The 57,671-nt window shown below is 70.6% G+C and carries 49 protein-coding genes (1 of these 49 cut by a window edge); 25 read left to right on the top strand and 24 right to left on the bottom strand.

Going from position 1 to position 57,671, the window contains the following annotated elements:
* Together AB0K11_RS15390 and AB0K11_RS15385 are read left to right on the top strand one after the other, a co-directional pair.
* Window positions 1-31, top strand: the final stretch of a protein-coding gene (locus AB0K11_RS15390; protein ID WP_364978510.1) for an SDR family oxidoreductase. The gene continues 755 nt to the left of window position 1, outside the view; the window shows 31 of its 786 coding nt (coding positions 756-786); its start codon lies off the left edge, out of view; its stop codon occupies window positions 29-31.
* The gene (locus tag AB0K11_RS15385) at window positions 28-972 is read left to right on the top strand and encodes a phosphotransferase family protein (protein WP_364978507.1); all 945 of its coding nucleotides are present in this window, start codon (window positions 28-30) and stop codon (window positions 970-972) included. The genes AB0K11_RS15390 and AB0K11_RS15385 overlap by 4 nt, the downstream gene beginning before the upstream one ends.
* A 3-nt stretch (window positions 973-975) precedes the next feature.
* Here the strand turns inward: AB0K11_RS15385 and AB0K11_RS15380 are convergent, their stop codons facing one another.
* Together AB0K11_RS15380 and AB0K11_RS15375 are read right to left on the bottom strand one after the other, a co-directional pair.
* Window positions 976-2,274: an acyl-CoA dehydrogenase family protein gene (locus AB0K11_RS15380; protein ID WP_364977867.1), complete on the bottom strand. Its 1,299-nt coding sequence runs from the start codon at window positions 2,272-2,274 to the stop codon at window positions 976-978.
* Between the two features lie 25 nt (window positions 2,275-2,299).
* On the bottom strand, window positions 2,300-3,079 hold the full coding sequence (locus AB0K11_RS15375) for an enoyl-CoA hydratase-related protein (RefSeq protein ID WP_364977865.1): 780 nt from the start codon (window positions 3,077-3,079) through the stop codon (window positions 2,300-2,302).
* A 101-nt stretch (window positions 3,080-3,180) separates the two neighbouring features.
* Here AB0K11_RS15375 and AB0K11_RS15370 point away from each other — a divergent pair, with 101 nt between their 5' ends.
* Window positions 3,181-3,807 carry an NAD(P)H-dependent oxidoreductase gene (locus AB0K11_RS15370; RefSeq protein ID WP_364977863.1) on the top strand — a complete coding sequence of 209 codons (627 nt, stop codon included), beginning with the start codon at window positions 3,181-3,183 and terminating at the stop codon, window positions 3,805-3,807.
* On the opposite strand, the gene AB0K11_RS15365 is transcribed toward AB0K11_RS15370, so the two are convergent.
* Window positions 3,808-4,161, bottom strand: coding sequence for a metalloregulator ArsR/SmtB family transcription factor (locus AB0K11_RS15365; protein ID WP_364977861.1), 354 nt, complete (start codon window positions 4,159-4,161; stop codon window positions 3,808-3,810).
* 72 nt (window positions 4,162-4,233) lie between these two features.
* On the opposite strand from AB0K11_RS15365, the gene AB0K11_RS15360 reads away from it, so the two are divergent.
* The 4 genes from AB0K11_RS15360 to AB0K11_RS15345 all read left to right on the top strand — a co-directional run bounded on the left by AB0K11_RS15360 (window position 4,234) and on the right by AB0K11_RS15345 (window position 11,982).
* Window positions 4,234-6,150, top strand: coding sequence for a heavy metal translocating P-type ATPase (locus AB0K11_RS15360; protein WP_364977859.1), 1,917 nt, complete (start codon window positions 4,234-4,236; stop codon window positions 6,148-6,150).
* Between the two features lie 122 nt (window positions 6,151-6,272).
* The gene (locus tag AB0K11_RS15355; protein ID WP_364977857.1) at window positions 6,273-8,327 is read left to right on the top strand and encodes a hypothetical protein; all 2,055 of its coding nucleotides are present in this window, start codon (window positions 6,273-6,275) and stop codon (window positions 8,325-8,327) included.
* A complete protein-coding gene (locus AB0K11_RS15350) occupies window positions 8,324-10,825 on the top strand; it encodes a hypothetical protein (protein ID WP_364977855.1) in 2,502 nt (833 codons plus the stop codon). Before AB0K11_RS15355 ends, AB0K11_RS15350 begins: the two co-directional genes overlap by 4 nt.
* A complete protein-coding gene (locus tag AB0K11_RS15345; RefSeq protein ID WP_364977853.1) occupies window positions 10,825-11,982 on the top strand; it encodes a hypothetical protein in 1,158 nt (385 codons plus the stop codon). Before AB0K11_RS15350 ends, AB0K11_RS15345 begins: the two co-directional genes overlap by 1 nt.
* A gap of 13 nt (window positions 11,983-11,995) precedes the next feature.
* On the opposite strand, the gene AB0K11_RS15340 is transcribed toward AB0K11_RS15345, so the two are convergent.
* The 6 genes from AB0K11_RS15340 to AB0K11_RS15315 form a co-directional block, all read right to left on the bottom strand.
* Window positions 11,996-12,625: a hypothetical protein gene (locus tag AB0K11_RS15340; protein WP_364977851.1), complete on the bottom strand. Its 630-nt coding sequence runs from the start codon at window positions 12,623-12,625 to the stop codon at window positions 11,996-11,998.
* A 75-nt stretch (window positions 12,626-12,700) separates the two neighbouring features.
* Entirely contained in the window at window positions 12,701-13,072 is a 372-nt protein-coding gene (locus tag AB0K11_RS15335) for a DUF4189 domain-containing protein (RefSeq protein ID WP_364977849.1), read from the bottom strand.
* A 35-nt stretch (window positions 13,073-13,107) separates the two neighbouring features.
* Window positions 13,108-13,824 carry an LppX_LprAFG lipoprotein gene (locus tag AB0K11_RS15330; protein ID WP_364977847.1) on the bottom strand — a complete coding sequence of 239 codons (717 nt, stop codon included), beginning with the start codon at window positions 13,822-13,824 and terminating at the stop codon, window positions 13,108-13,110.
* 133 nt (window positions 13,825-13,957) lie between these two features.
* Window positions 13,958-17,200: a sensor domain-containing protein gene (locus AB0K11_RS15325; RefSeq protein ID WP_364978504.1), complete on the bottom strand. Its 3,243-nt coding sequence runs from the start codon at window positions 17,198-17,200 to the stop codon at window positions 13,958-13,960.
* 95 nt (window positions 17,201-17,295) lie between these two features.
* Complete coding sequence (locus tag AB0K11_RS15320) at window positions 17,296-18,774, bottom strand: peptidase (RefSeq protein WP_364977845.1); 1,479 nt, start codon at window positions 18,772-18,774, stop codon at window positions 17,296-17,298.
* Between the two features lies 1 nt (window position 18,775).
* Window positions 18,776-19,894, bottom strand: a complete 1,119-nt coding sequence (locus AB0K11_RS15315) for an FHA domain-containing protein (RefSeq protein ID WP_364977843.1) — start codon at window positions 19,892-19,894, stop codon at window positions 18,776-18,778.
* Between the two features lie 387 nt (window positions 19,895-20,281).
* Between AB0K11_RS15315 and AB0K11_RS15310 the strand changes: the two genes are divergently transcribed.
* The gene (locus tag AB0K11_RS15310; protein ID WP_364977841.1) at window positions 20,282-21,319 is read left to right on the top strand and encodes a sensor domain-containing protein; all 1,038 of its coding nucleotides are present in this window, start codon (window positions 20,282-20,284) and stop codon (window positions 21,317-21,319) included.
* A gap of 39 nt (window positions 21,320-21,358) precedes the next feature.
* Here AB0K11_RS15310 and AB0K11_RS15305 read toward each other — a convergent pair whose 3' ends face one another.
* Genes AB0K11_RS15305 through AB0K11_RS15290 form a run of 4 tightly spaced genes read right to left on the bottom strand, consistent with a single transcriptional unit; the run spans window position 21,359 to window position 26,491 of the window.
* A complete protein-coding gene (locus tag AB0K11_RS15305; protein WP_364977839.1) occupies window positions 21,359-23,371 on the bottom strand; it encodes a serine/threonine-protein kinase in 2,013 nt (670 codons plus the stop codon).
* A 22-nt stretch (window positions 23,372-23,393) separates the two neighbouring features.
* Window positions 23,394-24,605: a hypothetical protein gene (locus AB0K11_RS15300; protein ID WP_364977837.1), complete on the bottom strand. Its 1,212-nt coding sequence runs from the start codon at window positions 24,603-24,605 to the stop codon at window positions 23,394-23,396.
* On the bottom strand, window positions 24,602-25,858 hold the full coding sequence (locus tag AB0K11_RS15295; protein WP_364977835.1) for a hypothetical protein: 1,257 nt from the start codon (window positions 25,856-25,858) through the stop codon (window positions 24,602-24,604). The genes AB0K11_RS15300 and AB0K11_RS15295 overlap by 4 nt, the downstream gene beginning before the upstream one ends.
* Window positions 25,859-25,885: 27 nt before the next feature.
* Entirely contained in the window at window positions 25,886-26,491 is a 606-nt protein-coding gene (locus tag AB0K11_RS15290) for a helix-turn-helix domain-containing protein (RefSeq protein ID WP_364978501.1), read from the bottom strand.
* Window positions 26,492-26,552: 61 nt separating this feature from the next.
* Between AB0K11_RS15290 and AB0K11_RS15285 the strand changes: the two genes are divergently transcribed.
* Together AB0K11_RS15285 and AB0K11_RS15280 are read left to right on the top strand one after the other, a co-directional pair.
* Window positions 26,553-28,796, top strand: a complete 2,244-nt coding sequence (locus AB0K11_RS15285) for a molybdopterin-dependent oxidoreductase (RefSeq protein WP_364977833.1) — start codon at window positions 26,553-26,555, stop codon at window positions 28,794-28,796.
* Window positions 28,797-28,808: 12 nt separating this feature from the next.
* The gene (locus tag AB0K11_RS15280) at window positions 28,809-29,318 is read left to right on the top strand and encodes a PPOX class F420-dependent oxidoreductase (RefSeq protein ID WP_364977831.1); all 510 of its coding nucleotides are present in this window, start codon (window positions 28,809-28,811) and stop codon (window positions 29,316-29,318) included.
* A 7-nt stretch (window positions 29,319-29,325) separates the two neighbouring features.
* On the opposite strand, the gene AB0K11_RS15275 is transcribed toward AB0K11_RS15280, so the two are convergent.
* Genes AB0K11_RS15275 through AB0K11_RS15260 form a run of 4 tightly spaced genes read right to left on the bottom strand, consistent with a single transcriptional unit; the run spans window position 29,326 to window position 31,935 of the window.
* A complete protein-coding gene (locus AB0K11_RS15275; protein WP_364977829.1) occupies window positions 29,326-30,147 on the bottom strand; it encodes an acyl-CoA thioesterase domain-containing protein in 822 nt (273 codons plus the stop codon).
* Window positions 30,148-30,171: 24 nt separating this feature from the next.
* Entirely contained in the window at window positions 30,172-30,504 is a 333-nt protein-coding gene (locus tag AB0K11_RS15270) for a GNAT family N-acetyltransferase (protein WP_364977827.1), read from the bottom strand.
* A 33-nt stretch (window positions 30,505-30,537) separates the two neighbouring features.
* Complete coding sequence (locus AB0K11_RS15265; protein ID WP_364977825.1) at window positions 30,538-31,500, bottom strand: pirin family protein; 963 nt, start codon at window positions 31,498-31,500, stop codon at window positions 30,538-30,540.
* A gap of 9 nt (window positions 31,501-31,509) precedes the next feature.
* Complete coding sequence (locus AB0K11_RS15260; protein ID WP_364977823.1) at window positions 31,510-31,935, bottom strand: EVE domain-containing protein; 426 nt, start codon at window positions 31,933-31,935, stop codon at window positions 31,510-31,512.
* A 96-nt stretch (window positions 31,936-32,031) separates the two neighbouring features.
* On the opposite strand from AB0K11_RS15260, the gene AB0K11_RS15255 reads away from it, so the two are divergent.
* Window positions 32,032-32,313, top strand: a complete 282-nt coding sequence (locus AB0K11_RS15255; protein ID WP_364977821.1) for a DivIVA domain-containing protein — start codon at window positions 32,032-32,034, stop codon at window positions 32,311-32,313.
* Between the two features lie 198 nt (window positions 32,314-32,511).
* Here AB0K11_RS15255 and AB0K11_RS15250 read toward each other — a convergent pair whose 3' ends face one another.
* The gene (locus tag AB0K11_RS15250; RefSeq protein WP_264014862.1) at window positions 32,512-32,805 is read right to left on the bottom strand and encodes a WhiB family transcriptional regulator; all 294 of its coding nucleotides are present in this window, start codon (window positions 32,803-32,805) and stop codon (window positions 32,512-32,514) included.
* Between the two features lie 355 nt (window positions 32,806-33,160).
* On the opposite strand from AB0K11_RS15250, the gene AB0K11_RS15245 reads away from it, so the two are divergent.
* Entirely contained in the window at window positions 33,161-33,907 is a 747-nt protein-coding gene (locus tag AB0K11_RS15245; protein WP_364977818.1) for a transcriptional regulator, read from the top strand.
* 173 nt (window positions 33,908-34,080) lie between these two features.
* On the top strand, window positions 34,081-35,247 hold the full coding sequence (locus tag AB0K11_RS15240; protein WP_364977816.1) for a hypothetical protein: 1,167 nt from the start codon (window positions 34,081-34,083) through the stop codon (window positions 35,245-35,247).
* Window positions 35,248-35,314: 67 nt separating this feature from the next.
* On the opposite strand, the gene AB0K11_RS15235 is transcribed toward AB0K11_RS15240, so the two are convergent.
* Both AB0K11_RS15235 and AB0K11_RS15230 read right to left on the bottom strand, forming a co-directional pair.
* Window positions 35,315-36,322, bottom strand: coding sequence for a DUF1942 domain-containing protein (locus AB0K11_RS15235; RefSeq protein ID WP_364977814.1), 1,008 nt, complete (start codon window positions 36,320-36,322; stop codon window positions 35,315-35,317).
* 251 nt (window positions 36,323-36,573) lie between these two features.
* Entirely contained in the window at window positions 36,574-38,070 is a 1,497-nt protein-coding gene (locus AB0K11_RS15230; protein ID WP_364977812.1) for a MinD/ParA family protein, read from the bottom strand.
* Window positions 38,071-38,660: 590 nt separating this feature from the next.
* On the opposite strand from AB0K11_RS15230, the gene AB0K11_RS15225 reads away from it, so the two are divergent.
* From AB0K11_RS15225 to eccD, 12 genes are all read left to right on the top strand, one after another.
* Entirely contained in the window at window positions 38,661-39,497 is an 837-nt protein-coding gene (locus tag AB0K11_RS15225; protein ID WP_364977810.1) for an ESX secretion-associated protein EspG, read from the top strand.
* A gap of 11 nt (window positions 39,498-39,508) precedes the next feature.
* Window positions 39,509-40,078, top strand: a complete 570-nt coding sequence (locus AB0K11_RS15220; RefSeq protein ID WP_364977808.1) for a YbaB/EbfC family DNA-binding protein — start codon at window positions 39,509-39,511, stop codon at window positions 40,076-40,078.
* A complete protein-coding gene (gene eccA / locus AB0K11_RS15215; protein ID WP_364977806.1) occupies window positions 40,071-41,795 on the top strand; it encodes a type VII secretion AAA-ATPase EccA in 1,725 nt (574 codons plus the stop codon). The genes AB0K11_RS15220 and eccA overlap by 8 nt, the downstream gene beginning before the upstream one ends.
* Before the next feature lies 1 nt (window position 41,796).
* A complete protein-coding gene (gene eccB / locus AB0K11_RS15210) occupies window positions 41,797-43,269 on the top strand; it encodes a type VII secretion protein EccB (RefSeq protein ID WP_364977804.1) in 1,473 nt (490 codons plus the stop codon).
* Window positions 43,266-45,494 carry a type VII secretion protein EccCa gene (gene eccCa, locus AB0K11_RS15205; RefSeq protein ID WP_364977802.1) on the top strand — a complete coding sequence of 743 codons (2,229 nt, stop codon included), beginning with the start codon at window positions 43,266-43,268 and terminating at the stop codon, window positions 45,492-45,494. Before eccB ends, eccCa begins: the two co-directional genes overlap by 4 nt.
* Window positions 45,491-47,251 carry a type VII secretion protein EccCb gene (eccCb, locus tag AB0K11_RS15200; protein ID WP_364977800.1) on the top strand — a complete coding sequence of 587 codons (1,761 nt, stop codon included), beginning with the start codon at window positions 45,491-45,493 and terminating at the stop codon, window positions 47,249-47,251. The genes eccCa and eccCb overlap by 4 nt, the downstream gene beginning before the upstream one ends.
* 120 nt (window positions 47,252-47,371) lie before the next feature.
* Entirely contained in the window at window positions 47,372-47,665 is a 294-nt protein-coding gene (locus tag AB0K11_RS15195) for a PE family protein (RefSeq protein ID WP_364977798.1), read from the top strand.
* Between the two features lie 44 nt (window positions 47,666-47,709).
* Window positions 47,710-49,017: a PPE family protein gene (locus AB0K11_RS15190; RefSeq protein WP_364977796.1), complete on the top strand. Its 1,308-nt coding sequence runs from the start codon at window positions 47,710-47,712 to the stop codon at window positions 49,015-49,017.
* An 82-nt stretch (window positions 49,018-49,099) separates the two neighbouring features.
* On the top strand, window positions 49,100-49,402 hold the full coding sequence (locus AB0K11_RS15185) for a WXG100 family type VII secretion target (RefSeq protein WP_364977794.1): 303 nt from the start codon (window positions 49,100-49,102) through the stop codon (window positions 49,400-49,402).
* Between the two features lie 48 nt (window positions 49,403-49,450).
* Complete coding sequence (locus AB0K11_RS15180; protein ID WP_364977792.1) at window positions 49,451-49,741, top strand: WXG100 family type VII secretion target; 291 nt, start codon at window positions 49,451-49,453, stop codon at window positions 49,739-49,741.
* 107 nt (window positions 49,742-49,848) lie between these two features.
* Window positions 49,849-51,279, top strand: coding sequence for a MinD/ParA family protein (locus tag AB0K11_RS15175; RefSeq protein ID WP_364977790.1), 1,431 nt, complete (start codon window positions 49,849-49,851; stop codon window positions 51,277-51,279).
* Window positions 51,276-52,808, top strand: a complete 1,533-nt coding sequence (gene eccD / locus AB0K11_RS15170) for a type VII secretion integral membrane protein EccD (RefSeq protein WP_364977788.1) — start codon at window positions 51,276-51,278, stop codon at window positions 52,806-52,808. Before AB0K11_RS15175 ends, eccD begins: the two co-directional genes overlap by 4 nt.
* Before the next feature lie 15 nt (window positions 52,809-52,823).
* Here the strand turns inward: eccD and AB0K11_RS15165 are convergent, their stop codons facing one another.
* Genes AB0K11_RS15165 through mycP form a run of 4 tightly spaced genes read right to left on the bottom strand, consistent with a single transcriptional unit; the run spans window position 52,824 to window position 57,438 of the window.
* Window positions 52,824-53,153: a YbaB/EbfC family nucleoid-associated protein gene (locus AB0K11_RS15165; protein ID WP_364977786.1), complete on the bottom strand. Its 330-nt coding sequence runs from the start codon at window positions 53,151-53,153 to the stop codon at window positions 52,824-52,826.
* Entirely contained in the window at window positions 53,150-54,685 is a 1,536-nt protein-coding gene (locus AB0K11_RS15160) for a hypothetical protein (protein WP_364977784.1), read from the bottom strand. The genes AB0K11_RS15165 and AB0K11_RS15160 overlap by 4 nt, the downstream gene beginning before the upstream one ends.
* 12 nt (window positions 54,686-54,697) lie before the next feature.
* A complete protein-coding gene (gene eccE, locus AB0K11_RS15155) occupies window positions 54,698-56,095 on the bottom strand; it encodes a type VII secretion protein EccE (RefSeq protein WP_364977782.1) in 1,398 nt (465 codons plus the stop codon).
* Window positions 56,092-57,438, bottom strand: coding sequence for a type VII secretion-associated serine protease mycosin (gene mycP, locus AB0K11_RS15150; RefSeq protein ID WP_364977780.1), 1,347 nt, complete (start codon window positions 57,436-57,438; stop codon window positions 56,092-56,094). Before mycP ends, eccE begins: the two co-directional genes overlap by 4 nt.
* Window positions 57,439-57,671: the final 233 nt, after the last annotated feature.

Here is a 57,671-nt window from a genome sequence, read left to right as displayed (position 1 = left end):
GTTCCTGCGGGAGATCGGGGCACTGTCCTGACCCTGCCCGACGGACTCGCCGACCGGCTGGCCCCGCGCGGCGTCTCCGGTCTGCGGCCGCTGACGGGCGGTGCGTCCAGCCTCACCTTCGCCGGTGACCTCGACGGGCGTCCGGTGGTGGTCAAGGTGGCGCCTGCGGGTGCGCCGCCCACCGCCCACCGCGACGTGCTCCGGCAGGCCCGCATCATCTCCGCGCTCGGTCCGACCGCGGTTCCGGTGCCCGAGGTGCTGCTGCAGGACGCGGGCGACCCACCGGCGGTGCCGCCGCTGTTCGTGATGACCCGCGTGGCCGGTGACAGCTTCGAACCGCTCTTCGACCCACCCGGCGAGGCGACGGATCCTGTTGTCGCTCAACGTTTCCGGCATGCCACCGATGTCCTGGCGACGCTGCACCGTCTGACGCCCGCGGACCTCGGGGTGACCGGCGAACCGGTGGTCGGCGCCGCGGCGGAGATCGACCGCTGGTGTGCGACGCTGCAGACGGTGGACCGGTCACTGGCCCCGGACTGGCCGGACACGGCCGACGCACTGCGCGCCCGGTTGCCCGCACCGATGGGGCCGAGCATCGTGCACGGCGACTTCCGGTTGGGCAATCTGCTCGCCGTCGACGGCTCGGTGACCGGGGTGATCGACTGGGAGATCTGGTCGGTCGGCGATCCGCGCATCGACCTGGGCTGGTTCCTGGTCAACGCCGATCCGGCGACCTACTCCCGGCGGTCACCCCACGCCGGAGCGGTGCCGCCGCGTGACGAGCTGCTCGAGCGGTACGGCGCCGTATCCGACGCCGCATGGTTCATGGCGCTCGCATGCTTCAAGTCGGCGGCCACCTGGGGCCTGATCGTCAAGCACAATCGCAGGCGCACGTCGCCACGACCGGAACTCGAGGCGATGGCACCGGTGCTTCCGGGATTGCTGGCGCGCGCGCGGGCGCTGCTGGCCTGACGGTCAGCCCCTGGCGACGCCGGAGAGCCGGTCGGCGAACTTGGCCTCCGCGGCGTCGCGGCGCCGGAGCAGGTGTTCGGACGGGAAGGCGTCGGGCGACGGTTCGACGTCCTTGAGCAGCTGACGCGCCAGCGTCACCTTGTGCACCTCGGTCGGCCCGTCGGCCAGTCCGAGCACGAACGACTCGGTCATGTACTGCACGAACGGCATTTCGTGCGAGGTGCCCAGCGACCCGTGGATCTGCAGGGCCCGCGCCGACACGTCGTGCAGCACCTTCTGCATCATCGCCTTGACCGCCGAGATGTCGGCCCGCACCGCCTTGTAGTCGTTGTACTTGTCGATCTTCCACGCGGTCTGCAGCGTCAGCAGCCGGTAGGCCTCGATCTCCATCCACGAGTCGGCGATCATCTCCTGCACCATCTGCTTGTTCGCCAGCACCTCGCCCTGGGTGTGCCGCGACACCGCGCGTTCGGTGATCATGTCGAAGATGCGCCGCACCAGCCCCACGGTGCGCATCGCGTGATGGATGCGGCCGCCGCCGAGCCGGGTCTGGGCGACCACGAACGCCCCGCCCCGTGGGCCCAGCATGTGATCGGCGGGCACCCGCACGTTCTCGTACCGCACGTAGCCCTCCCGGCCGCCGCCCCCGAGCGGCTGGTACCCGAGGCCGACGTCGCGCAGCACGTTGATGCCCGGCGTGTCACCCGGCACCACGAACATCGAATAGCGTTGATAGGGCGGGGCATCCGGGTCGGTCATCGCCATGACGATGATGAACGACGCCATCGACGCGAACGACGAGTACCACTTCTCGCCGTTGATCACCCAGTGGTCACCGTCCTCGGTCGCGGTGGTGGTGAACACCTTCGGGTCGGCGCCGCCCTGCGGCTCGGTCATCGAGAAGCAGGAGATGATGCGGTTGTCGAGCAGCGGTTCGAGGTAGCGCGCCTTCAGCTCCGGCGTCCCGTAGTGCGCGAGGATCTCACTGTTGCCGGAATCGGGGGCCTGCGAACCGAACACGATAGGCGCGCACTCCGACCGGCCGAGGATCTCGTTGAGCAGCGCGAGCTTGACCTGGCCGTGGCCCGGCCCGCCGAGATGCGGTCCGAGGTGGGTGGCCCACAGCCCGCGGTCCTTGACGATCTGCTGCAGCGGCGGGATCAGGGCCTGGCGCACCGGGTCGTTGAGGTCGTGCGACTCCTTGACGACGTAATCGATCGGTTCGCACTCGGAGCGCACGAAGTCCTCGACCCATTCGAGCTCAGCAGCCCACTCCGGGTCGGTACAGAAATCCCAGGCCACGCGATGTCCTTCCGTCGAACTGTGGTTACGACCACTTCTGCCTGCGTGCCGCCGCGTCGTCGGTGGCATGGGTGAGCACCTGGTTGCGGTTCTCCAGTTCGAGCGCCGCGTGCAGATCACCGGCATCGGTGTTGACGTGCAGTGCGCGTTTGGTCAGCTGCACGCCCAGCGGGGACAGGCCGGCGACGGCCGCGCCGAGGTCGAGCGCACGGTCGAGCAGTGCGTCGGGTTCGACGAGCTGGCTGACCAGTCCGCGGCGGTCGGCTTCCTCGGCAGTGACGGTGCGGCCGGTCAGCATCCAGTCGGCGGCGACGCTGGTGCCGACGATCCGCGGCAGGTGGTAGCTCATGCCCATCTCGGCGCCGGACAGCCCGAGCAGGATCGCCGCGTTGCCGAATGTCGCTGTGGTGGAACAGATCCGGATATCAGAAGCCAGACACAGCGCCAGGCCCGCGCCGACGCACGGCCCGTTCACCGCGGCGATCACCGGCTGAGGGAGGTCGCGCACGGCGGTCGGCAGCGCCGCCATCGACTCCTGGAACCGCAGCCGGTCGATGGCCGGGGCGTCGGCGGCGACGGTGCCGGGGCCGAAGTCGCGGACGTCGATGCCGGAGCAGAAGCCGCGACCGCTGCCCGTCAGCACGACGGCGTGCACGGTGGTGTCGGCGGCCAGCGCGGCGAGCGTCTGCATCAGTTCGTCGCGCATCTCGCCGTTGACGGCGTTCAGGCGCGCGGGCCGGTTCAGCCGGAGCAACGCGACACCCGGGCGGGGCACGTCGAGGGCGAGCGTTGTGGTGATGAGCACTCCGAGGGAAGACGGATTCGCGGTCAGGGAGAATCGTATTCTCTGCCCGGCGCGGGGTGCAACGGCGGTTACACCGAGGGCGGCCGGGTACGCCGGGAATCATGACCTCATCAGCGAACAAGCCACTGCGTGCCCTCGGTCTGGTCTGCACGCTCAAGTCGAGCCCTGAAGAGTCGAGCAGCTCGGTGATCACCGAGCAGGTGTTCAAGCACCTGCGTGACGGAGGCGCCGAGTGCGAGAGCCTGCGGGTGGTCGACTACGCGGTGGCGCCCGGTACCGAGGCCGATATGGGCGACGGCGACCAGTGGCCGACCATCCTGGAGAAGATCGTCGCCGCCGACATCCTGGTGGTCTCGACGCCCACCTGGGTCGGCCACATGTCCAGCGTCGCCCAGCGGGTGCTCGAGCGGTTGGACGCCGAGCTGTCGGAGACCGACGACGCGGGCCGGCCGCGCCAGGTGGGCAAGGTGGCGCTGGCGACGGTGGTCGGCAACGAGGACGGCGCGCACAAGATCGTCGCCGACCTGTTCCAGGCGCTCAACGACATCGGCTACACGATCCCCGCGCAGGGCTGCACCTACTGGAACGACCAGGCGATGGGCGGCACCGACTACAAGGATCTCGACGAGACGCCGGAGGCCGTGGAGAGCACCACCGCGTCGGCGGCCCGCAACGCCCTGTATCTGGCGAAGATGTTGCGCGACAACCCTTATCCGCCCTACAGCTGATCAGGCGGTGGTGTCGCGCGCGCCGAGCCGGAGGTGCTCGATGTGGTAGACCGCCTCGTCGAGCAGCTGCGCGACGTGGTTGTCGTAGAGCCGGTAGACGATGTTGCGGCCGTTGCGGTCGCCGGCCACCAGCGCCAGTGCCCGCAGCAGCCGCAACTGATGTGACACGGCCGGCTGCTCCATGTCCACGGCCGTGGACAGCTCGGTCACCGTGCAGGGTGACTGGCGCAGCCGGGTGAGGATGCGCAGCCGGTTGGGGGAGGCCAGCGCCTGCAGCGTCTCGGCGATCATGGCGGCCGACGACGCGTCGAGTGCGGCCGGTGGTGTCGACCGGCCCTGCACGCCATGACCCATGCGTTCATTGAAACACGGGTCCACCCGGACAGATGACACATGTAGACCTGTACATGTATACATCTAGGCGTGATGACGACTGCCGAAGCCGCCGCACCCACCCGTCGTGAGACGCCGTCCGGCTGGCGCGCCGCCTGCTGGTCGGTCGCATCGGTGCGATGGGCGACGGTCGCGCTCGGGCTGTTCGGCGCCGGCGCGGTCGCCCAGCTCGCGGGCCTGCCCGACGCGGTGTGGTGGACGCTCTACCTCGCCTGCTACGTCACCGGCGGCTGGGCCCCGGCGCTCGAGGGACTGCAGGCGCTGCGCGAGCGGCGCATCGACGTCGACCTGCTGATGATCGTCGCGGCGATCGGCGCGGCCGCCATCGGCCAGATCTTCGACGGCGCCCTGCTGATCGTCATCTTCGCCACGTCCGGGGCGCTGGAGGACGTCGCGACCGGGCGTACCAGGGACTCGGTGCGCAGCCTGCTGAACCTGGCGCCCGAACGCGCGGTCCGTATCGGCGCCGGCGGCGAGGAGACGACGGTGGCGGCGGCCGACCTCGTCGTCGGTGACGAGGTGATGGTCCGGCCGGGGGAGCGGATCTCGGCCGACGGCACGGTGATCGAGGGCGCGTCCGACGTCGACCAGGCGTCGATCACCGGTGAGCCGATGCCGGTCACCAAGGCGCCGGGCGACGACGTCTACGCGGGCACGCTCAACGGGCCGGGCGCACTGCGGATCTCGGTCAACCGGGAGCCGTCGCAGACCGTGGTGGCCCGCATCGTCGCGATGGTCGCCGAGGCCTCGGCCACCAAGGCGCACACCCAGCTGTTCATCGAGAAGGTGGAACAGCGCTACTCGGTGGCGGTGGTGGTCGCGACCACCGCGTTGTTCGTCGTGCCGCTGCTCGCCGGTGCCGATCTGCAGTCCACCCTGCTGCGCGCGATGACGTTCATGATCGTCGCGTCGCCGTGCGCGATCGTGCTGGCCACCATGCCGCCACTGCTGTCGGCGATCGCCAACGCAGGCAGGCACGGCGTGCTGGTCAAGTCGGCGGTCGCCATGGAACGGCTCGCCGACACCACCGTGGTGGCGTTCGACAAGACCGGGACGCTCACGCACGGCACCCCGGTGCTCACCGAGGTGACGGCGCTGGACGGTGGCGGCGCCGACGACCTGCTGCGCACCGCCGCGGCCGCGGAACAGTACAGCGAGCATCCGATCGGCCGGGCAATCCTCGCCGAGGCCCGTCGCCGCGGTTTCAAGGTGCCCCGGGCGCACGACTTCCTGGCGCTGCCGGGCCGCGGGGTGAGCGCCGAGGTCGACGGCCACCGGGTCGCCGTGCTGGCGGGCGCGGACTTCGGCGGGATCGCGGCCGTGACCGCGCTCGAACAGACCGGCGCGACCGTCGTGGTGCTCACCGTCGACGACCGGGCGGTCGGCGTGCTCGGCCTGACGGACCGCCTGCGCCGGGACGCCGCGCATGCGGTCGCGTCGATCGGCGAGCTGACCGCCGGCGACCCCGTCGTGCTGACCGGTGACCACCGCCTCGCCGCCGTTCACCTCGGCGACGCAGCAGGCATCGCCGATGTCCGCGCCGGGCTGATGCCCGCCGACAAGGTCGAGGCCGTGCGCGCCCTGCAGGCCGACGGCCGACGGGTGCTGCTGGTCGGCGACGGGATCAACGACGCGCCTGCGATGGCCGCCGCGCACACCTCGATCGCCATGGGCCGCAGCGGCGCCGACCTGAGCATCGAGACCGCCGACGCCGTCACCGTCCGCGACGACCTCAGCGCCATTCCCGCCGTCGTCGCGCTGGCCCGGCGGGCCCGGCGGGTGGTGGTGGCGAACCTGGTCATCGCGGCCACGGTCATCGTCGCGCTGGTCACCTGGGACCTCGTCGGCCACCTCCCGCTGCCGCTCGGCGTCGCGGGTCACGAGGGATCGACGATCCTGGTCGCCCTCAACGGGCTGCGGCTGCTGTCGAACCGGGCGTGGGTGAAATAGGCGCAGCTGGGCTGCAGCACACTCGGATACACTGCTGTGATGCAGCCCGGGGGCACTCTGCTCGAGCCACCCGTTGCCCGTACATCCCCCCTCGCTCCGAGCATCGCGCTGGTGTGCCGCCGATGACCGATCCGCACCCCGTCGACGACGATCCGCGGCTGCAGTCGCTGCTCGAATGGCGCCAGCAACTCATCGATTCCGGTGCGGTGTCCGCCCGCAGCTTCAAGGAAGCCCACCTGCGCCTGGTGTTGCGCTCTGGCCGCACGGAGGTCGACCAGGTCCGCGCGATGCTCCCCGGCTCGGCCGCCGAGCACGCCGAGGACATGGCCAGGGTGCTGCGCGAACTCGAGGCCGATCCCGGTAGCACCACCCCGGTGAGCACCGGCAACACCGGCAGGCACCACACCACAGAAGCTGGTACCGGCACCGACACCGGCGGCTTCGCCGCCACCGACCCGGTGCCGTTCGACGAGCCGCCACCCGCCGCCGCCAACTTCGCGCCCTTCGACGGCAGCGCCCCCGGGGGCGAGGTGCACCCGATCGCGCTGTTCCGCCGCCGTGACGTCAGCGGTGGCCGCGGTGCACTCGAACTGCGTTGGCCCGCATACGAAACCACAGCGGCCGCCGTCGTCCTCTACCGCCTGGTGAGCGGCGACGACGGCCCGCCCCACTCACCGGACCGCGCCGAACTGGTGGCCGTCACCGCCGAGCTGTCGGCCACCGACGAACGCACGGCATCCTCGGCGGTGCGCAGCTTCCAGGTGTGGGCCAACGCCGGCGCCACCCACGCTGAGGCGCTGGCCGCCCAGCCGGTGCTGCACGCCTCGGGCATGTTGATCAGCCCGCTGGCCGAATTCGTGGTGCGGGAGGACGCAGGCCGGGTGATCGGGCAGTGGTCGGTGCCCGCCGGTGTGAGCGCGGTCTATCTCTACCGGGTGCCCGCCGAGGACGCCGATCAGGATGGGCCGCAATACCGCATCCTGCCTGACGGCGACAATCTCAACGGCTTCGTCGACACCGGAGTCGACCGCGGCAGGCGCTACCTCTACCGGGCGCGGTGCGCGGCGCCCGTCGAGGGCGTGCTGCGGCTCTCGGAGGCCACCGCATTCGAGGTCGAGGTCTCCGCGGTGCTGCTGCCGGTGACCGACCTGGGCGTCTCGGGCGGCAGCGAAGACGGCACCATGCTCGAGCTGACCTGGACGAATCCGCCTGCGGGCAAGGTGGTGATCTACCGGACCGAGGACGGCCCCAGCGCAGGCGCCGACGCCACTGAACTGCCCAGCGGCGCACTGGAACAGGTCGGGCTGGCCGACGAGATGCGGCTGACGCAGCCGGTGGCCGAGCAGCGCGACGCCGACGGCAATGTGCGGACGACGATGGTCGGCGTCTCCTGGCCGAACGAGTGGAGCCGCGCCTACTTCACCCCCGTGACGCTGATCGGCGACCGGGCCCGACTGGGCGCCACGTTCTCCACAGTGCGCACCGGCCTCATCCGCGACATCGACCTCGCCGAGTACTGCAACAAGCAGGTCCTCACCTTCGACTGGCCCGACGGCGCCGCCGCGGTGGTGGTGTACGTCGCGCCCAAGGGTTACGACGCCCGGGCCGCGATGGCGGGCACCTCGTTCGAGATCACGCTCGAGGAGTACGAGCGGTACGGCGGGATGCAGTTCGCCGGCCAGCTCCCGCTGGGCGGCTGCTCGCTGCACCTGGCCCCGGTGGCGTTCTCCGGCGGCCGTCGCATCATGGGCGCCACCGCGAGCATCGACTACCACGGCCTGCTGCGGCTGCAGTACGGCGTGCGAATCGGCCGCGGCCCCGACGGTCAACCGACCACCGCGACCATCGCGATGCGCTCGGAGTACGACCTGCCCGGCTCGCCGGTCTTCGTGCTGGTCAACAATCCCCAACGGATCCCGCTGTCCATCTACGACGGGCAACCCGTCGACGTCGCGCCGCTCGACGAGCACGGTCAGCTGGCCGCGCAGCCCTCGAAGGAGCTGAGATGGTCACAGCTGAGCACCAGCGGCGGCACCGAACTGTGGGCGGCGAATCTGCGCGGCAGGCAGGGCTGGATCCGGCTGTTCGTCAACACCCCGGCACCGTTGCGGCTGCGGGTGATCGCACTGCTGGATCCGCCGGTCGAGACCCTGCGACTCACCCCGGCGGCCCCGTGACCACACGGTACGGCCAGCTCAGCTACACGTCCTTCGACGCCGCGGGCACCGTCGGCGGCTGGCAGGTCAAACAGACCGCGGGCGCGCTGACCACCGAGGAGATCCAGACCCTCGTCTCGGGTGTGCGCACCGTCTTCAACCCGGTGCGGCCGCTGCCCGCCTATCCGACCACCCAGCAGCTCGCCGAGGGTCCCCGCCGGCTGGCCTTCCGGCGCGTCGGCCGCGACGCCGCCGGCTACTGGCACACCGTGCCCGCCGGTCCCGACAGCACCGGCAGACCCGGCAACGTATTCGCCCACGCGGTGCTCGACCGCACACCCGAGCGGACTCCCCGGCGGCCCATCGAATGGTGGCGCTCGCCGCGGTGGCTCTGCCCGTACGGACCGCCGGCGGTGGCCGGCGCGGCGCTGCCCGACGACGCTCCCGAGCCGGGCGGCGTGGTCACCAGGGAGAGCGTGGTGGCGTTCGCGCTCGACCCGTCGACCTGGCGGCTGGCCACACTGCTCGGCCTGCTCGACGCCGTCGCCGCGGCGCTGGCCGGCGGCAGGCCGGTAGTGCTCGGCGTCGAGTCGACGGAGTCCGCCGCCCAGTGGATCGGGCTGGTCAGCTTCCTGATGTCGGCGGGAACCGCAGGCACACTGAACTTCTCGACGTTCGACCGAGCCGAACAGCTCGGCCTCGCGGTGCAGGGCCGGCAGCACCTGACCGCCGTGCCGCTGGCCGACGTCGACCGGTTGCCCCCCGACGCGCTGGTGATCAGCGAGACCGACACGCTGTGGCTCGGCGAACTGGACGGCCAGCCGCACCGCACCGCGGGCGGACAGACCATCGCCGTGACGGCGTGGTCGGCGATGGCGCAGGTGGTGCTGCTGGACGCCGAGTCGGCACGGCTGGTGCTCGACGAGATCGACCACTTCGCCGCGCAGGCCGGCGACGTCGGACTGCATCCGGCGTGGCCGATGGCGATGGCGGTGGCCAAGTACGACGAGTTCTCCGACGCGGAGGCCGAGGCCCGCGCCGTCATCGCCGCGCACTCGCCGCCCGGCGCGGCCCGCGACCCCGCGGTGGCGAGCACCATCTCCGGGGTCATGCACTGGGTGCTGGGCAACAGCACCCGCGACGCGTGGCAGGCCGTCGAACGCGCATCGGCCGGACCCGCGGGCGAGCTCGCCGATGTCACCTACCTGCGCCGCGCCGTGACGGACGACGCGTGGCTGGCGCAGCCGGGCCCGATTCCGGTGAGCGAGCGCGGTTTTCGCGGGTCGCCGGTGCCGGGGGAGCTCGACACCGCGATCGGACCCGCCGTGGCGTCGGCCCGCGCCGCGGGACCGCACCGGGTGCTGCGGCTGGCCGACCTGCTGATCCGGTCCGGGGTCGACGACACCCGGGTGCGGACCGCCGTCGACGCCGACGTGGTGCCGCGGCTGCGGGACGCGCAGCAGGGTCCGTCGCTGGTGGGCGGACTCGACGGACAGGTCGGCGCCCCGACCAGACTCGCGCTCGCCGCGGCGCTGCTGGCCGACGCCGACTGCACCGACGGTGCGGTGCCGTTGCCCGACGACGTGCTGGACTGGCTGGCCGACGGGGTCACCGCACCTTCGGCCGAGGAGCTCACCCAGGTGCGACCCCACGACGAGACCTGGACCAGGGCCGCGGTCCGCGGCACTTATGCACTACGGCACGGCGCCAGCGACACCGCCGACCGCACTGCGGCGCTGTGGTGGCTACGGTCATGCGGCTCAACCAGATTCGACCAGATGGCCGCCGAGACCGGGTGGCCGCCCGGCGACCTGCTCGCCGCGGCGGGAGACGCGGTGCCGGGCGCGGCCGCCATCCGCACGCTGATGGGCGCGGCCGACTCACCGGAACTGGCGCGGCTCGCGAGCGTGGTGCTCGCCGCCAACGACGACCACGTCGCGGTCGCCTGCGCCGGCGCCAGACTCATCGAGCCCCAGGTCTGGGTGCAGCAGGGCTACGCGACGACCCATCAGGCGGCCTACACACCGCTGTGGGACATCGCGGCGGAGTCGGTGGGCCCCGAGGGCATCCACCCCGACTGCGCCCAGCGGCTGGTGACGTTCGCACTCATCGCCGCGGCGTCCGGACAGCCGTATCCCTCGGCGTGCGTCGCGCTGGCGGGTGATCCCGCGGTGGCGGGCACGGCGTTCACCCACGCCACGGCGCTGCTGGACGCGCGCCTGCTCAACCCGGCCGTGGTGCTGGCCGTCGCGGCCCTGCGCTGGAACCCCGACGAGGAGATCGCCCCCACCGGCGACCCGCTCGTGGACATGTCCTGGCAGCTCGCCAACCGGGTGCTGATGACGAGGGCGGGCGCCGACGGCGTCGACGCCGGATCGGTGGCGATGGCGATGGCGCAGTTGTCCGGTGACAGGTCCGACGGCGCACTGCGGCGCGCCCGCAAAGTCGCCGGGCGACTGCTCGCGCGTGGCGCCGAGGCGCAGTCGTCGCCGGCCATCCGGACACGGTGGGGCCGCTGATGTCCAAGTGCCCCCGCTGTTTCAGCGCGCTCAGTCCGGCGGAACACCTGTGGACGCTGTCCCCGCAGGCCGGCGGAACCCGTTACCGCGACGAGGTCGCCACCGCGTACCTCGGCGCCCCCGCCGAGTGCGGTCCGCTGTACACGTGGGCGCGGCCGGTCGGTTACGACGGCCCGCCGCCGCCGATCGAGGAGGCCAGCAGGGCACTGCAGGGGCAGGCGATAGAGATCTGCCCGGTCTGCCACTTCACGCTGCCCGACGGCTGGCGCAACGGGCACGCGATCTGCATCGCGATGGCGGGCGCCCGCGCCACCGGGAAGAGCCTCTACATCGCGGTGCTGGTCAAGCAGCTCGAGTTGTTGTGCGAGCGGCTCGGGGTGTCGATGGAACCGGTCACCCGCGCCACCGCCGCGGCGTACTCGCTGAACTACGAGACACCGCTGTACGTCCAGCGCGGCCTCGTGCCGCCGACGCCGACCGTGGACACCCAGGCGTCACATCAACGGGAGCCGTTGATGTTCAGCATCGGCGTGTGGCACGGTGTTCGGCGATTCCTGGTGTTGCGCGACGTCGCGGGCGAGGACATGGAATCCGGCGACCTGCATGCGCCGCCGTTCCGGTTCTTCGCCAATGCCGACGCGGTGTTCTTCATGTTCGACCCGTTGCGGGTCAAGGCCATTCGCGACCAGCTGCAGGACCTGCTGCCGGTGCAGATGTTCAGCGGCGGCGATCCGCGCGGCGTGCTCTACAACATGCTGCAGGCCGTCGGGTCGTCGCAGCCCAAGCTGGCGGTGATCCTGTCGAAGTTCGACGCGCTGCGGGTGCTGCGCGACGTCGAGGGCTCCGAGTGGAACCTGATCATGTCGAACGCCGGTGCGGCGTACCTGCGTGACACCTCCGACGGCCAGTACTACGACGAGACGGACGGCCAACTGCTGCATCAGGAGGTGCGCAGCCTGCTGACCCGGCTGCACGGCGGCGGCATGGTGGCCGCGGTGGAGAACCCGTCGAACGGAATGATGTTGGCGCACCGGTACTTCGTGGTGTCGGCGCTCGGCCAGCCGCCGAGCGGCAACCGGCTGCACTCCCGCGGCATCGCGCCGTTCCGCTGCGCGGACCCGATCCGATGGGTGACGTCGAGCTTCGGCGTGCTGTGATCCCGGGGCCGGGCTAGCGGGTGCCTGCCGGCGGCCGGAGGCTCGGCCCGTACATCCTGCGCCGCATGACGATCGCGACGGCGAGGACCGCGAGTGTGGGCACCGCGAAGGCGAAGCCGATGACGAGCAGAGGCCCGACTGACGGGGCCTCACCCACGTAGAGCCTGTCCGACGAGACTCCGCTGCACGTCACGGTGAGCGAGCCTCCGCCGCCGGGAAGCGTCGCCACGGCGCGATAGCCGCGGCCCCGTCCGCCGCCGACGGTATTCGGCCATCCGCTGAAGTGCGGCAGCGTGATCCGCTGGCCGCCGGTACGCACGGCTGTGCAACGGACGCCGTCCGGTTTCTGGCCACGGACGAAGACGGCTTCGGTGTCTGCGGTGATGTCGATCCGGCCGCCGTTGGCGAACGAGCGCGGCGCCGTGTTGTTCGCCATGAAGAACGCCAGGGCACCGGCGATCGACAGCGCGACCACGGCGGCCAGCAGCCCGAAGAGCAGCGTCCGCGGACGCGCCGGCGGCGGCGCACCGTGACCCGGCGGAAAGGGCGGATGGCCGTAACCCGGTGGCGCCGGCGGATAGCCGTGGCCCGGCTGCTGCGGATACAGCGGGGGCCGGTACGGCGGACGGTTTCCGTGGTACACGTGATCCCTTCGGAGTCGGAGCAACCGGCCCGCCGCTGCGCGGTGCGCGGATCAGCGGGCCGGTCGGCCGTCGCGTCAGCTGCCCTTGTTGCAGGCCCAGGCGTCGATGTAGCCCGGGCCGCTGCTGGAGCGCAGGCTGGCCAGCGCCTTGCGCTGCGCGGCGGCCAGCGTCGGGCCGGACCCGCCGTAGGCCTGTGTCGAATTGCGCGCCACCGCACCGCAACCGGTGAAGCTGGTCAGGGTGTCGCAGTCGGTGTAGCCGCAGACCAGTTCGGCCAGCGTCTCGGCTTCACTGCGGCTCGAGTAGTTGTACGCGGTGCCCGAGGCCCCGTTGCCGGAGTAGGCGATCGCGCCGTAGTACAGCGCGGCGTTGGCCGGCGCCGAGGTGACGGTGCTGAACGAGGCCGCAGCCACGGCGGCGACGAGCAGGGTCGTGGTCTTCTTCATGGTCTGGTGTTCCTTTCCGAGAATGGTTGCGGCCGCTAGACGGCGGGCTTGGTGGCGGTGACCTGCTTGCCGAACTCCGAGAACGTCATCGTGAGCTTGGCGTCGTCGGTCGGCGCGATCTGCGCGCGGACCACGTAGTGCGGGTCCCCGTCGGCGATCCACACGGTGATCGGCAGCGTCTTCTCCTTCTCCGGTGCGCGGCGCAGCCCGACCAGTGCGGAGACGTCGTTGGTGGACACGGTGCCGCTGACCTTCGTGGTCTTCGTGCCGTCGATGTCCTCGCTACCGTCGGACTTCGGGTCCTTGATCTTGGTCAGTGCGTTGGCGAGGCCGTTGTTGGCGTCCAGCAGCACCGAGATGTTGTAGATCGAGTTGCCGTCGCCGTAATCGACGAACGTGCCGGGCTCGGCGATGTCGGAGTAGAGGTGACCGTCGACATAGATGATCTTCGCGGTGCCGGGGGCGTCGCCCATGTCGAGGGTGACGGTGCCGGTCCCCACCGGTGCAGGCTTGTTGGAGATGTCGGCCTCCAGCGTGGTCACCTTGACGTTGGGCACCTGTCCCTCGGCGGTGAGCACGACGTGCGCGCCGGTCAGACCGCGCATCGCCTCGGCGGACTGCTGCAGCAGGGCGGCGGCGTCCTGGCCGCTCCCGCCGTCACCGCTGCCGGAATCGGAGCCGGACTGGCAACCCGCGAGCGCGAGGATCGCAGCGATCGCCGCGGCGATCACGATGGCGAACCTGAATTTCATGGAACTTCTCCTTCTGGTCTCCGCACCCGGGGTGCGGTGGTCGATCGGTTGTCCTGCGGTATGCGGCCCACGGATCTCTGGGCAGCGCCTGGTCGGCGTGGTCAGCCCTCCTTCCGGGACTCGGATGAGCCGGTCATGAGATCTTGTCGGCGATCTGGGCGGCGATGTCGCCGGCCTGCTGGTCCACGTCCGGACCGCACGCCCGGACGTCGATCACCACGTTCGAATCGGTGAGCAGCGCACGCTGGCAACGGTTTCCGTCCTCAGTGAGACTGACCGTGAGCCGGCCGTCATCGCTGTTCGACGGGCCGACGATGAACTGCCGGACGGCGGCTGGCGGGGTGCCGACGCCGACCGTGGTGTCGGTGCAGGCCTGCCAGGCGTTGATCTGCTCGTCCTGGTAGATCGCCGCCGCGTCCGCGTCGGGGTAGCTCGACACGTACTGGTCGACGGCGACGCGGGGCTCGCCCGGGTCGGTGAGACGCCGGCCGGCGACACCGGTGAACCCGGATGTGGCGTAGCTGGCGGTGTTCCCGGCGTCGGCGGCGCCGGCGCATTCGGGCGGCGTCACCGTGGCGGTGCCGAACTGGGAGAGCGGTTGGGCGGTGGCGCCGGCCAACGCCGCCATCACCGAGCCGACGGCGTCCGGGTCGAGGAGCAGACCCTGCAGTTGCGCCGGAGCGATGGCCTCCTGGGTGGGTGCGGGGCCCTGCTCGGGAATGTCGGGGGCTGCCTGGGGATCTCGGGTGCCGCCGCCGCGGGTCACCACCGACAGCGCCGCGACCAGCGCGGCGGCGGCCAGCAGCGCGAAGACCGCGACCAGCCAGCCGGGCACGCCCTTGCGGGAGTCGGTATCCGCCGCGGACGCGCCGAGACTCGGCAGCCGCAGCCGCCAGCGCACCGCGAGGGTGAATGCGATCCCCAGCAAGATCAGCATTCCGATGTCGAACAGCCACCACGTCGGCTCGTGGCGCCACAGCGGGTCGTCGACGGTGACCAGCGGGGCGATCTTCAGCAGGTCCACCGTCGCCGCCGAGGCGGCGAATCCCCAGCGGGCGGGCAGAAACCACGACACCTGGTCGAGGCCGACCCGCGCGGTCACCGGTATCAGCCCGCCGGAGAAGACGATGGACAGCATGATCGCGGCGACGAGCATCGGCAGGATCTGCTCGCTGGACTTGGCGATCGACGACAGCAACAATCCCAGCAGCGCCGAGACGATGGCCGTGATCGCCAGCGCGACATACAGTTCCGCGGTGGCATCGCCCAGCGCCAGCGCGCCCTGGGTGGGTCCGCCCTTGCCCGCGACCACGATGGCGGTCAGGATCGCGACCTGCGCGGCCGCCGCGATGCTGTAGACGACGACCTTGGCCACCAGGTAGGCCCCGGCGGACAGCCCGACGGCCTGTTCGCGGCGGAAGATGGGGCGCTCACCGACGAGGTCGCGCAGTGTCAGTGCGGTTCCCATGAACACCGCCGAGATGTTCAGCAGGATCAGCACCTGCGTCGGCTCGTTGGGCGACGAGCCGCGCGGGTCCGCCTCGCCGAGCCCGACGTCGCCGGGCACCACCAGCGACAGCGCCCCGAGGATGAACGGCAGCACCGCCAGGAAGAGGAAGTAGCCGCGGTCGGCGACCAGCAGCCGGCCCTGCCTGCGCAGGACCGTCAGCATCTGTTTGACCGAGCTGGTCCGCGCCGGTTGCCCCAGTGGCCCGGCGGCCGGGGAGGGCTTCGGCGGTTTCGCCGCGGACGGGTTGCGGCCGAGGTAGGCCTGGTGGGCGGCATCGGGATTGGTCGACACCCAGGCGAAGATGTCGGCCCAGTCGTTGGTGCCCATGGCGGCGGCGATCTGCGCCGGCGGGCCCGCGAACGCGGTCTTGCCGCCGGGTGCCAGCAGCAGCACCTGGTCGCACATGCTCAGGTAGGTCAGTGAGTGGGTGACGACGACCACGACGCGGCCGGCGTCGGCCAGCCGGCGCAGCATCGACATCACCTGGCGGTCGAGCGCCGGGTCGAGCCCGGAGGTCGGCTCGTCGAGGATGAGCAGCGACGGGCCGGTGAGGAGTTCCATCGCGACGGAGACGCGTTTGCGCTGCCCGCCGGACAGCTTGTCGACCCGCTTGTCGGCGTGTTCGGTGAGTTCGAGTTCGGCGAGCACGCGCGCGACGACGGCCTTGCGGTCGGCGCTGCTGGTGTCCGGCGGAAGACGCAGTTGCGCAGCGTAGTTGAGCGCTTTGGTGACGGTGAGCTGGCGGTGCACCACGTCGTCCTGAGGCACCATCCCGATCCGGGACCGCAGCGAGGCGTACTCGGCCTGCACGTTGTGTCCGTCGAAGGACACCACACCCGTGGTGGGCTGGGTGGCGCCGCCGAGCAGCTTGATCAGGGTCGACTTCCCCGCGCCGGAGGGTCCGATGACCGCGGTCAGGGTGCCGGGCCCGGCAGTGAAGCTGACGTTGGACAACAGCGACTTGTCGTCGTCGACCACCAGGCCCAGCTGGTAGGCCTGCAGACCGCCGGCCTGCGGGGTGGCCGCCTTAGGCGTCAGCGTCGTGCCGGTGAAGGTGAGGTCGGTGTTGCCGATCGCGACGGTGTCGCCGGGTCGCAAGACGATGCTGGTGACGCGTTCGCCGTTGACGAAAGTGCCGTTGCTGGACCGGTTGTCGCGCAGTTCCATGCCGCTGGGCACGGCGACGAGGTAGGCGTGCACGCGGGAAGCGAGGGCGTCGTCGACCACGATCGTGTTGCTCGCCGACCGGCCGACGGACAGGGCGCCCGCCGGTGCGGGGGTGGCCGTCGGCCGCACCACACGTTTGACCGCACCGGTCACCTTGCCGAGAAGATCCTCGTCCGGTGCGGGTTGCGGCACCACGGGCGGCGCAGACCTCGGGCCGGTCACCGGCGCTGCGCCGCGGTGCGGCGGAGGCGGCGGAGGTGTGGCGGGCCGCGGCGGGCCGGGTTGCGGCGTCTGCCGCGGTACGGGACGTGGCTGGGGCGGCGGCCGGTGTGCGGGTGGTGCGGGGATGGCACCGGTCGACGGCCGCGACGGCGGCGGGTTCGACGGCCAGGGGCCCGGCGCGACGGGACTGCTGATCACGTTGAGCTGCTGGCTGCCGGTGCGGAAGGTCAGCCGGGGGCCGTCGGGGGCGCCGAGCGTCACGTCGACGTCGTCGTCGATGAACACCCTCGCTTGGCGTGCGCCGCCGCTGTAGATGCCGTTGCGGCTCTTGTTGTCGACGGCCACCCACTGCTGACCGTCGTGGCGCAGCACCGCGTGCACCCGTGAGATCGCCTGCCGCTCGGGCACGTCGACACGGATGTCGCACTGGTCACCGCGGCCGACGGTGACCTCGCGACCGGCCGGGAACGTGTACATCGCCGATCCCAGCCACACCGTCAGCGGTGGAGCTGCCAAGGCTCTGTCGGTCACGCGTACCTCCGGAGATCGGGCGTCACTGGCGGCGTCATCGGTTACTCGTCCGCGAACTGGTCGAAGCAGCGGTCGGCGTTCGTCTGCAGGCCGGCGCGGTAGGCCAGGATGCGGGTGAAGCCGGCGGGCACCGCGTAGCCGTTGACGTCGCTGGCGCCGATGCCGTTGGTGAGCAGTCCCGACACGCTTTCGTCGACGTCGCCCGCGGTCAGCTGGAAGTTGCCACCGGACGGCAGCGTGATCGGCTCGACCAGCTCGCGGTCGGCGGCGCCGGTGAGGCATGCGGTGCGCATCGCTGCGGTCGCGGTGTCGAGGGCCAGGCCGCGTTGATGCTGCAGGGCCACCATGTAGCGCGACGTCACGGCCGACAGTGCGGTGTTGTCGCCCTGCAGCAGCACGCCGTCGTCGTCCTCGTTGGCGGCCTTGCCCATCTCTTCGAGCATCGGCAGGTCTGCGGTGATGGTGTTGGTCCCCGGGCAGTACGTCACCGGTGCGGCGGCCTTGGCGTCGGGGCACACGGCCGAGGTGTCGAACGACAGGGCCGGCTGCTGCTCGGGCTTGTAGACGACATTGAGGACTTCCACCAGGGAGGAGATGGACTCCTGGCCGATGGGCAGCTGACCGCTGTCCACCGAACCGGTCTCCTCGTCGGCCTGCAGCACCATCGGGATGTCGCCGCGGCGCTGGTAGATCTCGTCCAGATCGATGGCGGCGCAGGCGGAGACGCCGGAGACGAAGCCGATCTGCGCGGCGGTGACCCGATCCAGGGCGGTGCCGTGACCCTCCTCGATCATCTCGGCGTCGGCGGGGGTGAGCACGGGGTCCCGGCTGGCGATGACGGCGGCGAGGATCTTGTTCAGGCCGTCGCCGGTGCTCAGGGTGAACCGCGGGGATTCCTCCTCGGCGACCCACCGCATGTAGGCCCCGGCGAAGCAGTCGGCCTGCTGCTCGAAGACGATGGTCGGGGTGCGCGGGTTGACCAGCCCGGCCATCCGCTGGACGGCGTGCCCGTACTCGTGGGCCATCAGCCCGGCCGCGGACGTCTTGCCGAAGTACTCGACCCCGAGAGGGACGAGAAGGCCGCGGTCCCAGGCGATCAGGCGCTCGCGGTGACAGTAGAACGCGTTGGGACGCTTGTACGTGCGGGCCCCGCATACCTCCGGCGACTGCGGGTCCTGGGAGTCGTAGGACAGGAAGTTCTGGACAGGGCGGAAGGCGCCCGGCAGTGTCCCGTAGTTCTGCTGCCAGAAGTTCGCGACGTCGTTGGTGGTCAGCAACATCAACTGGTCGATCTGGCCGCCGTCGGTGTTGCGCACCTCGCCGACCGGCGGCGGGGCGTCGTCGCGGACGTCGCTGGGGCCGTCGGTCACCGGCAGGCCGCCGACGGAAAAGGGGTCGAAGAGACCCGACACCGGCGTGCCCTTGACGGTGGTGTCGTTGCCGCAGCCGGTGAGCAGCGCCGCGGTGCAGAGAGCGAGGACGCCCAGGGCGGCGGCGGACCTCTTGCGGTGAGAAGTCATGTCAGGCGCTCCAGTGCCGGGTGAGGGTGGCGATCACCGATTCCAGTGCCTCAGCGGACGCGGCGTCGACGGCCTGATCGGCTTCGGCGGCGGTGACGACGCGCGCGTCGACGCCTGCGGCAGAGGCTATTTCGTCGACGCGCAATTCGCTGCGGTGGCGCGCGGTGTAGAGGCGCGGCCCGAGCGCCGCGCCGGGCGCCTTGGCGGCGCGGCCCATCAGATCGCTGTAGGCGCGCCGGACTTCGCTCAGCAGCACCGCCAGGTCGGCGCCCGCGTTGGCCGCCAGGGTGGCCCGGCTGATCATCGACTCCAGCCTGCGCAGTTCCTTCAGCAGATCGCCCACCTGATCGACATACCCGGGGTCGTCGAGGCCGGGAAGAGTGAGGATGCGCGCGTTGATCCCGTGCAGCCCGATCTCCGCGGCGTCGACCACCAGCTGCATCTCGACGGTGTTCGACAGCACCTCGGTGTTGTCGTCGGCGGGTTCAGTGCCGGGCGCCGGGGGCCCGGACTCGCCCGCCACGATCGCGGCGATGGTGCCGGGCGGCCACTTCAGCACCTCTTCGAGGCGGGCGCGGCTGCTCCTGCGCGGCCACGTGCGGCCGTTCTCGAAGTTGACCAGCGTCCCCTGGCTCTTCGCCACCCCGAGGGCGAGCAGGTCCCGTTGGGACAGCCCGAGTTCGCGGCGCCGCTCGGCGACGGCCTGACCGGCACGCAGGAGACGCTCGTCGACCGCGTCCACCGGGTCGTCCTCCGAATCGTCGCCTGGATCGGCGTCGTCGGCCTCCGGCTCGGCGATCGAGGTGAAGGACACCGGGATGCCGTCGGCGTTGCCCAGGTGCACGGTCATGCCGTCGGTGATGGCGGTGATGCCGATGCGGTGCCCGTCGACATACGTGCCGTTGGTGCTGCCGAGGTCGGTCAGCACCCAGTGGCCTGAGAGGGCGTCGATGCGGGCGTGCCTGCTGGAGATGCGCGGGTCGTTGACCAGGATGCGGGCCGGCGGGATCCGGCCGATGGTCACGGGGCCGTCATCGGGGCGCACCGTGCAGGTGCCTGCGTCGAGGCCGCAGTGGATCCGCAGGGCGGGAACGCCGGGTGCACCAGGACCGTCGGTCATCGCTCTGCCACCCCCTTCGTCAGCGTGTTCCGCAATCTTCTCGGCGCCTCGTCCGGCGCCGTCGTAACTGTAGCACCGGTATCGCGAATATGAAGCACCTGCTCCGGTTTCGGCCTACGGCGGTGCAAATCCGTCCGCGCGGAGAGTCGCTGACAATGAGCCCTTCAGGACGGATAGCAGCAGTTCAAGCCGGTTTCCTGGAATGGCTGAGCGAGGCCCGCTCCGTTTGCGGAGCGGCGCGGTGATCCGCGGATGCTACAGTTCCGTCAATAATCCGATCGAGAAACCGAAGCGCTAACCGATGCGGTCTGGCATACTCGGGGCCACGTTCACGGGCAGCAGCAAAGAGATGGGCGGCTGGTCCGAAACCACCGGAAGGGTGAGCTGATGAACACGCACGATCCGCGCCGAGCGGGCGGCCACGAGGGTGAGGACTACACCGCCGACTGGCCCGCCCGTCAGCGGCCTCCCGGCACGCCGCCGCCGGCGCCGTACGGCGCCGCCCAGGGTCACCAGCCGTTTCCGCCCGCGCCGCAGCCACAGTTCCAGCAGCCGCCCGGGTGGTACCCGCCGGGGTCGTCGCCGCAGTCCATCACCGTCGCGCCGAAGCCCGAGAAGAAGGGCCGGCGGCGCGGACTGGCGATCGGCGCGGCATTCCTGGCAGGCATCCTCGTCGCGGGCGGTGCGTTCGCGGCGTACGAGTTCACCGTCGGGCGGGGTGACGACACCGCGTCGGGTCCGCCCCGCACCAACACCTGGCCGCCACCGCCGAAATCGAGCACCCCGCCGAGTGGCACGCCGAAACCCTCGTCGACGAGTCCGGCGCCCGCGGGCAACGTCGACCCGGCGGCGCTTCGCACGTACCTGATGTCGGCGGCCGACCTCGACACCCTCCTGCAGACGTCCGGGCTGGTGCCCACCGGGGTGACAGCGGTGCTGGCGTCCGGCGGCACGGTGGATCCGCCGACGCCACCGAACTGCCTCAGCGCCTGGGCCACCCTGAACAAGGCGACGTACATCGCGTTCCCGACCACCGGTGTGGCGGGCCAGGTGGTCAGCGAGGAACCCAAGGCCTTCCACCAGGTGATCCAGGGGCTGGCGGCATTCCCCGACGAGGGGAGCGCCAAGGCCTTCTTCAAGCGACAGGCCGACCAGTGGGCCGAATGCCAGTCGAAGCCGATGACCGTGAACTGGGGTGGCGGCGCGGACGACATCGAACCCGTCGTCCTCGGTCCCTCCGCCGTCACCGGCGAGATGCTGACGATCTCCGTTGAGCGTCAACGTGAAAGCGGCCCGCCGCTGAAGTGCGAACGGGCGCTGACCGTCCGGCGCAACGTCGCCGTCGACGTGCGTGCCTGCAAACCGGAAGATCCCCTGGCCGGTGCCGCGGTGGCGCAGGCGATCGCGGACAAGATCACGGCGTGACCGAGCGGTGCCGCACGCCCATCCGGCGCGGCGGGAGCGCTACTTGATCCGCTGCGCCATCGCAGGCACCAGCCTCGAATCGAGGTACTGGGTCGCCAGGTAACCGCCCGGCTGCGCCAGCGCGGCCACGGTGTTCTTGTCGTCGACGATGATCAGGTCACCGGTGAACGCCTTCACCTCGTTCGGGAGGCCGTCGTAGCCGCCGCCGCCCGCCGCGCTGTCGGTCCGGATCACCACCAGCACCTCGCTCTTGATCTGGTAGAGCTTGCTGAGATCGGTGACCGAGCGGGCCGTGGTGGTGTCGCCCGGGCCGCGGCGCAGTTCGGCGTTGTAGCGCAGTCCCAGGCTCTCGAGGTAGTCCGCGGTGTTGGACGGAATGAGGATCTGAGCCACGCCGTCATCGGACAGGGTGAGCGCTTCCACCGACTTCCCGACGAGCTGCGAGTTCTGGCTCTCCAGGTCGGCCCGCTGGTCGCGGACCTCGCCGAGCAGTTCGTCGGCGCGGCCCTGCCTGCCCAGGATCCGGCCGACCCACTTGAGCTGTTCCTGCCACGTCCACTTCTGGGAGTCGGTGGCTTCGGGTTGGGTGATCGTCGGCGCGATGGCCGAGAGCCGCTCGTAGGTATTCTCGTCGACTCCGCTCGTCGCGATGATCACGTCGGGCTTGGCGGCCGCCACCGCGGCGGTGTCGATGAAGCCGAGCACATCGGTCGACTGGCCGACCTTGTCCTGCTCCCAGCTGGGGAGCTGCGCGTTGGGGGCGAAGGCCACCACCGGTGTCACGCCCAGCGAGAGCACGGCATCGGCATCGCCCGCGCCGACCGCGGCGACGGCGGCGGGCGCGGCGGTGAGATCGGTCTCGCCGAACGCGTGGGCGAAACTCTGTGCCTCATAGGGCGGCACGTCGGGCCCGCCGGCGAGGACGAACCCCGCGATCGCGGCGACCAGGATCACCGTCGCGGCGATCGCAGCGCCGACGACCAGTTTCCTGCGGCCGCGCCGGGGCGGTGCGGCCGGCTGGCTCGGCGGGGCCACCGGCGGAGGACCGAAGTGCTGCTGCGGCAGGGGTGGCCGCGATCCGGTGACCGGATCGTTGGCGGGGTGCCAGCCGCTGGGGTAGGTGATCGGGTCGTTCGGCGACCGCGGCGGCGGGCCGGGTAGGTGCGGCGGGGGCGCGGTGGCCCACTGCTGTGTGCTGCCACCCGGTGCGGGCCCGCCCGCCAGCGCGGCGGACGCCGCCTGGGCCAGCTCGCGGGCCGACTGGTAGCGCTGGTTTGGGTCCTTGGCCATCGCCTTCGCGATGACGTCGTTGAAAGCCCCTGGCAGCGCCGGGATCCGATCGGTGACGCGGGGCGGCGGTGAGATCAGGTGTGCGGTGGCGACCGCGGAGAGGCCACCGGATTTCGAGAACGGGGTGGCCCCGGTGAGCAGCCGGTAGAGAGCGCAGCCGAGGGCGTAGATGTCGGTGCGGTGATCGATGTGGGTGCCCTCGAGGGCCTCCGGTGCGGCATAGGCGACGCTGGCCATCACGGTGCCGGTCTGGGTGAGCCCGACGGCCTCGTCGACGGCGCGGGCGATGCCGAAGTCGGCGAGGAAGACCCGCTCCTCACCGTCGTCGTTGGCGCTGATCAGGAAATTGGCGGGTTTGACGTCGCGATGCAGGATCTGCCGCCGGTGTGCGTAGTCGAGCGCTTTGGCGACCTCGCCGACGACGTACACCGCCCGTCCGGGTGTCATGCGACCCTGCGTGGTCTCCCGGTCGGCGTCGCTGCCCGCCACGTACTGCATGGCGATCCAGAGCTGGCCGTCGGTCTCGCCGCGGTTGTACACGGTGACGATGTTGGGATGGTCGAGCGTCGCGGCCATGTCGGCCTCCCGCAGGAAGCGGGCGCGGAACATCTGGTCCTGTGACATCTCGGCACTGAGCACCTTGACGGCGTCGCTCCGGGGCAGGCTCGGGTGCTTCGCCCGGTAGACGGTGCCCATCCCGCCGGCGCCCAGCACCGACTCGATGGTGTAACCGCCGAGGACGGTCCCTTCACTCAACGGCATGGCTGCCCTGTTCTCATCCGGGTCACGTCGCGGTCAACATCAGATACTGGGCGGCGGTGCGCTGGTGGAGATCCTCGAGCTGCTGCGACGACAGCGACGCCACATAGCGGTCGACGCTGAAGCGGCACTCGAAGCGCGGTGAACCGGTTTTCGGTGCGTCGGGAGGAACCTCGCCGTTGTCGACGCAGCGCGCGGCAGGCACACCGGGAACAGGTGCGATGTCGGTGCGTCGGGGGTTGGGTTCGCGCGAGGCCTCGTCGAGCAGCCCGTCGAGCAGAGTCGTGCTGTCCGCGGGCTGTTCGGTCCGGTACAGGGTGTCCAGTGCGTTGGCCACGGTCGTGACGTGCGCCTTGTCGAACAGTGCGCCCGAGACGATGGGGTTGGTCGAATAGTGCAGCGCGCCACGGGGATTCCACGAGCCGTGCACCACCGTGAGGTCGCCGGGCGCAACGGGGACGGCCAGGGCGAGTACGCCGTCGGGGTCGACCGGAAGCTTCGAGAACTCGTCGGGCGGGGTGGGGACGAACGCGTCCAGGCGCGGCTTCTGCAGGTCGAGTGCTCGTGCAGTCGCCCGGGCGGCCACGTCGGTGTTGCTGTCGCGCGCCCTCGCCCAGGTGTAGATGACGAAGACGCCGCGCGGGGTGTAGCTGAACATGCCAACGCCACCGGGCACTTCGGTCGACGCGGCCGTGGCGTCGGGGTGGCCGTCCAGCGGAACGGGCTGCGATCGCGCCGCGGTCTGCGCAGGCATCGTCGCCGCGGCTGCTGCGGCGTCCTCGACCGTGGGGAAACGCATCACCGCGATCTCCAGCGCGGCCAGGGTGGCGCCGGGCGCGTCGGACGAGCGGGAGGTGCTGAACCCGGTGAGGAAGTGATTGTTCGCGGCGATGGTCGGCACCGGCTCGGGGATCGACGTCACCAGCGCCCGGGGTTCTTTCCAAACCCTGGTGTTCGCGTTGATCTCGAGCAGCGAAGGATCGACCTCCCACGGGCCCACGACGGCGTCGGCCATCCGATGGGCCTCGATGGCGGCGCCGTTCGGGCCGGCGACGCCCAGTGCAGGCCGCGGGGCGGTGGGGTAGTTGCCGGTGTCCAGCGTGACCGCAGGTGGCGCGTCGGGGTCCCTGAGGGCCTGACCCGTGACCGTCGGCGCGCAGGCGGTCACCAGCATCGCTGCGGTCAGCCAGAACGGCAGGGCCCTGACCAGCATGGTTGTCGGGGTGGCGATCTTCATCCGGCCATCAGCATGGCGTATTGAGCCGAAACGCGTTGATGGGCGTCGGCGAGCTGCATTGCGTTGACCTCGATCAGGTAGCGGTCGGCGACGGCGTAGCAGAAGTGGCCGCCTTGCTGGAGGGCGAGGCAGCGACTGTCGGGCAGGTTCGGCACCCCGTCCGCGGGTGTGCTGGTGGCCGCCAATTCGTCGACGAACGCGTCGGCCATCAGCTGCGCACCGGCCTCGTCGCGGCCCTGGTACAGGTTGGTCTTCGCATACGCCAGCAGATCCATGCCAGCGCGATCGAATGTCGCCGCGGACAGCACGGGGTCGGATTGCAGGTGCAGTGCCCCTCGTCGCTCGTACACGGTCCGCTGGATGAGGGTGGCGTCCTTGGGCGCGATCGGCAACGTCTTGGCCAGCAGGCCGGTCGGATCGATCTGCAGGTCGGCGAATTCTGCCAAAGCCGTCGCCCTGAACTTGTCGATCAGGGGGCCCTGCAGGTCGAGTGTCCTGGCGACCAGCGCCGTTGTCGCCTCCACCCCGCCCGCCGACTGCACCTGTTGCACCAGCACATAGGGCCCGCGGGGGGTCGCGGACCGCACGGTGGCCCAGGTCCTCGGACCGTTGGTGTGGGTACTGCTGGACGCGACGGAGTCGGGATGGCCCGGGATCGGCGCGGGCACCGGCGGGCCCGCCTGCATCGGCAGCTGGACATCGCCCGCCGCTTTGGCGATGTCGGCCACCGCCGCGGCAGCGGCGCCGGGATCGGGGAAGCGCAGGACAGCGTTGTGCAGGAACGTCGTGTCGTCCTTCGACCGGCGCGAGACGAAGAAGCCGTTGACGAACTGGTGGCGCTCCGCGGCCCGGCCGATCTCCTTGAAGATGGGTACCGAGACCTGCCGGGGGATGAGCACCATGGGCTGCCTGATGTAGCCCACGACCAATGCGGGGTCCACCTCCCACGGTCCCGTCACGTAATTGGCCATCCGCTGGGCCTCGACGATCGCCCCCACTTCGGGGGTGCCCGCGGTGCCCAGCGGTGCGGGCTTGGTGGGGTAGTTGCCGACGTCGAGGCCGGCGATGTCGACGGTGCCGGGCGGCGGGCCCGCCGCGGTGACCGGCGAACCGGTGACCTCGGAGGTGCAGGCGGTCAGCACCGTTGCGGCGCCCAGCACGGCGAGCCCGACCCGCAGGCCGCCGACCGTCGACCGTTTGACACCCCTGACACACCGCGACCCCACCCACACGCAGGCCACAGTAGTCAGCATCGGTCAGGCTAACCAGCGAACGCGGTGCTACCGGTGACCGGGAGTGAGCACGCCGCGCAGCACGAGTTCGGCGAGTTCGCGCGCCGCGGTGTCGACGTCGCGGACCCGCCGCACGCACACCGCGTACCAGGCGCCACCGGCGATCACGTCCATGATGATGTCGGCGCCGACGGCGTCGCGGGCCACTCCTGACCTGGCCGCCTCGTCGATCCGCGCGGCCAGCTCACCGCGGGCCGCCGCCTCCAACCGGTCGCTGAGCACCCGCCGCGAATGACGGTCCGCGCGAAGGTCGTTGAGCAGGCCGGGGATCGCCTCGCGCACCGCGGCGTCGCCGTACATCCGCATCGCTCCGCGACACAGCCGGACGATCTCGGCGGCGAAGTCGTCCTCGGGTTGCTCCAATCCCAGGTCAGGGAAGAGCGCCTCGTGCACCAGCTGGGCCTTCGAACTCCAGCGTCGGTACACCGCCGGGCGGCTCACGCCCGCCGTGGCGGCGATCAGGTCGATCGTCGTCGCCGCGTAGCCCCGCGCGGTCAGCAATTCGCGCGTCGTCGCCAGTACCGCCGCGTCGATGGCGGGATCGCGGCGGGAACCGTGCCTTCGCCGCGGAGCCGCCTTCGCCGTTGCCACGATTCGGCCTCCCACCCATCCCCTTTGTCGTTACAGTCTGTCACAACAAAGACGAGGAGGTCCGATGACCACCGAACTGGGCGTGCCACTGGCCGGCATCGGGCAGGACGGCCGCCACCTCTACACCTGCCCGCTGTGTGAAGCCATGTGCGGGTTGGAGATCCAGGTCACCGACGGGAAGGTGGCGGGCATCCGGGGCAACCGCGACGACACCTGGAGCCACGGACACCTCTGCCCCAAGGGCGCCACGCTCGGCGCGGTCCACGACGACCCCGACCGCATCCGGGCGCCGATGATCAAGGTGGACGGGCAGTGGCGGGAGGTGTCCTGGGACGCCGCGTTCCGGCGCTGCACCGAACTGCTCGCGCCGGTCATCGAGCAGTACGGCATCGGCGCGGTCACCGCCTACACCGGCAATCCGCTCGCCCACTCCTTCTCGCTGGCGCGCTACACCGGTGTGCTGCTGGGAATGTCGGGGATGCCGGTCACCTACTCGCCGGGCACCGTCGACCAGTGGCCGAAGAACCTGTCGTCGCACCTGATGTACGGCGGCTGGTGGAGCTTCCCGGTGCCCGACATCGAGCGCACGGACCTGCTGGTGGTGATGGGCGCCAACCCGGCGGCGTCGCAGGGATCGCTGCTGGCCGCACCCGACGTCATGGGCATCATCGGCGACATCGGCCGCGTCCTGGTGGTCGACCCCGTCCGCACCGCGACGGCCGCCCATGCCGACGAATGGCTGCCCATCACGCCGGGCACCGACGCCGCGCTGCTGCTGGCCGTCGTGCACACCCTGTTCGCCGAGGACCTCGTCTCACTCGGGGCGATGCAGGATCACGTGGACGGTGTCGACCGCTTGCGTGACGCCGCCGCCGACTGGTCGCCCGAACGGGTGGCCGGCCCGACCGGCATCGCCGCCGAGCGCATCAGGGCACTCGCCCGTGAGCTCGCGACCACCGAGCGCGCGGTCGTGTACGGCCGGATCGGGTTGTGCAACCAGGAGTTCGGCAGCCTGGCCAGCTGGCTCGTCGACGTCGTCAACATCCTCACCGGACACTTCGACGTGCCGGGCGGCGCGATGTTCCCGCGCGCCGCTGCCTGGTCGCTGACCGTTCAGCCGCAACCGGGATTGGAGGGCGGGCTGCCCGAGTTCGGCCGCTACCGCACCCGCGTCCGCGGCGCCAAGGAGGTGCTCGGTCAGGTGCCGGTGTCCTGCATGGCCGAGGAGATCGCCACGCCGGGCGACGGCCAGATCAAGGCGCTGATCACCGTCGCGGGCAATCCCGTGCTGTCGACCCCGGGCGGGCACCACCTCGACGAGGTGCTGCCCACGCTGGACGCGATGATCGCCGTCGACCTGTGGATCAACGAGACCACCCGGCACGCCGACGTCATCCTGCCCGGCCTGTCGCCGTTGGAGCAGCCGCACCACGACGACCTCATCCTCAACTTCGCGATCAACAGCGTCGCCAACTACTCGTCGCCGGTGTTCGCGCCCGAGGACCCCGACCGGCCGCACGAGTGGGAGATCCTGATCCGGTTGACCGGACTGTGCACCGGCACCCCCGCCGAGGACGTCGACGTGGCCGCCATCGACGACGGGTTCTTCGACTACCTGGCATTCACCCAGGGTCTCGACGGCGCCGAGATCCGCCGCCACTACGACCACGGCGGGCCGGAGCGCATCCTCGACCTCACACTGCGCACCGGTCCGTTCGGCGACCGCTACGGGGAGGATCCGGACGGCCTGACCCTCGAGCGGCTCAAGGCCACCCCGAACGGCGTCAACTTCGGTCCGATGGTGCCGCAGGTGCCCGCCATCCTCGGCACGCCCGACTCCAAGATCCGCCTCGCCCCGCAGTACCTGCTCGACGACCTGCCCCGGCTGGCCGCCCGGGTCGAGCGGGCGCCCGACGATCTGGTGCTCGTCAGCCGCAGGCACCTGAGATCGAACAACTCGTGGCTGCACAACGTGCCGTCGCTGATGAAGGGCAGGGACCGCTGCACGCTGCTGATGCACTTGGAGGACGCCGCGCGGCGCGGGCTGAGCACCGGTGACCGCGTCGCCGTCACCTCGGCCGGCGGCAGCATCGAGGTGCCCGTGGAGGTCACCGACGCGATCAAGCCCGGGGTGGTGTCGATGCCGCACGGGTGGGGCCACGGCAGGCCCGGCACGAGGCTGTCGGTGGCCAACGGTTCGCCCGGCGTCAACACCAACGTGCTGTCGCCGCCGACCTTCCTCGACGAACCGTCGGGCAACGGTGCGCTCAACGGCATCCCGGTGACCATCGCGCGCGCCGACGCCTGATAGGCATTACCGATGGGCAAGAACGAGCGCGGCAAGATCGTGATGTCCGACGCCGAGATCTCCGAGTTCATCGACCGCAGCCGCACCGCCACCATGGCGACGGTGCTCCCCAGCGGGAGGCCACATCTGGTCGCCATGTGGTACGCGGTGCTCGACGGCGAGATCTGGTTCGAGACCAAGGCCAAGTCGCAGAAGGCGGTCAACCTGCGTCGCGATCCGACCATCACGGTGATGATCGAAGACGGCGACACCTACAACACCCTGCGCGGAGTGTCGATCGACGGGCGCGCGGAGATCGTCGACGACGACCCGGAACTGCTTCTGCGCGTGGGCATCAGCGTGTGGGAGCGCTACACGGGGCCGTACAGCGACGACATGAGACCGTTCGTCGACCAGATGATGAACAACCGCATCGCCGTACGCGTGGTGCCGGAGCGCACGCGCAGCTGGGACCACCGCAAGCTCGGCATGCCCGAGATCCCGCTGGGTGGCAGCACCGCACAGTATCTGGGCTCGGCCTGAAGCCGCGCTAGCGGGCCGGCGGCGCGAATCCCGGATTCGCCAGCGCGGTCGTGGTGGCGCTGCCGATCGGGCCGAGACGGTCGAACATGGCGGCCACGCCCGTGGCGACGCCGTCGTGACTGTGATGGGTCAGCGCGCTGAGGCCGATGTGCGGGCCGTCCGGCAACCGGTTGAGCGAGACCGAGTAGTCGGCGTTGATGAACGGCAGCCCCGTACTGCCGAAACTGGTCAGCGAGCTGGCGTAGTCGCCGGCGATCGCGGCGCGGGTGAAGGGTGTCAGCTCGACGCCGTCGACCAGCGGGGTGATGTCGCGCACCCACACCGACTTCGGCCCGCCGTGCTGCCAGCCACTCAGATCGGTACTGGGCCCGCTGTGCTCGGCTCCGGCACCGAAAACCCACAGCAGCACGGTGCGGCCGTCGACGTCGGCGGGATCCGGCGGGATCGGCGGCATCGTGATCGGCAGCGTCCATGCGTCGTCGTCGGGCTGAGGACCGCGGCGCAGCAGCAGTGCGCTCGCCCGCGCCACCACGGTGTCGTCCTGCAGCAGTTCGGCGTCGATGAGGTGCAGCCGCCGTCCCCGCCGGACCAGCCGGGTGCGCCCGCGCACCGGCGCCATCGCGACCGGTCGCAACAGATCCACGGTGAGACGCGCAGGGTGCATGTCGTCGTCCGCGGCCGGCTCGGCGTCGACGAGATGCCCGAGCAGGCCTCCGACGAAGTTCCCGCTCACCGACTCGCCCCAGGGACCGCGGGCGGACGAGGTGGGAACGAACGCGTCGCCGTCGCGCTGGAAGTAGGCGGACCCGGCGCGGCTCTGTGCTGTCACCGCGCCGACCCTAGCGGGCCCCGCTCACCGGCTGGACAGCCAGCGTTTGATGTCCCTGTCGACCGGATCGACCACGTCGGAGAACTCGTCGTGCTTCTCGACGTAGTTCGCGACGAGCTTGCAGACCGGGACGATCCGCAGGCCGGCGTCGCGCGTCTGCTGCAACGCCTCGGCGACCAGGATCGTCGCCAGACCCCGTCCTTCGAACTCGCCGTCCACCTCGGTGTGGGTGAACACCCGCTGCTTGTCGCGGTCGGCGTACTCCGCGAGCCCGACGGTGCGGCCCTCCACCGCGATGGTGAACCTGGTGTCCTCGGCGGTGACGGTGGTGGGTGCCCCGGTCTTGTCAGTGGTCATGGTGTCTCCTGGTCGTCGTCTTCGTCCCGGTCGTCATCTGGGGTTGCGCCGTGGCCGCAGCGTGCCGTTGGGCATCGGCGGGGCCGGTAGCCGGGGTACCCGGCCGCGGTAGCCGTGCACCGTGCCGAACCGATCGGATCCGGCTTCCCACGCCTGCCGGTAGGCGGTGATGTCGGCATGGCTGCGGCCGACGAAGTTCCACCACATCAGCAGCTCCTCGCCGAAGGGCGGACCGCCGAGCAGGATCATGCGTGCGGGCCCGTCGCCACGGTTGACGATGCTCAGCTCGTGCCGGCCGGCAGGTTGGAACACCATCTCGGCGGCGTCGAGCCGGACTCCCGCCGCCTCCACGTCGCCCCGGTCGAGCAGAACGCCGTGCTCGAATCCGGAGTCCACCTCGAGGACCACCACCGCCCCCGGTTCCAGGTCGAGTTGGGCGCCGAGCAGTGGTGTGAAAGTCGCCACCGGCGAGCGTGCGCCCTCGGCCTCGCCGAGGAAGACGCGCAGGGTGACCCCGCCGGTGGTGCGGGGCCGCGGAACGTGATGGGCGAAGTCGCGGCCGGTGTCGCGGTCGGGTTCGGGAAGGGCGACCCAGAGCTGGACGCCGTGCAGGACGGTGGTCGCGGGGGTGGACACCTCGGAGTGGCAGATGCCTGCGCCCGCGGTCATCAGGTTGAGCTCGCCGGGACGGACCATGGCGTGCACTCCCGCACTGTCCCGGTGCTCGACCTCGCCGCTGAAGAGCCAGCTGACCGTCTGCAGTCCGGTGTGCGGGTGCGGCGGCACGTCCATACCGGGTCCGCCGGACACGTCGTGCGGCCCGTAGTGGTCGGCGAAGCACCAGGCGCCGATGAGTGACCGGTCGCGCTGCGGCAGCGTGCGGCGGACGCGCATCGCGCGCGGCCCGCCGAGTGGCACGTCCCGGGGGTGCAGCACACCGGCGAACGGCGGAGCGGCGCAGACGACCTCGGCGGGCGCCGGGTCGGTGTTGCTCACCGTGCCAATCTACGGCGCGGCGACACCTGCCACCGCGGCGCGGATGACGTCGAGGTCGTGGTCGCCGATCGCGAAGACGCCGAACCGGAACTTGTAGCCCCATCGCTGCTTGTTCTCGATGAACTCGAGGTGCTCGATGAGTGGGCGGATCGGCGTCTCGGTGCACTCGAGGAAGTCGACGTTGCGGCGCCACGGCTGCTGATCGCCTGGCAGCTCGGCCTGGTAGGGCTCGTCGTCGACCACCTGCCCGATCGCCGTGAACGCCTGCAGCGGTTCGCCGTCGGGGTGGGCGGTGCGTGGTGAGTAGAAGACGATCCAGTCGCCGCGGGCCATTCTGCGCAGGGCGTGCGGCTTGCCGTGGTTGGCCTGGGTGAAGCGGCCGCGGACGGCACGTTCGACGTGGTCGCGGCTGACGGTGTTGATCCAGTTGGTCATGCCTCGCACGCTAGGTCCCGGGTCCGACGATGACGACGGCTCGGACGAGCGCCCTGTGGATAACTTCCGCGGCGTGTGTGGGCCTACCATTCCGGCATGAGCCGAGCCGCCGGGGCGCTGACCGCCGACCAGGTCCGCGGTGCCACCTTCGGGAAGTGTGCGTGGCACCGCCGGGGGTATGACCCGAAGTCGGTCAACGACCTGCTGGCGCTGGTGGCCCGGCGCCTCGACGGCCGGGGCCATCTCACGGCCGACGACGTGCGGGGCATTCGATTCCCGAAGGCGCCGTTGGGTCGTCGCGGCTACGACGAAGACGAGGTCGACGCCTTCATCGCGGCGCTGCTGACGACTATGGCCGGTCTCGAGGACCGGCCATAGGTCGAAGCTGGGACGATGCCGCCATGGCGCCTCTCGGCGAGTGGTCGCTCGTAGCGACTTGAGGGGTGGAGCCCGGGGCATGCCCGGCACCGTCGGATGATGTAACCGCGGCTGTCCCCGCGCTATTCCGTGGACAGCATTCTGCCCTCCCGCCGCCGTCCCCTCGACGCGGCGGCAGGAGGGCAGATGGCCGGGCGGTTACGCCGACTCGGGGTAGTACCGGCGGACCGCTCGCACCGGGTATCCATTGCGCTCGGCCAGCGAACGAAGCTGGCGCAGCGCGAAGGTGCGGCCGCGGCCGGCCTCCGGGATGACGATGCCGGCCCACAGTCCCTCGGCCTTGGGCAGTTCGACGGCGTCGCGGGCGCACATCCACCGGCGGGGGCACCCGCGGCAGATCGCCTTGGCATCCTCGTCGGCCGTGGTGGTCCACCGCTCGGGATCGCGGGTGCAGGCTCCGACCGGGATCTCCAGGAAGGTCACGTTGCTCATGGGGTTCGGCTCCTCTGCTGCTCGGCGGTTCTGCACCGCATGAGGAGAAATGTATAGCAACAACCGTAGCGATGCAACAGTTAAGCGGAGCGCAATACCGAAGCGTTGCAACTACCCGCTACGGCTCATCCATGAAAAGCGTTTGAACTGGTGGTTTGCTCCCCCGCTCGACCAGCCACGCGACACAATCAGGCGCGCAACCGTAGCGATTCGCTTGGCCGCGACGGCACCGAGGTGTAGCTTTGAAACGGCTGTGAGACGCAGTACCCGACCCGAGTCGTAGCGCCCGCTACGGTGACGTCTAGTATTGCGACGTCGGAGCCGCCGCCCACCCCAGCGAGGAATACGCCGTCCAATGACCAATGCGGAGTCGATCGACGAGGCAACGGGAGCGGTCGATCCAGGAATGGTCCGGGCCGGTGCCGCCGCCGCCGCACGACGGCGTGAGCTCGACATCAGTCAGCGCAGCCTGGCTGCCGACGGCATCATCAACGCCGGCGCGCTGATCGCCTTCGAGAAAGGCCGGAGCTGGCCGCGGGAGCGAACCCGGGCAAAGCTCGAGGAGGTCCTGCGGTGGCCGCCGGGGACCATCGCCCGGCTCCGCGACGGACAGACTCCGGTACCTGACGAGGAAGCCGCACAGACCACCGCCGCGGTCGCCACCACGAGCGACGAGATCCCGCTCGTCGCCCAGGCCGTCGTGACCGCCGTGCACACGCTGGCCTCGGCCGCGGACGCACTGCCACCGATCGATGACCCCCAGTTCACGCCGCGGGTGTCGGCCATCCTCGCGGACCTGCGGCAGCTGGAGGCGGTCGCGGCGCGCGCGGCTCGGATCAGCAGGGTGACCCCGGCGTTGATCAAGGCGTTGAGCTCGGTCCGTGGTCGCATCGACGATCTCACGATGCTCGGCGCGACGGCACCGAACGCCACCCTGGGCCAGCGGCTCTACGCGGTACGGCGCCGCGCCAACCTCACCATCGGCGAGACCGCACAGGCCGCCGGAGTCAACGAGGCGGACATCGTCTGCGCCGAGGCCGAGGAGCCGGTACCGGGTTCGGCGGTGAGCGCCATCGAGCAGCTGATCGACCAGCTCGATTGAGCCACCGGACGCATCGACCGGCGCCGCGATGAGAGCGCGCCGCCGGGGTGACCGCCTACTAGTCTTGTCTGCGAGTTCCGCCGACCGAGACACATGCCCGCACGTTTCTGCGACCCGACCGGGGTCACCATGGGGGGTTGTGAAGTGAAGACGAGCCGGGCCGAGGTGCCGTCATGACGTGGCCGCCGCCGCCCCCGACGTCGGATCCTTGGGAATCGCAGACGGTTCCGCCGGGCGAGCCGCCGCCGCGCTACGACGAACCGGACGCCGTGGCGCCGGATCCCAGGCCGTTCGACGGCGCCTGGGAGTCGCCGGCGGGTGCGCATGCCGGTCAGACCGCAGAGCTACCGTTCCCGGTGCCGTCGTTCGACCCCGACTGGAACCTCGGCGGCGAGACCCCGGCGGACGCCGACTCCACCGATGTCGCACCGGCCGCCGCGCAGCCGGCGCCTGACACCGAGGATCGCACCGCCGCGGCGCCACCGGCCTCGTGTGATGCGTGGGAAGCGCCGAGCCATCCCGTGATCCAGCCGATGGCCCACTTCGAGTCGCCGGCCGTCACGCCCGGCTGGGAACCTCCGGGCGACCCGGTCGTCCAGCCGGTGGTCGACGCCGGACACGCACAGCGCTACGAGCCCCGCTGGGATGACGCGGGCGCACCCGGCACGGAGCCTGCCGCCGGCCCACCGCCCGAATACGTTGCGACGGAGGGCCAATGGTCAGGTCTCTACCACGCGCCGCCTCCTGTCATGCCGCGCCCGAAGGGGAACGCCGTACCGCTGCGCGTGCTGCTCGTCGGCGGTGGCGCACTGCTGGCCGTCGTCCTGGTGGTCGCTGTGGCGATGTGGCTGTTCAAGCCGTCGCCGGCCGCCGACACGTCGGCAGCCACCACCTCCGAGCCCGCACCGGTCGACACCGAGGCCCAGGACAGGCTGCTGCGTGCGGTGCCCCGCGGTTACGGGCCGCAGGCCTGCGAGCAGACGTCCGTATCCGGTGGGGCGGTGGCCCGGGTCTCCTGTGCGAAGAACACCGATCCGGGTGGTCCGGACACCTCGACCTACACGCTGTATCCCGATCGCGCCGCCCTGGACGCCGCCTTCGCATCGCTCGTCGCCTCGTCGCAGGTGGTGGTGTGCCCGGGCCGGATCCAGTCACCGGGCCCATGGCGGCGCAACGCCACTCCGGACAAGGTCAGCGGGACGCTGCTGTGCGTGCTCGACCAGAACCGGCCGACCGTCAGCTGGACCGATGTCGACGAGATGTTCATCGGCACAGTCGAAGCGGGACCCGGCGGGCCGTCTTTCGACCAGCTCTACTCGTGGTGGGCCGCGCACTCCTGAGCGTCGAGGGCACCGAAATGCGATGAGGGCGGCCGCAGTGCGGCCGCCCTCATGCGATGGAGCTGGGTCAGGTCGTGGCGCCCTGATTGCTGGCAGGAACAGCACCCGGCGGAACCACGACCGGCGACGGCGCGACGCCCTCGCCCGGAAGCGGTGTGCCCCCGCTGCCGGCCGGCGGGGCCACCTGGGACCCGGCCGGGATCGGCGCCGCGGGAGCACCCGGTGCCGGAGCGGCCGGTGCGGGAGCGCCCGGAACACCGGCAGCGGCCGGCGTTCCGGCGGGAGCCGGCGCGCCCGCGGGCAACGGCGTACCCGCACTGCCCGCGGGAACCGGCTGCGTGCCCGCGGGAACCGGCTGGGTGCCTGCCGGAACCGGCTGGGTGCCCGCGGGAACCGGAGCACCTTCCGGCAGCGGCGTTCCCGCGCTACCCGCAGGCAGCGGAGTGCCGTCGGGGCCGACGGCCACAGGGGTGCCCGACGCGCCCGGCGCGGCGGGATCGACCTCGTTGCTCGCCGGAGCGGGCGTCAGTTCCTCGCCGTCGGCGGTGGCCGGCGCCTCGTCGGCGACCTCGGCGGGAGCCGTAGAGCTGCCCGCGGGGTAGTTCGAGGTGTCCGGCGCCGACTGCGGCGCGGCGGGCGGCTCGTCCCACACCAGGAGGTCACGCCCACCGGCGTTGTAGACGACGGTATCCGGTGCGGGACCCGTCACGTCGAAATAGATCTTGCCGCTGGTCTCCTGGCCCTGCGCAATGGTTGCCGGGTTGACACCCTGCGGGGTGGCGACCTGGAACAGCGCGCGGTAGTTCTGGCCGTCCGCGGCGCGGGCGTTGAAGTTGGACACGATCGGCGTCGCCGGTCCCGCCACGGCCTTGTCGGTCGCGGTGGCTTCCCACAGGGTGCCGCGCACCTGGTAGGGAATGGTGTCCGAGCTGGGCTTGAGGCCAGTCACCGTCCAGTGCTGCACGACGTTGCCGTCGCGCAGTTCGGCCTGGTTGCCCAGGTCCTGGGTGCTGACTCCGGCGGTGTCCGCGCCGGCGATCGGCGCGGCGATGACGCCTGCGGCTCCCGCAGCCAAGGTTGCTGCGGCCAATGCATTACTGATGGTCGTGATCTTCAAAGTTGTTCACTCCTGAGTCGTCCGAATGCCGACTCCCCCGGTCTTAGGGAGGTCACAGAATCGAAGTTAGCAGGTCGCCCGGCACGCGGGCACCCCCGCCCGCCGTGAACGCTGCCCCAACGGACGCGGTCCGACAGGTGCAGAATTCCGCGAACGCGCCCCGTCACCACCACTTTCGGAGGCCGGCGATGCTTGCTGGCGAACGTTTGTCAGCCGCGGTCGCGGATCCGATCGTCGTGAGTCGGAAAGTGCGAGGCGAGGATCGCGGCGATCTCCAGGAAGCGCCGACGGGTCGCCTGGGACATCTCGCTGGTGCGGTCGATGACGCCACCGGGGCGCAGGTGTCCGTCGAACGGCACCTCGACCACCGCCTGGCCCTGGCCGGCGAACTGCTGGGCCAGGATCGAGCGGGTGCGCTTGTCGGCGTGGCCGTCGGAGTCGTTGAGAACCACGACCGTGCGCTGCAGCAGACCGGTCAGCCCACGGTTGGCCAGCCAGTCCATCGTCTGGCCCGCCGCGGCGGCGCCGTCGACCCACGGCGAGGACACCACGATCAGCGCGTCGAGGTCACGGAGCACTTCCTGGGTGACCGGGGAGTCCATCGTGGAACTGCAGTCGACGATCGAGATGGAGAAGTACCGGTCCAGCCGCGAGGTGGCCTCGCGGTAGATCGCGGGGTCGAGCACCCGGCGACGGGCCGGGGTGGCCTCCCCGGCGAGCACGAACAGGCCGGCCGCGTTGTTGCCCACCCTGCTGCGGACGTCGGCGAACGAGTCGAGGTGCTGGTCGCTCGCCAGTTCCCAGTACGAGCCCTGCGCCTTCGGGTCGACCCGGCTGCCCAGCTTCCCGAACGCGGTGTCGGCGTCGATCGCCACCACCCGGTCGTCCTGGCGGAGTTCGGCGAAGATCGAGCCGATGCTGGCAGACAGGGTCGTCTTCCCGACGCCGCCCTTGCCCATCACGCCGACCTTGTAGTGGCCGCGCAGCGCTCCCCGGATCTTCGCCTCCAGTTCGGCCTGACGCAGTTCGCCGGCCGAGGGACCGGGGTTGATCGCGCCGAAACTCGCGCGGTAGACGAGCCGCCGCCAGCCGCGCTGTGGAGGCGTCCGGCGGGCGGGCACCAGGTCGTTGACCCGGATGCGGTCGGCGTAGGACCCGCTCGGCGGCGGCGCCGAGATGCGGGCGTCCGGACCGTAGGGGGCAGCCGGCCACTGGCGCGGCGCCGCACCCGGCGGCGGTGGTGCCGGCTGGCCCGGCGGCGGTGCCCCCGGCTGACCCGGCGGCGGTGACGCCGGGGCGGGCGGACGGGCTTGCTGCCAGTTCGGTCCCGGTGGCGGCGGGCCCCAACCGGGTTCGGGCCGGTGCGGCGCGGGCGGGCGGGCATCGTGGGCCGGCGGCGGCGGCGCGGCGGCCTGCGGTTCGCGGAAGCTGGTGCGGGGACGGTCGGGTTCCCGGATCGGCTCGGGGCGGGCCTCGTCGGCGGCTGGCGCCGGAGGCGGCTGGTCGGCGGCGTGCGGCGCAGGCTGATCCGGGCTGGCCGGCGAAGGACTGTCCCTCGGCGGCAGATAGTCGACGGGCGGCCGGCGCGAGGCCGGCGGCTGGGGCGGCGTCCTCGGACCCGTCGGTCCGGTGTCGGGCTCGAAGTCGGTCTCTTCCGGGCCCGTCCAGCCGAGCTCTCGCCGCAGTGCGTCATCGCGGTCGGTCACTGCAATTACTCCTCCGGAAAACTTCAACGACGCGGTCTTCGGCCGCTTCCCAGTATCAACTACCCGCGCCGCCTTCCGCCGTGGCAGCGGAGCCGCGCTGGCCAGCAAATACAGCCATTCGGCATGTTTTGGGAGGTGCAGCCCGTCTGCGGGAGCGACGGCCGACCACCGGAACACGCACCCGCGGCACGCCGATCCGCCCGGCGCCCGGCGGTGACCCAGGCACCGCCGCCGCCGCCGAACGTTCGCTGACGCATGTGTCTATTCCACTTGATCGGCCGAACCATGTGGTCAAGGCCATTGCTGTAGCATTGCCGAGAATATTGACGGACCGGGGTCACGCCCTGTGAATTGGTGCGTTGGCGGTGTCGATTTCGCTGGTACGCTCGCATGCGGTAAAGGGGGTCGGGTCATATGGGTACGCATGCCGAATTAGGCACCTCTGGCAAAGTTCTCGATGTCGCCGCCCGCAGTGGCGCAGGGACGCCGGAGTCGCCGAACACCGCGGTTGAGCCGCCCATGACCGTCGTTGCGGTCCACCGGGCGCGCCGCGCCGGAGTTCGCGGCGGCGAACTCCCGGGGCGGCGGCGATGACGGCGGGCACGAACACCACCCACGTCGACGACGTCGTCGGCGTCGAGGTGACGATCGACGGCATGCTGGTGATCGCCGACCGGCTGAACCTGGTCGACTTCCCGGTGGCACTCGGCATCCGGCTCAACATCCCGCAGCCCGACCTCCGCCAGGTCGTCTGGGAGCAGGTCGCGCGGGACCTCACCGCCCAGGGCGTGCTCGACATCTACGGTCAGCCGCATCCCGAGGTGGCGGCGATGGTGGACACCCTGAGCCGGCCCGACCGCGTCCTCGAGGGTCGCTGGTGGCGCCGCGATCTCGGCGGCAAGATGGTCCGCTTCGTCGTGGTCCGCAAGGGCGAGCGCCATGTCGTCGCCGCACGGGACGACGAGATGCTGGTGCTGCAGCGCATCGCGCCGCAGGTCGGCCTCGCCGGAATGGTCACCGCCGTGCTCGGCGCCGCCCAGGCCGCGAACGTCGAACCACTCACCGGGGTGGCGGCCCGGCTGGCCGAATGCCGCACCGCCGAAGCGCTCACCGCACTCGGCGTACCGGTGGCGTCGGCCCGCGTCTACGCCGAGATCATCAACGAGCCGGCCAGCTGGGTGGAGATCACCGCCACCGAGCGCCATCCCGGCGGCACCAACACCACGGCTGACGTCGCCGCCGGAGTGCTCGACTCCCGGCAGGGACGCATCGTGTCGATTCCCCGGCGTGTCAACGGCGAGCTCTTCGGCTCCTTCCTGCCGGGCACGCAGGACAACCTGCAGCGCGCACTCGAGGGTCTGGTCGAGTTCCTCCCGTCGGGCGGCTGGTTCGAGAAGACCGACCCGGACAGCCCGTTCGCGGATTGAGGAAGGCCTACATGGGGGGTGACACTCCGCCACGCGACGCCTCGGACGACTACGACGGCCTCGCGGCATTCGACTACTCGTCCGACGCGGGTGCTGTCGACGAGGCCGATCTCGCGGCGCTCGTGGACTACCTGCCCTCGGGCGGGTACGGCGACGACAGCGATGACAGCGACGATCAGGATGCTGTCGAGGCGACGGTGTACGTGCTGGGCACCCCCGACGCCACCGACACCGTCGAGGCCCGTCCGGCCACCGGGTTCACGGTGACCAACCCGCCCGGGACGGTCACCGTCACCGCGTTCCTCGACGGGCGCATCCAGCAGGTCGAGCTGTCCCCCCGGGTCGTCGGCATGACCGAGGCCGACCTCGCGGAGGAGATCGTCGTGATCGCCAGCCTGGCCACCACGGACGCCCGGTCCGCCCAGTTCTCCTTCATGCTCGACGGCATGCGGGAGCACGGCCACAGCGACGTGGCCACTCGCGACTTCCTCACCAGGGACCTGGAGCTACCCAGTCCGGAGCAGGCCGACGCCCGGCGGGCCGAGGTGTTCGCGACCCGATATGAAGGTAGCCATGAGTGATCATCTGGCGGGCCTCTTCGGCAGCGCGGTGGGCATGCTGCCCACGTCCCCGGCACGTGCCCTCGAACTCTTCACCGAGATCACGAATCACGACGAGACCGCGTGCGACGCGTGGGTCGGGCGGATCCGTTGCGGCGACCGTGAGCGCGTGACGCTCTTCCGGGCCTGGTACTCGCGGTCGAACTTCGGCAGGTTGGCGGGCGCGGCCGAGGTCCCGATGAATGCGCTCGGCGCCCGGGTCGGGATCGGTGGCATCTTCGGCAAGGACATCAGCTACCCGGTGGTCTCGCCGTTGGCGCTGACCCTGGGCTTCGCCGTGCAGGAGGCGTCGGAGGGTAACCACGCCGATGCGATGGAGGCGCTCGAGAGCGCGCCCGCCCCGGGCGCCGAGCACCTCGTCTCGTGGACCAAGGCGGTCATCCTGGCATCCGGCGAGCGCTGGACGGACGTGATCGAGCAGGTGCGCACCGCGGGCAGCTGGCCGGACAAGTTCCTGGCCGCCGCGGCGACCGTCGCACACGGCGTCGCGGCTGCCAATCTCGGCCTGTTCACCGAGGCGGACCGCCGGCTCACCGAGGCCAACGGCACCCCGGTCGGCGAGGCCTGCGCCCCGGCGATCGCCTGGTACCTGGCGATGGCGCGGCGTGCACAGGGCAACGAAGAGTCCGCCAATGTGCTGCTGGAGTGGTTGCAGGCCAACCATCCTGAGCCGAAAGTCACTGCAGCGCTTCGCGATTCGAACTACCGCCTGGCGACGACGACGGCAGAGAAGATCGCGGCGCGCACCGACCCGTGGGATCCGGCGAGCGTGGTCGCCGACACGTCGGGCCGGGAGAGGCTGCTCGCCGAGGCGCAGGCCGAACTCGACCGGCAGATCGGCCTCAGCCGGGTGAAGGAACAGATCGAGGCCTACCGAGCCGCCACCCAGATGGCGAAAGTCCGTGCCGCCCGGGGGATGAAGGTCGCGCAGACGTCCAAGCACATGATCTTCACCGGCCCGCCGGGCACCGGCAAGACCACCATCGCCCGGGTGGTCGCCAACATCCTGGCCGGCCTGGGCGTGATCTCCGAGCCGAAGTTGGTCGAGACGTCCCGCAAGGACTTCGTCGCCGAGTACGAGGGCCAGTCGGCGGTCAAGACCGCACGCACCATCGATCGCGCCGTGGGTGGCGTGCTGTTCATCGACGAGGCCTACACGCTGGTGCAGGAGCGCGACGGACGCACCGACCCGTTCGGCACCGAGGCGCTCGACACCCTGCTGGCCCGAATGGAGAACGACCGGGACCGGCTGGTGGTGGTGATCGCCGGCTACAGCGCCGACATCGACCGTCTGCTGGAGACCAACGACGGCCTGCGGTCGCGGTTCGCGAACCGGATCGAGTTCGACTCGTATTCGCCGGATGAGATCGTCGACATCGCGAAAGTCATTGCCACCGCCAATGACTCGATGTTGAGCGACGAGGCCGCCAAGCGGGTGCACGAGGCGGCCACCCTGCTGAGCCAGCGGGCGCTCGGCGGCAAGCCGGCGCTCGACATCGCAGGCAACGGCCGGTACGCACGCCAACTCGTGGAGGCCGGCGAGCAGAACCGCGACATGCGGCTGTCCCGCTCGCTGGACTTCGATGACCTGGGGGTCGAACAATTGAGTGAGATCGACGGCGAGGACATGGCCTCGGCGATCGCAGCGGTGCACGCCCGACTGAACATCAGCGGCTGACATGGCGGGTTTTCGGCTCACCACCAAGGTGCAGGTCAGCGGCTGGCGATTCCTGCTGCGCCGGGTGGAGCACGCGATCGTCCGCCGCGACACCCGGATGTTCGACGATCCGCTGCAGTTCTACAGCCGCGCGGTGTCGGCGGGCATCATCATCGCGGTGCTGATCTGCCTCGGCGCCGCCCTGCTGGCGTACTTCAAGCCGCTCGGAAAGCGGGGAGGCGACAGCCTTCTGGTAGATCGCGCCACGAATCAGCTCTACGTGGTGCTGCCGGGCAACGGTCAGCTGCGGCCGGTGTACAACCTCACCTCGGCGCGGCTGGTGCTCGGAAGTGCCGGCACGCCGGTGGCGGTCAAGTCCGACGAGCTGAACCGGCTGTCCAAGGGGCAGCCCATCGGCATCCCGGGTGCCCCGTACGCTACCCCGGTCGCCGGTGCCGCCGAGTCGATGTGGACGCTCTGCGACACCGTGGAGAAGCCGGAGAGCGCGAAGCCGACGGTGCAGACGTCGGTGATCGTGCGGCGCCTCGCGCTCGACTCGACGGTCGCCCCGATGCGAACCGATCAGGGCATGCTCGTCACCTACGAGGGGGCCGACTGGCTGATCACCGCCACCGGAAGGCACTCCATCGATCTGGCGGACCGTGCGGTCACGTCGGCGGTGGGGATCCCGGTGACCGCCAAGGCCGCGCCGATCTCGGAGGGCCTGTTCAACGCGTTGCCGAACGTGGGGCCGTGGCAGCTGCCGCAGATCGCCCGCGCCGGCGAGCCCAACACCGTTGGCCTGCCGCCGAATCTGGTGATCGCGTCGGTGTTCAAGACCGTGACGGAGAAGGGCGAACAGCACTACGTGGTGCTGCCCGACGGGGTGGCGCGCGTCAACGATCCCACCGCTGCGGCGTTGCGCGCCACCAACTCCTACGGGCTGATCGAGCCGCCACCGGTCGAGGCGAGCCTGGTGGCAGGCATCTCCGAACAGGTCTACGTGTCGCCGTTGCCGGACAAGGCGCTCGACATCCTGCTGCACGGCGAGGATCCGGCGCTGTGCTGGTCGTGGGAACGGGTGCCGGGCGACCAGGCGCCCAAGACGTCGGTGATCGCCGGTCGCCGCCTCCCGGTGCCCGCGTCGGCTCTCAACACCGGCATCGAGCAGATCGACGGCGATGCCACGGTCTACATCGACGGTGGCCAGTACATCCGGCTGCAGTCACCCGACCCCCGCTACGGCGAGAGCCTGTACTACATCGACCCGCAGGGCGTGCGGTACGGCCTGCCCAACGAGGACACGGCGAAGAACCTCGGGCTCTCCGCTCCGCAGACCGCGCCGTGGCAGGTGGTCAAGCTGCTGGTGGACGGGCCGGTGCTGTCCAAGGAGGCGGCGCTGCTCGAGCACGACACCCTGCCGCCGAACCCCAGTCCGCGAAAAGTCGAGGGCGGCGCCGGATCTCCGGCGCCGGCTTCCGGAGGTGGCCCGTGACGACGAAGAAGTTCACCCCGACCATCAAGCGGGGGCCGCGGCTGACGCCGGGTGAGATCAACGTGACCCCGCCGGACGACCTCGGTATCGAGATCCCGCCGTCGGGCATCCAGCGGGCGCTGCCGTGGGTGATGGGCGGCTGCATGCTCGGCATGATCGCGATCATGATCTTCACCGGCGTGCGCCAGCTGTCGCCGTACATGCTGATGATGCCGCTGATGATGGTGATGGGCACGGTCGGCTTCATGGCAGGCGGCGGCTCGGGCGGCAAGAAGGTGCCCGAGATCAACGCCGACCGCAAGGAATACCTGCGGTACCTGTCGGGGCTGCGCACCCGTGTCACCTCCTCGGCCGCCGCGCAGGTGACGTTCTTCAACTACCATGCGCCGCATCCCGAGGATCTGCTGTCCATCATCGGGACGCACCGGCAGTGGTCCCGGCAGTCCAACGCCGACTTCTTCTCCTCCACCCGCATCGGGATCGGCTCCGAAGCCGCCGTCGACCGGCTGCTCAAGCCGAACGTCGGCGGTGAACTGGCCGGCCCTTCGGGTGCCCCGCAGCCGCACCTGGAACCGGTCAGCCACATGTGGGTGACGAAGTTCCTGCGCACCCACGGCCTCATCCACGACTGCCCGAAGCTGTTGCAGACGCGCACCTTTCCCACGATCGCCGTCGGCGGGGACCTCGCGGGTGCGGCGAGTCTGCTCACCGCGATGATCTGCCACCTCGCGGTCTTCCACCCGCCGGACCTGCTCCAGATCCGGGTGCTGACGGACAATCCCGAGGATCCGCAGTGGTCCTGGCTGAAGTGGCTGCCGCACGTGCAGCACCAGAGCGACACCGACGCCGCCGGCGCCACCCGGTTGGTGTTCACCCGGCCCGACGGGCTCAGCGATCTGACCGCCCGGGGTCCGCACACCGCGGACGCCGTGCCGAACGGGCCCTACATCATCGTGGTCGACCTGACCGGCGGCCGGGCCGGCTTCCCGGTCGACGGGCGGGCCGGTGTCACCGTGATCACCCTCGGCGCGCACAAGTCCTCCTACCGCATCAAGGTCAACCCCGACGGCAGTGCGGACGACAAGATGCACAACCAGAATTTCCGCCCGGTGCTCCGCGTCGCGGACAGGATGACGCCGGGCCAGGCCGGTCGGTTGGCCCGCAAGCTGGCCGGTTGGTCGATCACCGGGACGATCGTCGACAAGAGCCGGGTGCAGAAGAAGGTGGCCACCGAGTGGCACCAGCTGGTGGGCGCGCAGACCATCGAGGAGGTGACGCCGGCACGGTGGCGGATGTACGCCGACACCGACCGCGACCGGCTCAAGATCCCGTTCGGTCACGAGCTGAAGTCCGGCGACACCATGTACCTCGACATCAAGGAGGGCGCCGAGTTCGGCGCCGGTCCGCACGGAATGCTCATCGGGACAACCGGTTCGGGAAAGTCGGAGTTCCTGCGCACGCTGATCCTGTCGCTGGCCGCGACGCACCACCCGGATCAGGTCAACCTGCTGCTCACCGACTTCAAGGGTGGTTCCACGTTCCTCGGCATGGAGAAGCTGCCGCACACCGCGGCGGTGGTCACCAACATGGAGGAGGAAGCCGAGCTCGTCAGCCGGATGGGCGAGGTGCTCACCGGCGAGCTCGACCGGCGCCAGTCGATCCTGCGGCAGGCGGGCATCCAGGTCGGCGCCGCGGGCGCGCTCTCGGGTGTGGCCGAGTACGAGAAGCACCGCGAGCGCGGAGCTGACCTGCCTCCGCTGCCGACCCTGTTCGTGGTGGTCGACGAGTTCGCCGAGCTGCTGCAGAACCATCCGGACTTCATCCAGTTGTTCGACCGGATCTGCCGCGTGGGCCGCTCGCTGCGGGTGCACCTGCTGCTCGCCACGCAGTCGCTGAACACCGGCGGCGTCCGGATCGACAAGCTCGAACCGAACCTCACCTATCGGATCGCGTTGCGCACCACCAGTTCCGCCGAGTCCAAGGCGGTGATCGGCACGCCCGAGGCGCAGTACATCACCAACAAGGAGAGCGGCGTCGGGTTCCTGCGGGTCGGCATGGAGGACCCGGCCAAGTTCCGCAGTGTGTACACCGGCGTCAACTACGTGCCGACGGCACTCATGCAGGACGACGGCGAGGCGAAACCCCGCGCCAGGACGCAGAGTCGGGTGCGGATCCACCAGTTCACCGCGGCGCCGATTCTCGATGCGGCAGGGGCGTCGTCATGAGCATCGGCGAAACCGAACAGCGGGTGCTGCGCGAGGTCGTGCTCGGGCAGCTGACGACGGGCGAGATCCGCGCCTACCGGATGTGGCTGCCGCCGTTGACCGATCCGACCCCGGTGAACGAACTGGTGGAGCGTGACTACCAGCGTCAGCCGCTGCGGTTCGGTCTCGGCATCATGGACGAGCCGCGCAGGCACCGGCAGGACATCTGGGGTATCGACGTCTCCGCTGCGGGCGGCAACATCGCCGTGGGCGGGGCGCCGCAGACGGGCAAGTCGACGTTCCTGCAGACGTTGATGCTGTCGGCGGCGGCCACCCACACGCCGCGTCAGGTGCAGTTCTACTGCATCGACCTCGGCGGTGGCGGCCTGATGTACCTCGAGGACCTGCCGCACGTCGGCGGTGTGGCGACCCGCGCCGAGCCGGACCGGGTGAACCGGGTGGTGGCCGAGGTGAAGGCCGTCCTGCGGGCCCGCGAGGCGATGTTCAAGCAGTACCGGGTCGGTTCCATCGCCTCCTATCGGGAGATGCGTGAGGATCCGAACAGCCCGGCGGCCGCCGACCCGTTCGGCGACGTGTTCCTGGTGATCGACGGCTGGCCGGCGTTCGTCAGCGAGTTCCCCGACCTGGAGCCGGTGGTCCAGGATCTGGCCGGCCAGGGGCTGGCCTTCGGTGTGCACGTGGTGATCTCGACGCCGCGGTGGACCGAGCTCAAGGCCCGCATCCGCGACTACCTGGGCACCAAGGTGGAGTTCCGCCTCGGCGACGTCAACGAGACTCAGATCGACCGCATCACCCGGGAGATCCCGTCGAACCGTCCCGGGCGCGCGATCTCGATGGAGAAGCACCACTTGATGATCGGGGTGCCGAGGCTCGACGGCGTGCACAGCGCCGAGAACATGGTGCCGGCGATCTCGGCGGCCGTGCAGCACATCGCCGCCCAGTACACCGACAGCGCGCCGCAGGTGCGGGTGCTGCCCGACAAGATCCATCTGCACGAACTCGACCCGAATCCACCGGGACCCGACACCGACTACCGCACGCGGTGGACGATTCCGCTCGGCGTGCGGGAGTCGGACCTGACGGTGGCCCACAACCGGATGAGCGCGACGCCGCACCTGCTGATCTTCGGTGCGCCGAAGTCGGGCAAGACGACCATCGCCCACGCGGTCGCGCAGGCCATCTGCAAGCGCAACAGCCCGCAGCAGGTCCGTTTCATGGTGGCCGACTACCGGTCGGCGCTGCTCGACGCGGTGCCGCAGAGTCACCTGCTCGATGCGGGCGCGGTCAACCGCAACCACGCGACGCTCGAGGAATCGATCAAGGCGCTGGCGATCAACCTGAAGAAGCGGCTGCCACCGCCGGACCTGACCACCGCACAGCTGCGGTCCCGGTCGTGGTGGACGGGTCCGGACGTCGTGCTGCTCGTCGACGACTGGCACATGATCGTCGCGGCGTCGGGCATGTTGCCACCGACGGCGCCGCTGGCGCCGCTGTTGCCCGCGGCGGCGGACATCGGACTGCACCTGGTGGTGACCTGTCAGATGAGCCAGGCCCATCGCGCCACGATGGACAAATTCGTCGGCGCGGCGTACGGCGCCGGTTCGCCGACGCTGTTCCTTTCCGGGGAGAAGTCGGAGTTCCCGACGAGTGAGTTCAAACTCCGGAAACGGCCCCCTGGTCAGGCACTTCTCGTCTCACCGGACGGGAAGGAGGTGGTGCAGGCAGCGTATGTCGATCCCCCAGAGGAATTGGTGTAAGTGACCCCTCCGCGGGGCCGTTAGGATTTGACCCAGAGCAGTACAGCAACGTGGGCGATCAATCGCCAGCAAACAAGTCGAGAACGAAATCACGTAGACAGCAGTGAAGGAGTAGGACGCATGGAACCGCTGCAGCACAATCCCGGCGCCATCGGCGTCGGCGGCCAGGTCGTCGCGAACGCCGCCCGCGGCCTGGCAGGTGGCACCACCGCGACGGCCGCCGTGACCGCGCTGGTGCCCGCAGGCGCAGACGAGGTGTCGGCCATGGCCGCCGCGTCGTTCGCCGTCGAGGGTGCCGAGGCGCTCGCCCTCAACGGCTTCGCGCAGGAGGAGCTGGCCCGCGCGGGCGCTGCCTACATGGAGATCGCCGGCATCTACGACGCCGTCGACGCCGCCAACGCCAGCACCCTGTAACCGCAGTTCGCCGCACGTAATACGACAGGAGAGCCGCACTCGCCATGGTGCCCGTCCCCCTTCCGCCCACCTGGGTTGCGCTTCCGCCCGAGGTCAACACCGCGCGCTTGATGCTCGGTGCAGGCCCCGCGCCGATGCTGCAGGCCGCGGGCGGGTGGGAAGGGCTGGCGATTTTGCTGGAGACCCAGGCCGACGAACTCGCCGCGTCGCTGAACAACCTGCAGGGGCTGTGGAGCGGCGCCGCGAGCCAACGCGCGGTCGCGGCGACGCTGCCGATGATCATGTGGTTGCGGACCACCGCCATGCAGGCGCAGAAGCGGGCGATGCAGGCGACGGCTCAGGCAAACTCCTACAGCCTGGCGTTGGCAACCACACCGCCGATCCCGGAGATCGAGCAGAACCACGTCACCAACGCGGTGCTGAACGCGACGAACTTCCTCGGGATCAACACCGTGCCGATCGCGGTGAACGAGTTCGACTACTTCGTGCGGATGTGGAACCAGGCCGCCGGGGTGATGACCGCCTACCAGGCCGAGACGTCGCTGAACCTGCTGTTCGAGCCGATCATGCCGATGAAGCCGATCGTCATGCCCGGGGTCGGCGAGGCGACGGCCGCCGCCGGCGTCGCGCAGGCGGCGGCCAGGGCGCCCATGGGCGCGCTGCGCAACGCGACGGTCGAGATGGTGTCGGCGCACGCGCACCTGCAGTCCGGGAAGTTGGTCGGCGGCCGCGCCGTGGCGCAGGGCAAGCACGCCGCCGAGCAGTCAGGCGGCCAGGTCAAGCAGGCCGACAACGCCACGCAGCAGAGCCAGATGTCGCAGCAGGTCATGCAGCAGGGCGTGCAGATGGCCACCCAGATGGGCTCGCAGCTGGCGTCGCTGCCGCAGCAGTTCGGTCAGCAGGTCTCCAGCGGCATCCAGCAGATCACCCAGCCGCTGCAGCAGGTCACGTCGATGTTCAGCCAGATGGGCGCGGGCGGCGACAAGCCCGTCGCGCAGATGGGGCTGATCGGTGCCAACCCGTTCTCGACCCACCCGATGGCGGGTGGTTCGGGACCGTCCACGGGTGCCGGACTGGTGCGGGCCGCGTCGCTGCCCGGCCTCGGCGGCACCACACCCAGTACGCCGTTGTTGTCGAACCTGGTGGGCAACACCGCACAGACGCCGGTCGGCGCCGGTGCGCCGGGAGCAGGTGGACCCGGACTCGCCCCGGTCGGTGCGGGTGGCGGCGGCATGGGCCCGATGGGCGGGGGCCACGGCAACAAGGGCGCCGGCTCGACCACGAGAACCGCGCTGAGCGCGCCGGCGCCGCTGATCCAGGACCTGAACGAAGACGAAGACGACGACTGGTGAGTCGTCGCCACACAGATTTTTCGGCTAGGGAGCCGGAAGACTCGCCATCCCGTGGTGAGGACACAGGAAGAAGAGGAACAACATGTCAGAAATGATCACCGATCCAGCCGTCCTCGCCGCCGAGGCCGGTAACTTCTCGCGGATCGCCGCCGAGCTCAAGGGCGTCATCACGTCGGTCGAGGCCACCGCCGGCGCACTGCAGCCGACGTTCAAGGGCACCGCGGGCATGGCCGCACAGGCCGCGCTGCTGCGCTACCAGGAGGCGGGCAACGCCCAGGAGCGACTGCTCGACGACATCGCCAACAACATCCAGCAGTCCGGCCTGCAGTACACCTCCACCGACGACGACCAGGCCGCGGCGATCGCCCCGACCATGGGCCTCTGACCCGAGCACGACACCGACCTACTTCAACGAAGACAACAGGGAGACAACATGTCCGATGGAATGATCTACAACTTCGCAGGCATCGAAGGCGGCGCCGGGGAGATCAGCGGCGCGGTCGCCACGACCAACGGCCTGCTCGACGAGGGCAAGGGATCGCTCGCCACGCTGCAGAGCGTGTGGGGTGGCGGCGGCTCCGAGGCATACCAGCAGGTGCAGATGCGCTGGGACGCCACGTCGGCGGAACTGAACGACGCCCTGCAGAAGCTCGCGCAGGCGATCAGCGAGGCCGGTCAGCAGATGGCCTCCACCGAGGCCGGCGTCACCGGGATGTTCGCCTAGCCCGACCCCAGCACGTTGGTGGGCGGGTCGGCCCGGCTCGAAGATAGGGTCAGGCCGACTCCGCCCATCTCGTGTGCTCAGGAGTGCAAACCCAAGGAGAGGTACCCATGTCGGCAGACTATGACCGGCTCTTCAACTCCCCCGACACCGGTCAGCCGCCCGAAGAGGCGACCAGGACCGTCGACCGGGAGGCTCTGATGGGCGGTTCGACGTCGCCCGTGCCGGCTACCGGGACACCGCCCCGCACCCCGGATGCCGGCCCGCCGCCGCCTCCGATGCCGATCGCGCAGCCGCGCGCGCAGGCGGCGCCCGCTCCGCCGCGGCAGGCCGAGGTCACCAGCCAGATGCCGCCGACCCCGCCTGCGGCGCCCGCCCCGGCGCCGCAGCCGCCGCGGCAGGCGAACTCGATGATGCGCGCGCCACAGGCGAATGCGCCCACGGGTGCGCGTTTCGAACAGCCCCGGACCGCGCCGACCGCGCCGCCGCGCCCGGCCGCCGCACCGGCGCCGTCCCAGCACTTCGCCGACCCGCAGGCCGACCCGAACGTGGCCTGGCCGGGACATACGGCCAATCAGCCGGCCCCCACGTCGGCGGCCACCATGGGCAACCACCGCGCCATCGACGCGCTGTCGCACGTCGGCGTGAAGTCGGCGGTCAAGATGCCGTCGCAGCGCGGCTGGCGCCACGTGCTCTACCTGCTCACCCGCATCAATCTCGGGTTCTCCCCGGACGAGCTCTACGAGATGGATCTGCACACCCGGATCCGCCGAAATGCGCGGGACTCGTACCAGATCGGGGTGTTCGGGCTCAAGGGCGGCGTCGGTAAGACGGCCGTCACCGTCGCGCTCGGCTCGGCGTTGAGCAAGATCCGCGGCGACCGCATCCTGGCCGTCGACGCCGATCCCGACGGCGGCAACCTCGCCGACCGGGCCGGGCGGCAGTCCGCGGCCACGATCGCCGACCTGCTCTCCGACAAGGAACTGGCGCGCTACAACGACATCCGCGCCTACACGAGCATGAACGCCTCCAACCTCGAGGTGCTGTCGTCGGAGGATTACAGCGGTGCCCGCCGCGAGTTCAACGACGAGGACTGGAAGGGCATCGTCGGCGTCGTCTCGCGTTACTACAACCTGGTGCTGGCCGACTGTGGCACCGGGCTTTTCACACCCGCGTCGCGCGGCGTGCTGTCCACGGTGTCGGGCATGGTGATCGTCGCGAGCGCCTCGATCGACGGTGCCCGCCAGGCGGCCGTCACGATGGACTGGATGCGTCAGAACGGCTACCAGGATCTGCTGGGCCGGTCGTGCGTGGTGATCAACCATGTGACGCCGGGCAAACCGAACATCGACGTGACCGATCTCGTCCAGCAATTCGAGCGCCACGTGCCGCCCGGCCGTGTCATCGTTCTCCCGTGGGACAAGCACATCGCCGCGGGCACCGAGATTCAGCTCGACCTGCTCGACAACACCTTCGAGCGGAGGATCATCGAGCTGGCGGCCGCCTTGTCTGACGACTTCGACAGGCTCGAACGCCGTTGACCACCACCGCCGCTGCCTCGTCGGGCACCTCGAGCGTCACCCCCGGACGGCCGTCCACCACCCGGGTGACGATCCTCACCGGTCGGCGGATGACCGACCTGGTGCTGCCGGCGTCGGCTCCCATCGAGAGCTACATCGACGAGACGGTGGCCGTCCTGGCCGAGATGCTCGAGGACACCCCGAAGGACGTGCTGGGGGGTTTCGACTTCTCGGCGCAGGGGGTGTGGGCATTCGCCCGGCCGGGCGCACCGCCGATCCGGTTCAGCGAATCCCTCGATGACGCAGGCGTGGTCGACGGTTCGCTGCTGACGCTGGTCTCGGTCAGCCGGACCGAACGCTACCGGCCGCTGGTCGAGGACGTGATCGACGCGATCGCGGTGCTCGACGAGTCCCCGGAGTTCGACCGCACCGCACTGAACCGCTTCGTCGGCATCGCCATCCCGCTCGTCACGCTGGTGGTCTCGGTGCTGGCATTGCTGACCTGGTCGAACACCGGCCACGACTGGTGGTGGGCGGTGGCACTCGGTGTGCTGGGCCTGGGGGTCCTCGGCGGCAGTCTGATGGCGCGCAGCCGGTACGACAACATCGACCTGTCCGAGAGTCTGCTGGTGGCGTCGGCGCCGCTGCTGGCGGGCGCTGCGGCACTTGCTGTTCCACTGCCCCGCGGTGTCGACTCACTCGGTGCGCCGCAGGTGGCAGGCGCCGCGGCCGTGGTGTTGCTGCTGACGCTGGCCACCCGTGGCGGCCCGCGCGGCCGCGCACATCTTGCCGCGTTCCTCGCGGTGACGGCCACCGCGATCGCCTTGGCGGCGATCGCCTTCGGCTACGGCTGGCAGTACTGGGTGCCCGCGGGCGCCGTCGCCTTCGGCCTGATGGCGGTCACGAACGCAGCGAAACTCACTGTCGCCGTTGCGCGTATCGCCCTGCCGCCGATCCCGGCGCCCGGCGAGACGGTCAGCAACGACGAACTGCTCGATCCGGTGACCACCCCGGACCCCAGCGACGACGAGTCGCCGACCTGGCAGGCCATCATCGCCTCGGTGCCGGAATCGGCTGCGCGACTGCAGGAGCGCAGCGTGCTGGCCAAGAAGCTGCTGATCGGCTTCCTGACCGCCGGTGCGCTGGTGCTGGCGACCGGTGCGATCACCGTCGTCGTCCAGGGCCACTTCTTCGTGCACAGCCTGATCGTCGCCGGACTCGTGACGGCGATCTGCACGTTCCGCTCGCGCCTCTACGCCGAACGATGGTGTGCCTGGGCCCTGCTCGCCGCGGCGGTCATCATCCCCACCGGCGTGACGGTGCGGCTGTGCCTGTGGAATCCGGACGATGCCTGGCTGGTGCTGGCCGTCTACCTCGCGCTCGGCGCGGTGGCGCTGGTGATCGTCGGGGCCACCGACAACGTGCGACGGGTGTCGCCGGTGACCAAGCGCATCCTCGAATTGCTGGATGGCGCAACGATCGCCGCGGTCATCCCGCTGTTGCTGTGGATCGCCAGCGTGTACGACCTGTTGCGGAACCTGCGGTTCTGAGCGCTGCCTGACCGATCAGGGCCGGTCGCCGGTGGTCTCGGCGACCAGGGCGTCGATGCGTTCGCGGTCGGCCTCGATGGACTCGCTGGCCGCTTCCGTCGCGTTCTGCAGCGCCTCGTTCAGCCGCTGCTCCACCGTCGCGGCGCCCAGCCGCAACAATCCCGGCTCGAGGTGGACCCCGGTCAGGTGATGATGGCCGTTCAGGGTGACCTCCACCGTCCCGGTCTCGTCGGTGGCGACGAAGGTTTCGCTGTTCATCTTGTGCAGCTGGTCGTCCATGATGGACTGCAGCCGCTGCGCCTGCTGGAGCACCGCGGCGACCTCAGGGTGCATGTCGTCGGTCACGTGTTCTCCTTGTCCTGGCCGCCGTCCTTGCCGCGCCGCGGCCGCTGCAGACCGATCACGGGCTCGGTGGATGCGCGGTCCTCGACGTAGAGCTCTTCGTCCGGAGACAGGCCGGGTGTGCGCCGCCTCTCCTTGGCGCCGCCACCCTGGCCGCCCATGCCGTGGCCGCCGCCCATGGGCATGCCGCCCATCGCGCCGCCGGGTCCTGCTGCGCCGACGGGCGCCGCGCCGCCGCCGCCGGCAACGGCCGCAGGCGACGAGGACGGAGCGCTCGCACCGGCGGCCGGCGCCAGCGGCTGATTCGGCGTACCGCCGCCGCCTCCTCCACCGCCACCGCCGGAGCCAGAGCCGGGACCGCCGCCACCCGTGGGCTCGGCGGACGCCGGCCGGATCGCCGGGTCGGTCGGCATGTCGGTGAGACCCTCGGGGAGGCCGGTGGGTGCGCCTCCGGCGGGTGAGCCGCCGGAGCCCTGTCCGCCGCCCGATGGCGAGCCGCCGGAACCTTGTCCGCCGGAGGGCGATCCGCCTGACTGCTCACCGGATTTCGCGGCTTGCTGCCCGTTCTGCGCGCTCGCGGGTGATACGGCGGCGGTTTCGCTCGGGGCGCCGCCGGGCTGTCCGCCACCCACGCCGCCACCGCCAGCCGCTGGATCACCGGCAGCCGGATCGCCGGGCTGCTGTCCGTCGTCCTTCTCGGGCAGCGGCGGAACGTCCTTCTTGAAGACGGGTGTCGGCGCGTAGGCGCCCTCAGGCGGCGCGGGGGTGTCGATGCTGGTGAAGGTGGCCTCGGTGGAGTACACACCGCGCACCTGTTCGGACTTCACCTGCTTCTCGTTGTACTCGTTGAAGTCCATCACCTGGCTGTCGCCCGCGAGGGGCTCGGGATGGTCGGCCTTCGCCTTCTCGTGGGCGTTGTAGAAGTCCTGCGCCTGCTTGGCGATCTCCCGGCTCTTCGTCGCGACCTCGTAGAGCCACGACTCGTGCTGACGCATCTTGCCCTCGGCGGCCTCGGCCGCGAGGCCCTCCCAATGCGTGTCACCGGGTGAGAAGTCCTTCGCGCGTGTGGTGATGGCATCGGCGAAGGCGTACATCTCCTCGGCGTAATCCAGCACGTTCATGTTGGCAGCGGCCAGCTGTGCGGCTGCCGTCGGCCATTCCTCGTAGGGATTGCCCGGGGCGCCGTAGCACATGCCACCGGTCGCCGGAACCTGCGGCGGCAGAACCGGATTGATCGTCACCGCATCGGTGCCGGAGGGTTGACCGGACTCGATCTCGGTTTTGTTGATCTGGTCGACCTGCTCGTAGGCCTTCGCGGCCGCCTCCAGGCAGGCGGCCAGCCGCGCGGCCTCCGCCTCGCCGGACGCGACGCAGGACTGCAGCCGCTCGTGGTTCGCGGCGATCTGCTGCATCGCCAGCCCGGCCAGCTGGAGCATGTCGGGCGGGATGGGCGACGCGGGTACGGCCGGCCATTCGCCGTTGATCTTGGTGGCCTTGGCGCGGATGCTGGTCGGATCGGCCTTCAGTGTCGTCATGGCGTTCTCCCGTTACTGCTCGAGAGCCATCTGATAGCGGCTCTCCTCACGCGGATTGATCAGCTGGATGGGCAGCTGACGGTGCCGCGGGGTGTCGATGAAGTTGTGGCGCATCACCACCCGGCCGATGCCGGGGTGAGGGCCGAGGTAGGTGGTCGCGTTGGGCCACGCCACCTTGGCCTCTGGGCCGACGCGCCCGTTGATCAGCCCGGCGAACTCGCTGAACTGCGGCCGCAGGGTCACCACCGCACCCGCGGCGGCCGAGCGGACGACGAACTGGGTGAACAGCCGCGCGTCGCCGAGGTTGATGCTGACGTCGACGTCGTCGAACGGCATGTACACCGGGTAGCGGTCGTTCGTCTCACCGATCAGCACGCCCGCGGAGCCGATCGGCAACTCGTAGTGCTTGTCGGTGACCGGGCTGATGCCCTGCAGCGCCGCGCGCTGACCGCCGAACAGGCACGAGAACCCGCGCGGTGTCGTCGGATTGGCCAGCGTGGTCAGCAATACGGTGGTGGTGGGCGCCATCCCGGGCATGATGCGCATCCGGGTGATCGTGTGGTCGGCCCGGGCCGACCACCACACGTTGGGGCCGCCGGGGGCGGTGTAGGCGGCGGTGAAGGTGCTGCGGCCCTTGATCGTCGACCATGTCTCGCGTTCGAAGCTGATCTCGGTCGCCCGGTCGAAGTCGTCGAAGCTGCGGGCGCAGCGGGCGTCGACGCCGTTGCCGGCCAGTTGATCCGCGAGCCGCGTCGCCGACGCGACGAGATAGCGGGCCAGGCCGGCCACTCCCTCGTCACGGCGGCGGGCGGGCCGCTCGGTCAGGGCGGGGTCGGCGCGCAGCACGATCCACGTCCGGCGGTTCGCCGGCGCCGGGTAGGGGCCGATGACCTGCTCGTACAGCGCCACCAGGCTGGCAGGCGCCGTCCGGCCCACCCGGTAGCCGGCCGACACCACGTCGGCTTCGAGTTCGGGACAGTGCGCGACCACGAGCTGTTCGATCAGCCGCGTGTCGACGACGTCGTCGGTGACGGCGCTGCCGTTGACGATGACCGTGGGGGTGAACGGCCGGGGTACGAGTTCTATTGCGGCGACGAGGTGATCGCCCTGCCAGCGGACGGCGACGTGGTCTCCGGGCAGCACCGTGCTGCCCACCGCCGGCACCGACGGCTGCTGGGGCACCGTGCGGTGCCTGCGCCGCCAGGAGAACAGCGCTGCGATCCACCCGGTGATGCGTCGCCCGCGGACCGTGAGCACGGCCAGCAGCGCGATCAGCACCGACACTCCGACCGCGGTCCACAGCTGGTTCAGCGGGAGCAGCACGGCGAAGAGTGCCGGGATCAGCACCGCCGCGGCGATCGCGTGGCCGGTGCTGAATCGGATGCCGAACGCGGAGAGCAGCTTTCTCATCGCCGCCTCAGTGCCCGCCGGGTCAGTGCGCCGAGTCCGAGCACCAGCGCGAGGCCGACGGCTGTGATCACCACCCAGGTGATCGGGCCGCGGTCCGGCGGCGGGATGTACACCGGCGGCGGAAGCTGCTTGACGCGGAACGGTGCGGTCTCCGGTCCGGCGGGCAGGTCCCAGGTCAGCGCCGCGACCGGGTCGACGACGCCTGCGCCGACGTAGTTGTCGACGCCGCCGCCGGGATGGCGGGAGGTGGCGGTGATCCGGTTGATCACCTGCGCCGCTGAGAGATCGGGGAACTTCTGCCTGACCATCGCCGCGAGGCCGGACACGTAGGCGGCGGCGAACGACGTCCCGCCGATCGGCACCGGGCCGTCGTCGCCGTTGAGCGCGTTGACCGGGTTGCCGTCGTAACCCAGGGCGATGATGTTCTCGGCGGGTGCGGCCGCACCGACCCACGGTCCCGACACCGAGAAGTTGCTGGGCTGCCCGCTCTCGCCGATGCCGCCGACGGTGAGCACCAGCGGCGAGTACCAGGCGGGGCTGACGATCGTCTGAACCTCGTCCCAGCCGCGCGGATCGGCCGGGACCGCGGGGTCGGGCGGCGGGTTCTGCGTGCAGTCCTGGCCGGTGTTGCCCGCGGCCACGATGACCACCGCGTTCTTGACGTTGACGGCGTAGTTGATCGCCGCGCCGAGGCTGGTCTCGTTGATCCTGCGGGTCACCTTGTAGCACGCGGCCTCGCTGATGTTGATCACCTGCGCGCCGAGGTTGGCCGCGTGCACGACGGCGCGGGCGAGGCTGCGCAGTGAGCCCGCGGTCTTGGTGGTGTTCGGGTCGTTGGGGTCCTGACGGGAGCCGACCGGCTGCCACGCCGCCGACGTCTGGCGCAGGGACAGCAGCCGCACATCGGGTGCGACGCCGATGAATCCGTCCGTGGGCGCAGGCCGCCCGCCGATGATGGACGCCGTCAGCGTGCCGTGGGCGTCGCAGTCGTTCATGCCGTTGCCGCCCGCGTCGACGAAGTCGCCGCCCGGTTCGGCGGGCACCCGGGGAGAGCCCATCACGCCGGTGTCGATGACGGCGACCGTGATGCCCTTGCCGGTGGCGAACTTCTGCGCCTCGGCCAGCCTGAGGTAGTTGTTCGGCCACGGCTTGTCGGCGAAGTTCGAGTTCGGGAACGTGGTCGGGGCTGCGCACTCCGCCCGCAGTTCGGTGGGGCTGTCGGGCCCGGTCTCGTCGGGCGGCAGGGCACCGGCGTCGATCGAAGGCTGTTCGATCGCCGACACGGGTGGCGCGCTGACGAATGCCAACAACAGCGCTGCCAGCAGCACACCGATGCGACGCACGCGCTACACACCCCCCTTGTCGAACTGCCAGCTCATGGCAGGCCCATCACCACTCAGCAAACCCACTGCGGACCCGTCGGCAGCGCATCGTCTCACGTCACGGCGCCCGCCGGATCCCACGTCGGCAATCCTAAGCGCACCGAACGGGGGTCGACTGCACTTTCTTTCGGAGGCACCGATGGGCGGCCGCGCAACCCGCGGCGGAAAGTGCGTCGGCGCGACGTGGCAAACAC

The sequence above is a fragment of the Mycobacterium sp. NPDC050551 genome (assembly GCF_040674075.1).
In the GTDB taxonomy this organism is placed as follows: domain Bacteria; phylum Actinomycetota; class Actinomycetes; order Mycobacteriales; family Mycobacteriaceae; genus Mycobacterium.
Note: the sequence above shows the minus strand (reverse complement) of the source record. Positions and strands in the feature narration are given on the sequence as shown.

Excerpts from the sequence above, each read along its gene's own strand:
- AB0K11_RS15185 (WP_364977794.1), top strand. The coding sequence starts at position 49,100 with ATGTCAGAAATGATCACCGATCCAGCCGTCCTCGCCGCCGAGGCCGGT.
- AB0K11_RS15320 (WP_364977845.1), bottom strand. The coding sequence starts at position 18,774 with ATGACTTCTCACCGCAAGAGGTCCGCCGCCGCCCTGGGCGTCCTCGCT.
- AB0K11_RS15190 (WP_364977796.1), top strand. The coding sequence starts at position 47,710 with ATGGTGCCCGTCCCCCTTCCGCCCACCTGGGTTGCGCTTCCGCCCGAG.
- AB0K11_RS15225 (WP_364977810.1), top strand. The coding sequence starts at position 38,661 with ATGACGGCGGGCACGAACACCACCCACGTCGACGACGTCGTCGGCGTC.
- AB0K11_RS15305 (WP_364977839.1), bottom strand. The coding sequence starts at position 23,371 with ATGCCGTTGAGTGAAGGGACCGTCCTCGGCGGTTACACCATCGAGTCG.
- AB0K11_RS15335 (WP_364977849.1), bottom strand. The coding sequence starts at position 13,072 with ATGAAGAAGACCACGACCCTGCTCGTCGCCGCCGTGGCTGCGGCCTCG.
- eccE (WP_364977782.1), bottom strand. The coding sequence starts at position 56,095 with ATGAGAAAGCTGCTCTCCGCGTTCGGCATCCGATTCAGCACCGGCCAC.
- AB0K11_RS15270 (WP_364977827.1), bottom strand. The coding sequence starts at position 30,504 with ATGACCACTGACAAGACCGGGGCACCCACCACCGTCACCGCCGAGGAC.
- AB0K11_RS15160 (WP_364977784.1), bottom strand. The coding sequence starts at position 54,685 with ATGACGACACTGAAGGCCGATCCGACCAGCATCCGCGCCAAGGCCACC.
- eccA (WP_364977806.1), top strand. The coding sequence starts at position 40,071 with ATGAGTGATCATCTGGCGGGCCTCTTCGGCAGCGCGGTGGGCATGCTG.
- AB0K11_RS15370 (WP_364977863.1), top strand. The coding sequence starts at position 3,181 with ATGACCTCATCAGCGAACAAGCCACTGCGTGCCCTCGGTCTGGTCTGC.
- AB0K11_RS15300 (WP_364977837.1), bottom strand. The coding sequence starts at position 24,605 with ATGAAGATCGCCACCCCGACAACCATGCTGGTCAGGGCCCTGCCGTTC.
- AB0K11_RS15330 (WP_364977847.1), bottom strand. The coding sequence starts at position 13,824 with ATGAAATTCAGGTTCGCCATCGTGATCGCCGCGGCGATCGCTGCGATC.
- eccCb (WP_364977800.1), top strand. The coding sequence starts at position 45,491 with ATGAGCATCGGCGAAACCGAACAGCGGGTGCTGCGCGAGGTCGTGCTC.
- AB0K11_RS15260 (WP_364977823.1), bottom strand. The coding sequence starts at position 31,935 with ATGACCAACTGGATCAACACCGTCAGCCGCGACCACGTCGAACGTGCC.
- AB0K11_RS15245 (WP_364977818.1), top strand. The coding sequence starts at position 33,161 with ATGACCAATGCGGAGTCGATCGACGAGGCAACGGGAGCGGTCGATCCA.
- eccB (WP_364977804.1), top strand. The coding sequence starts at position 41,797 with ATGGCGGGTTTTCGGCTCACCACCAAGGTGCAGGTCAGCGGCTGGCGA.
- AB0K11_RS15285 (WP_364977833.1), top strand. The coding sequence starts at position 26,553 with ATGACCACCGAACTGGGCGTGCCACTGGCCGGCATCGGGCAGGACGGC.
- AB0K11_RS15255 (WP_364977821.1), top strand. The coding sequence starts at position 32,032 with ATGAGCCGAGCCGCCGGGGCGCTGACCGCCGACCAGGTCCGCGGTGCC.
- AB0K11_RS15315 (WP_364977843.1), bottom strand. The coding sequence starts at position 19,894 with ATGACCGACGGTCCTGGTGCACCCGGCGTTCCCGCCCTGCGGATCCAC.
- AB0K11_RS15365 (WP_364977861.1), bottom strand. The coding sequence starts at position 4,161 with ATGGGTCATGGCGTGCAGGGCCGGTCGACACCACCGGCCGCACTCGAC.
- AB0K11_RS15310 (WP_364977841.1), top strand. The coding sequence starts at position 20,282 with ATGAACACGCACGATCCGCGCCGAGCGGGCGGCCACGAGGGTGAGGAC.
- AB0K11_RS15220 (WP_364977808.1), top strand. The coding sequence starts at position 39,509 with ATGGGGGGTGACACTCCGCCACGCGACGCCTCGGACGACTACGACGGC.
- AB0K11_RS15345 (WP_364977853.1), top strand. The coding sequence starts at position 10,825 with ATGTCCAAGTGCCCCCGCTGTTTCAGCGCGCTCAGTCCGGCGGAACAC.
- AB0K11_RS15360 (WP_364977859.1), top strand. The coding sequence starts at position 4,234 with ATGACGACTGCCGAAGCCGCCGCACCCACCCGTCGTGAGACGCCGTCC.
- AB0K11_RS15295 (WP_364977835.1), bottom strand. The coding sequence starts at position 25,858 with ATGCTGACTACTGTGGCCTGCGTGTGGGTGGGGTCGCGGTGTGTCAGG.
- AB0K11_RS15175 (WP_364977790.1), top strand. The coding sequence starts at position 49,849 with ATGTCGGCAGACTATGACCGGCTCTTCAACTCCCCCGACACCGGTCAG.
- AB0K11_RS15195 (WP_364977798.1), top strand. The coding sequence starts at position 47,372 with ATGGAACCGCTGCAGCACAATCCCGGCGCCATCGGCGTCGGCGGCCAG.
- AB0K11_RS15180 (WP_364977792.1), top strand. The coding sequence starts at position 49,451 with ATGTCCGATGGAATGATCTACAACTTCGCAGGCATCGAAGGCGGCGCC.
- AB0K11_RS15240 (WP_364977816.1), top strand. The coding sequence starts at position 34,081 with ATGACGTGGCCGCCGCCGCCCCCGACGTCGGATCCTTGGGAATCGCAG.
- AB0K11_RS15355 (WP_364977857.1), top strand. The coding sequence starts at position 6,273 with ATGACCGATCCGCACCCCGTCGACGACGATCCGCGGCTGCAGTCGCTG.
- AB0K11_RS15250 (WP_264014862.1), bottom strand. The coding sequence starts at position 32,805 with ATGAGCAACGTGACCTTCCTGGAGATCCCGGTCGGAGCCTGCACCCGC.
- AB0K11_RS15325 (WP_364978504.1), bottom strand. The coding sequence starts at position 17,200 with ATGTACACGTTCCCGGCCGGTCGCGAGGTCACCGTCGGCCGCGGTGAC.
- AB0K11_RS15280 (WP_364977831.1), top strand. The coding sequence starts at position 28,809 with ATGGGCAAGAACGAGCGCGGCAAGATCGTGATGTCCGACGCCGAGATC.